This window comes from Mesorhizobium sp. B3-1-8, from assembly GCF_006439495.1.
Lineage (GTDB): Bacteria > Pseudomonadota > Alphaproteobacteria > Rhizobiales > Rhizobiaceae > Mesorhizobium.
The window spans coordinates 1-57671 of the sequence record NZ_VFTK01000033.1 but is presented as its reverse complement, the minus strand read 5'-3'; the positions used below and the strand labels follow the sequence as shown (position 1 = coordinate 57671).

General features: G+C 63.3%; 49 protein-coding genes and 2 tRNA genes (1 of these 51 running past the window's edge). 31 read left to right on the top strand and 20 right to left on the bottom strand.

What is annotated here, in order from left to right:
* A protein-coding gene (locus tag FJ424_RS25705; protein ID WP_140657854.1) for a MarR family transcriptional regulator crosses the window boundary here: on the bottom strand, positions 1-143 show its start. 310 nt of this gene lie to the left of the window's left edge; the window shows 143 of its 453 coding nt (coding positions 1-143); its start codon is at positions 141-143; its stop codon lies off the left edge, out of view.
* 47 nt (positions 144-190) lie between these two features.
* On the opposite strand from FJ424_RS25705, the gene FJ424_RS25700 reads away from it, so the two are divergent.
* The gene (locus FJ424_RS25700) at positions 191-1099 is read left to right on the top strand and encodes an alpha/beta hydrolase (protein WP_140657852.1); all 909 of its coding nucleotides are present in this window, start codon (positions 191-193) and stop codon (positions 1097-1099) included.
* 97 nt (positions 1100-1196) lie between these two features.
* Here the strand turns inward: FJ424_RS25700 and plsY are convergent, their stop codons facing one another.
* Positions 1197-1886, bottom strand: coding sequence for a glycerol-3-phosphate 1-O-acyltransferase PlsY (gene plsY / locus FJ424_RS25690; protein WP_140657850.1), 690 nt, complete (start codon positions 1884-1886; stop codon positions 1197-1199).
* A 37-nt stretch (positions 1887-1923) separates the two neighbouring features.
* A complete protein-coding gene (locus FJ424_RS25685; protein ID WP_140657848.1) occupies positions 1924-2325 on the bottom strand; it encodes a rhodanese-like domain-containing protein in 402 nt (133 codons plus the stop codon).
* Positions 2326-2622: 297 nt separating this feature from the next.
* Between FJ424_RS25685 and FJ424_RS25680 the strand changes: the two genes are divergently transcribed.
* Entirely contained in the window at positions 2623-4503 is a 1881-nt protein-coding gene (locus FJ424_RS25680) for a murein L,D-transpeptidase (protein ID WP_140657847.1), read from the top strand.
* Between the two features lie 64 nt (positions 4504-4567).
* On the opposite strand, the gene FJ424_RS25675 is transcribed toward FJ424_RS25680, so the two are convergent.
* The 3 genes from FJ424_RS25675 to FJ424_RS25665 form a co-directional block, all read right to left on the bottom strand.
* Positions 4568-5053 (bottom strand): hypothetical protein, encoded by a 486-nt coding sequence (locus FJ424_RS25675; RefSeq protein ID WP_140642574.1) that lies wholly within the window; start codon positions 5051-5053, stop codon positions 4568-4570.
* A gap of 98 nt (positions 5054-5151) precedes the next feature.
* On the bottom strand, positions 5152-5736 hold the full coding sequence (locus tag FJ424_RS25670) for a hypothetical protein (protein WP_246677349.1): 585 nt from the start codon (positions 5734-5736) through the stop codon (positions 5152-5154).
* A 226-nt stretch (positions 5737-5962) separates the two neighbouring features.
* Positions 5963-6220, bottom strand: coding sequence for a PepSY domain-containing protein (locus FJ424_RS25665; protein ID WP_140657845.1), 258 nt, complete (start codon positions 6218-6220; stop codon positions 5963-5965).
* Positions 6221-6636: 416 nt separating this feature from the next.
* Between FJ424_RS25665 and FJ424_RS25660 the strand changes: the two genes are divergently transcribed.
* Complete coding sequence (locus FJ424_RS25660; RefSeq protein WP_140657843.1) at positions 6637-8418, top strand: adenylate/guanylate cyclase domain-containing protein; 1782 nt, start codon at positions 6637-6639, stop codon at positions 8416-8418.
* A gap of 117 nt (positions 8419-8535) precedes the next feature.
* The gene (locus FJ424_RS25655; RefSeq protein WP_140657841.1) at positions 8536-12762 is read left to right on the top strand and encodes a cytochrome P450; all 4227 of its coding nucleotides are present in this window, start codon (positions 8536-8538) and stop codon (positions 12760-12762) included.
* Between the two features lie 51 nt (positions 12763-12813).
* Here the strand turns inward: FJ424_RS25655 and FJ424_RS25650 are convergent, their stop codons facing one another.
* The gene (locus FJ424_RS25650; RefSeq protein WP_140657839.1) at positions 12814-13497 is read right to left on the bottom strand and encodes a Crp/Fnr family transcriptional regulator; all 684 of its coding nucleotides are present in this window, start codon (positions 13495-13497) and stop codon (positions 12814-12816) included.
* Between the two features lie 589 nt (positions 13498-14086).
* On the opposite strand from FJ424_RS25650, the gene FJ424_RS25645 reads away from it, so the two are divergent.
* The 4 genes from FJ424_RS25645 to FJ424_RS25635 all read left to right on the top strand — a co-directional run bounded on the left by FJ424_RS25645 (position 14087) and on the right by FJ424_RS25635 (position 19731).
* Entirely contained in the window at positions 14087-17764 is a 3678-nt protein-coding gene (locus FJ424_RS25645) for a S8 family serine peptidase (RefSeq protein ID WP_140657837.1), read from the top strand.
* Positions 17757-19274: an MBL fold metallo-hydrolase gene (locus tag FJ424_RS25640; protein ID WP_181182137.1), complete on the top strand. Its 1518-nt coding sequence runs from the start codon at positions 17757-17759 to the stop codon at positions 19272-19274. Before FJ424_RS25645 ends, FJ424_RS25640 begins: the two co-directional genes overlap by 8 nt.
* A gap of 99 nt (positions 19275-19373) precedes the next feature.
* Positions 19374-19544, top strand: a complete 171-nt coding sequence (locus FJ424_RS33700; protein WP_181164840.1) for a hypothetical protein — start codon at positions 19374-19376, stop codon at positions 19542-19544.
* A gap of 112 nt (positions 19545-19656) precedes the next feature.
* A tRNA-Val gene (locus FJ424_RS25635) sits at positions 19657-19731 on the top strand.
* An 87-nt stretch (positions 19732-19818) separates the two neighbouring features.
* Here FJ424_RS25635 and FJ424_RS25630 read toward each other — a convergent pair.
* Complete coding sequence (locus tag FJ424_RS25630) at positions 19819-20499, bottom strand: phosphoglycolate phosphatase (protein WP_140657833.1); 681 nt, start codon at positions 20497-20499, stop codon at positions 19819-19821.
* 160 nt (positions 20500-20659) lie between these two features.
* On the opposite strand from FJ424_RS25630, the gene rpiA reads away from it, so the two are divergent.
* The 4 genes from rpiA (at position 20660) to FJ424_RS25610 (ending at position 24669) form a co-directional block, all read left to right on the top strand.
* Positions 20660-21355, top strand: a complete 696-nt coding sequence (gene rpiA, locus FJ424_RS25625) for a ribose-5-phosphate isomerase RpiA (RefSeq protein ID WP_140657831.1) — start codon at positions 20660-20662, stop codon at positions 21353-21355.
* 21 nt (positions 21356-21376) lie between these two features.
* Positions 21377-21976, top strand: a complete 600-nt coding sequence (locus FJ424_RS25620) for a DUF2059 domain-containing protein (RefSeq protein WP_140657829.1) — start codon at positions 21377-21379, stop codon at positions 21974-21976.
* 117 nt (positions 21977-22093) lie between these two features.
* On the top strand, positions 22094-23482 hold the full coding sequence (gene gor, locus FJ424_RS25615; protein ID WP_140657827.1) for a glutathione-disulfide reductase: 1389 nt from the start codon (positions 22094-22096) through the stop codon (positions 23480-23482).
* Positions 23483-23508: 26 nt separating this feature from the next.
* A complete protein-coding gene (locus FJ424_RS25610; RefSeq protein WP_140657825.1) occupies positions 23509-24669 on the top strand; it encodes a serine hydrolase domain-containing protein in 1161 nt (386 codons plus the stop codon).
* 152 nt (positions 24670-24821) lie between these two features.
* Here the strand turns inward: FJ424_RS25610 and mgtE are convergent, their stop codons facing one another.
* The 5 genes from mgtE to FJ424_RS25580 form a co-directional block, all read right to left on the bottom strand.
* Positions 24822-26186: a magnesium transporter gene (gene mgtE, locus FJ424_RS25605; protein ID WP_140657823.1), complete on the bottom strand. Its 1365-nt coding sequence runs from the start codon at positions 26184-26186 to the stop codon at positions 24822-24824.
* Positions 26187-26465: 279 nt separating this feature from the next.
* Complete coding sequence (locus tag FJ424_RS25600) at positions 26466-28358, bottom strand: ABC transporter ATP-binding protein/permease (RefSeq protein WP_181166857.1); 1893 nt, start codon at positions 28356-28358, stop codon at positions 26466-26468.
* 356 nt (positions 28359-28714) lie between these two features.
* Positions 28715-29116 (bottom strand): DUF6252 family protein, encoded by a 402-nt coding sequence (locus tag FJ424_RS25595; protein ID WP_140657819.1) that lies wholly within the window; start codon positions 29114-29116, stop codon positions 28715-28717.
* A gap of 606 nt (positions 29117-29722) precedes the next feature.
* Positions 29723-30403: a DsbA family protein gene (locus FJ424_RS25585; RefSeq protein ID WP_140657817.1), complete on the bottom strand. Its 681-nt coding sequence runs from the start codon at positions 30401-30403 to the stop codon at positions 29723-29725.
* A 40-nt stretch (positions 30404-30443) separates the two neighbouring features.
* A complete protein-coding gene (locus FJ424_RS25580) occupies positions 30444-32264 on the bottom strand; it encodes an extracellular solute-binding protein (RefSeq protein WP_140657815.1) in 1821 nt (606 codons plus the stop codon).
* Between the two features lie 295 nt (positions 32265-32559).
* On the opposite strand from FJ424_RS25580, the gene FJ424_RS25575 reads away from it, so the two are divergent.
* Positions 32560-33180 carry an invasion associated locus B family protein gene (locus tag FJ424_RS25575; RefSeq protein WP_095765425.1) on the top strand — a complete coding sequence of 207 codons (621 nt, stop codon included), beginning with the start codon at positions 32560-32562 and terminating at the stop codon, positions 33178-33180.
* A gap of 97 nt (positions 33181-33277) precedes the next feature.
* Here the strand turns inward: FJ424_RS25575 and hspQ are convergent, their stop codons facing one another.
* Positions 33278-33601: a heat shock protein HspQ gene (gene hspQ, locus FJ424_RS25570; RefSeq protein ID WP_181182136.1), complete on the bottom strand. Its 324-nt coding sequence runs from the start codon at positions 33599-33601 to the stop codon at positions 33278-33280.
* Positions 33602-33815: 214 nt separating this feature from the next.
* On the opposite strand from hspQ, the gene FJ424_RS25565 reads away from it, so the two are divergent.
* The gene (locus FJ424_RS25565; RefSeq protein ID WP_140657811.1) at positions 33816-34778 is read left to right on the top strand and encodes an AEC family transporter; all 963 of its coding nucleotides are present in this window, start codon (positions 33816-33818) and stop codon (positions 34776-34778) included.
* On the opposite strand, the gene FJ424_RS25560 is transcribed toward FJ424_RS25565, so the two are convergent.
* Positions 34755-35966, bottom strand: a complete 1212-nt coding sequence (locus tag FJ424_RS25560; protein WP_140657809.1) for a UbiH/UbiF family hydroxylase — start codon at positions 35964-35966, stop codon at positions 34755-34757. The genes FJ424_RS25565 and FJ424_RS25560 overlap by 24 nt on opposite strands.
* A 101-nt stretch (positions 35967-36067) precedes the next feature.
* Here FJ424_RS25560 and FJ424_RS25555 point away from each other — a divergent pair, with 101 nt between their 5' ends.
* From FJ424_RS25555 to FJ424_RS25520, 8 genes are all read left to right on the top strand, one after another.
* Positions 36068-36958, top strand: coding sequence for a DUF2182 domain-containing protein (locus tag FJ424_RS25555; protein WP_140657807.1), 891 nt, complete (start codon positions 36068-36070; stop codon positions 36956-36958).
* Between the two features lie 13 nt (positions 36959-36971).
* A complete protein-coding gene (locus tag FJ424_RS25550; protein ID WP_140657805.1) occupies positions 36972-37586 on the top strand; it encodes a DUF1326 domain-containing protein in 615 nt (204 codons plus the stop codon).
* Positions 37583-38401, top strand: coding sequence for a phosphatidylcholine synthase (gene pcsA, locus FJ424_RS25545; RefSeq protein WP_181167066.1), 819 nt, complete (start codon positions 37583-37585; stop codon positions 38399-38401). The genes FJ424_RS25550 and pcsA overlap by 4 nt, the downstream gene beginning before the upstream one ends.
* A gap of 131 nt (positions 38402-38532) precedes the next feature.
* Entirely contained in the window at positions 38533-39510 is a 978-nt protein-coding gene (locus tag FJ424_RS25540) for a quinone oxidoreductase (protein WP_140657803.1), read from the top strand.
* Positions 39511-39764: 254 nt separating this feature from the next.
* Positions 39765-41342 carry an ABC transporter ATP-binding protein gene (locus FJ424_RS25535; protein ID WP_181182135.1) on the top strand — a complete coding sequence of 526 codons (1578 nt, stop codon included), beginning with the start codon at positions 39765-39767 and terminating at the stop codon, positions 41340-41342.
* Positions 41339-42469, top strand: a complete 1131-nt coding sequence (locus FJ424_RS25530) for an ABC transporter permease (RefSeq protein ID WP_140657799.1) — start codon at positions 41339-41341, stop codon at positions 42467-42469. The genes FJ424_RS25535 and FJ424_RS25530 overlap by 4 nt, the downstream gene beginning before the upstream one ends.
* Positions 42469-43389 carry an ABC transporter permease gene (locus FJ424_RS25525; RefSeq protein WP_140657797.1) on the top strand — a complete coding sequence of 307 codons (921 nt, stop codon included), beginning with the start codon at positions 42469-42471 and terminating at the stop codon, positions 43387-43389. Before FJ424_RS25530 ends, FJ424_RS25525 begins: the two co-directional genes overlap by 1 nt.
* A gap of 51 nt (positions 43390-43440) precedes the next feature.
* Positions 43441-44508, top strand: a complete 1068-nt coding sequence (locus FJ424_RS25520; protein ID WP_140657795.1) for a BMP family ABC transporter substrate-binding protein — start codon at positions 43441-43443, stop codon at positions 44506-44508.
* A gap of 80 nt (positions 44509-44588) precedes the next feature.
* On the opposite strand, the gene rimO is transcribed toward FJ424_RS25520, so the two are convergent.
* From rimO to FJ424_RS25505, 3 genes are all read right to left on the bottom strand, one after another.
* A complete protein-coding gene (gene rimO / locus FJ424_RS25515; protein WP_140657793.1) occupies positions 44589-45902 on the bottom strand; it encodes a 30S ribosomal protein S12 methylthiotransferase RimO in 1314 nt (437 codons plus the stop codon).
* A gap of 177 nt (positions 45903-46079) precedes the next feature.
* Positions 46080-46766, bottom strand: a complete 687-nt coding sequence (locus tag FJ424_RS25510; RefSeq protein ID WP_140657791.1) for a TerC family protein — start codon at positions 46764-46766, stop codon at positions 46080-46082.
* A gap of 167 nt (positions 46767-46933) precedes the next feature.
* Positions 46934-47341: a DUF930 domain-containing protein gene (locus FJ424_RS25505; protein ID WP_181175524.1), complete on the bottom strand. Its 408-nt coding sequence runs from the start codon at positions 47339-47341 to the stop codon at positions 46934-46936.
* A 93-nt stretch (positions 47342-47434) separates the two neighbouring features.
* Here FJ424_RS25505 and FJ424_RS34380 point away from each other — a divergent pair, with 93 nt between their 5' ends.
* Both FJ424_RS34380 and FJ424_RS25500 read left to right on the top strand, forming a co-directional pair.
* The gene (locus FJ424_RS34380) at positions 47435-47563 is read left to right on the top strand and encodes a hypothetical protein (protein ID WP_281405447.1); all 129 of its coding nucleotides are present in this window, start codon (positions 47435-47437) and stop codon (positions 47561-47563) included.
* Entirely contained in the window at positions 47556-47783 is a 228-nt protein-coding gene (locus FJ424_RS25500; RefSeq protein WP_140646208.1) for an autotransporter outer membrane beta-barrel domain-containing protein, read from the top strand. The genes FJ424_RS34380 and FJ424_RS25500 overlap by 8 nt, the downstream gene beginning before the upstream one ends.
* A 327-nt stretch (positions 47784-48110) precedes the next feature.
* Here FJ424_RS25500 and FJ424_RS25495 read toward each other — a convergent pair whose 3' ends face one another.
* Together FJ424_RS25495 and FJ424_RS25490 are read right to left on the bottom strand one after the other, a co-directional pair.
* Positions 48111-48797, bottom strand: coding sequence for an outer membrane protein (locus tag FJ424_RS25495; RefSeq protein ID WP_181175523.1), 687 nt, complete (start codon positions 48795-48797; stop codon positions 48111-48113).
* A gap of 332 nt (positions 48798-49129) precedes the next feature.
* Positions 49130-49219 (bottom strand) — tRNA-Ser (locus FJ424_RS25490).
* A gap of 578 nt (positions 49220-49797) precedes the next feature.
* Here FJ424_RS25490 and FJ424_RS25485 point away from each other — a divergent pair.
* From FJ424_RS25485 to FJ424_RS25455, 7 genes are all read left to right on the top strand, one after another.
* Positions 49798-51060, top strand: a complete 1263-nt coding sequence (locus FJ424_RS25485) for a septal ring lytic transglycosylase RlpA family protein (RefSeq protein ID WP_140657788.1) — start codon at positions 49798-49800, stop codon at positions 51058-51060.
* Between the two features lie 122 nt (positions 51061-51182).
* Positions 51183-52361 (top strand): D-alanyl-D-alanine carboxypeptidase family protein, encoded by a 1179-nt coding sequence (locus FJ424_RS25480; protein ID WP_140657786.1) that lies wholly within the window; start codon positions 51183-51185, stop codon positions 52359-52361.
* A 72-nt stretch (positions 52362-52433) separates the two neighbouring features.
* Positions 52434-53108 (top strand): dTMP kinase, encoded by a 675-nt coding sequence (gene tmk / locus FJ424_RS25475; RefSeq protein WP_140657892.1) that lies wholly within the window; start codon positions 52434-52436, stop codon positions 53106-53108.
* Positions 53105-54160, top strand: coding sequence for a DNA polymerase III subunit delta' (locus FJ424_RS25470; RefSeq protein ID WP_140657784.1), 1056 nt, complete (start codon positions 53105-53107; stop codon positions 54158-54160). Before tmk ends, FJ424_RS25470 begins: the two co-directional genes overlap by 4 nt.
* 89 nt (positions 54161-54249) lie before the next feature.
* Positions 54250-55797 (top strand): methionine--tRNA ligase, encoded by a 1548-nt coding sequence (metG, locus tag FJ424_RS25465; RefSeq protein ID WP_140657781.1) that lies wholly within the window; start codon positions 54250-54252, stop codon positions 55795-55797.
* A complete protein-coding gene (locus tag FJ424_RS25460) occupies positions 55797-56591 on the top strand; it encodes a TatD family hydrolase (protein WP_140657779.1) in 795 nt (264 codons plus the stop codon). Before metG ends, FJ424_RS25460 begins: the two co-directional genes overlap by 1 nt.
* Before the next feature lie 3 nt (positions 56592-56594).
* Positions 56595-57416, top strand: a complete 822-nt coding sequence (locus FJ424_RS25455) for an MBL fold metallo-hydrolase (protein ID WP_140657777.1) — start codon at positions 56595-56597, stop codon at positions 57414-57416.
* Positions 57417-57671: the final 255 nt, after the last annotated feature.

Sequence of the window (57671 nt, the reverse complement as noted above, 5' to 3'; positions counted from 1 at the left end):
AGCACGTCGAGTTGCGGCGGCTTGAGGTCGAGCGGGGCGAGCTTCACCGCCAGCGTGCGCTCCAGCACATGGCAGGCGCGCGCCACCGCAACCCAGTTGCGAAAGCGAGGATTGTCCCAGGGCAGCTCTTGTTTAATGTTCATGTTTGAACTATTATGTTCATGCTTGAACGAATGGATGGATCGCCAATATGGCATCATTTGGATTGAAGGTCATCCGCGGCGTCTTTGGCGCGGCCGAGCATGTCATGCCACGTCTCGGCGGCCGCGCCGCATTCGAATTGTTTTGCCGCACACCCAATGCCAGATCCTTGAGCGACGGTGAGCGTCGTGCTGTCGACCGCGCCTCGGACTTCATGGCCGAGGCGCGCCACCACCGGCTGAAGACCAGGACGGACTGCGTGGCGGTGCATGAATTCCGCCCGGAGCCGGGCAGGGAGTCTCGCGGAACGGTGCTCGTCATCCATGGCTGGCGTTCGCGCACCGAATATATGCGCGCCCTGATCGAAGGGTTTCGCGGCGCCGGCTACAAGGTCGTCTCGCTCGACCTGCCCGGGCATGGCCATTCGCTCGGCCGCCATCTCAACATGGTGACCGCCGTGGACGCGGCGCGGGTCGCCGGCGAATGGTTCGGGCCCTTTGCCGCGGTCGTCGGCCATTCCTTCGGCGGCGCGATTGCCGCCAATGCCGTCGCGGCATCGGTCAAGGGCATGCCGCCGCTTAAGGCGCAGAAACTGGTGCTGATTGCCGCGCCGAGCTCGCTGCCTGCAATCTTCGACGATTTCAGCGACATGATGAATGTCGGGCCGCGCTCCCGCGTCGCCATGGCGGATCGGGTAAAATATCTGTCGGGCCGGCCGCTCAGCGAATTCACCGGCGACCGCCAACTTGCGGAGGCGCCGGTGCCGACGCTGATCATCCACGCGCCGGACGATCGCGAAGTCCATGCCGACCATGCGAAGCGTTACGCGGGCGCCGGAGAGCATGTCCACCTGCATTGGGCCAATGGGCTTGGCCATCGCCGCATCCTCGCCGACAGGGAGGTCGTTGCGCGCGCGGTCGGTTTCGTGACCGGGCAACGCGAAACGACACTGCACTAGATCGTGATGGCGTTTCGTTGAATCGCCGTCACGATCTAACTTTTTGTTGGAGCATGATCTTTCCCCGAAACCGGTTCCCACTTTTCGGGATCATGCTCTAGGAGATTTGCGAGCCTGCGTTCGGTCCTGGGCCGCCGCCGCCAAGGCGTGGCTCTGTTCCCGCCAGCAGCCGCTGAATGTTGGCGCGGTGGCGCAAGATCACGTAGAGGCTGCCCGCGATCACCAGCAACCGATATGGCAATGGTTGCTCCAAGCCGCAGACAAGCGCGACCGCCGTCAGCGCCGCCAGCATCGAGCTCAGGGAAACGATCCGGAAAAGAGCGAGTGTGGCCGCAAATGCCGTGGCGGCACCCAATCCTACAGGCCATGACATCGCCAGCAGCACGCCAAGTCCCGTCGCGGCGGATTTTCCGCCGGTGAAATTCAGCCAGATCGACCGGCCGTGCCCCAGCAGCACGGCAAGTCCGGCCAGGCAAACGAGCCAGGGAGCCAAGGTCTGCAGTTCTAGCGCCATCGGTGGCGTGGCGGACGATATCGCGTAGCACCAGGGATAGAACCAGCGAACAAAGACGACCGCCGCCACGCCTTTCAGCACGTCGACAAGCAGAACCGCCAATGCCGGCCATTTGCCCAAGGTTCTGAGCACGTTGGTCGCGCCGGTGGATCTGGAGCCGTGCTCGCGTATGTCAATGCCCTTGAGAAGTTTGCCGGCCAGATAACCGGTGGGCGTGGAGCCGAGCAGATGGGCGACCGTCAATCCAACCGCACTTGCTATCCAAAAAACCATTGGGTCGATTGATCCCAGACGTTGCGGGAAACTGTGATCAGTCGGCCTTCTTTTTCCGCCCCGGCTCGACCGGCAGGCCAGCTGCCTTCCAGGCGGTGTAGCCGCCGAGGATGTGCTTGACCGGCGTCAGTCCCATGTCCTGCGCCGTCTTGGTGGCCAAAGCCGAGCGCCAGCCGCCGGCGCAGAAGAAGACGAAGGTCTTTCCGCTGGCGAAGAACGGCTTGTGATAGGGGCTTTCGGGATCGATCCAGAATTCCAGCATGCCGCGCGTCACGTGCTTGGCACCGGGGATATTGCCATCGCGCTCGACCTCGCGCGGATCGCGCAGATCGACGAAGATGGTGTCTTCGTCCTCCAGCAATCCGGCCGCTTCCTCGGGCGACACAACCTCGATCTCGGCATTCGCCTCGTCGAGCAGCTGGCGATAACCTTTCTTCACGGCAAATCCTCCGACTGCTCAAATTGCCCGGATTTCCAGCATAACGGCCGGAGCTTATCACGTCCGGGCCAGTTTCCGCCGATGTCTGGCGCAACGCCGCAAGCATGGCGCGAACCGAGGCAGGTCACACCGTCTCACAATGATGTGAAACTGTTCTGCAACACGGCTGCGAAAATTTATGAAAGCTTAACGAAATCGGTATGAATCGGTATAGTCACGTCATACATCCGCCATGCGGAGGGCGGGACCGTCCAGCGGCGCGGAACGGGAACCGGTTGCAACCGGTGCGGGTGAAGCATGAAAGTCCTCAGGAACAAGAAAACCCTCCTGCCGATCGCAATCGCAGCAACGCTCGCCTTCGGACAACAGCCGGCAAGCGCGCAAGGGCTGTTCGACATGCTGTTCGGCGGCGGTATCCGGCATAATCCGCAAGGTGAATTTCCGCCGCCGCCGAAGCCACGCAAGATACGGCCGGCAGAGCCCGACGGAGGCGGTGGTGTCAGGATCAGCAGCCCGACCTACAACACCTACAGGGCCGACAAGCTCGTTCGCGTCGATTTCAAGTCGCTGCTGCCGGCACCGCAGCCGGCGACCGCGCAGGATGCCGCCTTTGTGCCGTCCGTGACGGGCAACAGCTTCCGCGACGCCGTCGCAGGCTTGAGTGATTACGAGCTGTTTGCCGAGCCGGATATCGCCAAGGCACTGATCGCCTATTATTCGGCCAACCCGGATTTCATCTGGGTGAGCGACAACGTCCCCAACAGCCGAGCTCAGGATGCGGTGCGCGTCCTGGGCGAGGCGGCAAGCTACGGCCTGACGCCGGCCGACTATTCCGTCGACGTTCCGGCTGCCGCGACTGCCGCTACGCCCGAAGAGCGAACCAAGGAACTGGTCCGCTTCGAGATGGCGCTGTCGGCGCGCGTGCTGCGCTATGCGCAAGATGCCCAGAGTGGCCGCGTCTACCCCAACCGGATGACCGGTTACTACGATTTCCCGGCCAAGCCGTTCGATCTCGAAGGCGCGCTGAAGACGCTGGCGCATACCCAGGAGGTCCGCACCTATCTCGAATCGCGCCACCCGCAGAATGCCGAGTACCAGGCGCTGCGCGTCGAATTGGAAGCGCTCGAGGCGAGCGAGGAAAACGAGATCGTCGTCGATCCGAAGCTGTTGCTCAAGCCCGGCGAGAGCAGCCCGGAACTGCCGAAGTTGCTGACGCTTATTTCCCGCAATCTCGATGATGAGATGGGTGGCAACTATGGCGAGGTGCTCGCCAGGCTGGGCAAGAGCGAGCTCTACGATCCCGAACTGGTGCCGGTGATCAAGGCCGTGCAGCAGCGCGCCGGCATGAAGGGCGACGGCGTCATCGGCCCGCGCACCGTGGCCTCACTGGCCGGCGCCTCGAAGGCCGACAAGATCGAGAAGGTCAAGGTGGCGCTCGAGGAACTGCGCTGGATGCCGTCGGATCTCGGCAGCCCGCGCGTCTTCATCAACCAGCCGGCTTTTACCGCCAGCTATATCGACAATGGCGAGGAGAAGCTGAAGACCCGGGCGGTGATCGGCCGGGTCACCAACCAGACCGCCTTCTTCTACAACCAGATCAAGCAGGTCGACTTCCACCCCTATTGGGGTGTGCCGCAGTCGATCATCGTCAACGAGATGCTGCCGAGGCTGCGCAGCGACCCGGGCTATCTCGACCGCGCCGGCTATGAGGTGACGGATTCGCGCGGCAAGCGCATCCCGTCCTCGGCGGTCAATTGGGGTGCCTATGGCGCCAACATCCCCTTCAGCGTGCGGCAGCAGCCGAGCGAAGCGAATGCCTTGGGCGAATTGAAGATCCTGTTCCCCAACAAGCATGCCATCTACATGCACGACACGCCGCAGAAGTCGTTCTTCGCACGCGACATGCGCGCGCTCAGCCATGGCTGCGTGCGGTTGCAGGATCCGCGCGGCATGGCCGCCGCCGTGCTCGGCACCTCCGTCGACGATATCGCCGAGAAGCTGAAGCATGGGCATTCGACCGAGAATGTCACGCGTGTCATCCCGGTCTATGTCGCCTATTTCACCGCATGGCCAGACATGTCCGGCAAGGTCGAGTATTTCGACGACGTCTATGACCGCGATTCCAAGCTGATGCAGGCGCTCGACGCGACCGAAGCGGTGCGCACGCCGTCAAGCTGAGCGCTGTCTACTTTCAAGCAATTCCGGACGGAAGGCCACGGCGAAGCCACCGAACCCGACCGCTTCACACGTTTCTTGGAAGTGCCTTGATGAGCGGCCGGCGGAAGCCGGCGTCGCGCCCGGCGATAAGCCAGTAGACCAGCCCGGCCACGAGGCCGGCGGCGGCGATGATGCCCATGTCGGCCCAGCGTTCCGGATCATCGGCGGCGTCCGGCCAGATCAACATGAAACCGGCAGCCGCGGCGGCAGCGCCGAACAGCATGTGCAGCCAAAAGTTTCGCAACGAAAGGAACTCGGCGATCAGGGCGAAAACCAGCGTCTGCATTCCGGTCAGGATGATCGCCAGGAAGTAGACGAACATGCCGAGAGGCGGCACCACCAACACGGCGACTGGGGTGAACTCCATGAGCTCGAAGTAGCCCGGCGCGTTGGGCAGCGAGCTCAGTATCGCGTAGATCACCACCACTGCGATCAACCCGACAAGCACCGCGACCAGATAGCCGACAAGCACCATCAGGATGCGCTTCAGGACGTAGCCGATCATTGCCATGCACCCCCGTGCCCGCAATCATGGCGGGCAGTCAGCCACCAAAGTTGTGACGATGCAAGGGCGGTTTGTCGCGCTGGCTCCGCGCGGCGCCAAGGTCTTCAAGCGCCACCACACAGATGCTGGGAATCGGGCAGGGCCCATGCGCCTTTGGCGGCGAGGTCGACGGCGTAGTAGACCATGCCGCGCAGGTCGTCTTTCGGGCAGTCGCGCGGGATAGCGATCAGGCATATGACGACCGGATCGCCGACCTTGGAACTCGCCAGTCCCGGTTCGCGGTCATAGGAGACCGCCGTGCCGCCGTTGGTAAATCTCGCCGCGCTGCCGGCTTCCGGGCTGGCGCTTTCCAGCGGGTCGTCACCCAGCCTCGTCGTCATCGCCGCGATATGGGTGAAGCCGCATTTGCCGATCGATACGGGCAAGAGCTGATCGGTTGGCTTCAGCGTCCTCGCCGCAAGGTCGAGCGCCTTCTTGCCGATGAGCGCGATGTTGTAGTCCTGCACCCATTGCGGCGCATTGCCGTAAGTCTGCAGCGCATTGTTCTGCGCGCTGACGATGCAGGCTGCGTCCGTCTTGCAGGCATTCCGATCGGCGACCAGTTTCCTGGCGATCCCGCGTTTGTCGCCGCCGAAGGCTGGTTCAAAACCGGCATAGGCCTTGGTGACCAAAGCATCGATGGCCGACATTTGTGGGTCGGCGCAGATCGCTTTCTCGGCTGGCAACTGCGCCTTTCGGCAATCGAAAGAGGGGCTATCCGCGAGCGCCTGGCCCGTCCCAAGCATCGATGCGCTTACCAGCAGGGCGTGAGCGCAGATGTGAAGCCGCATGTCTGTCCTCCGGTCCGGCCTGTTTCGACGAGCAAATCTATGCCGAACGCAGGCCTTGCGGAATGGCGGAGGCAACCGAACGAGGCTATTTGGGTTCGCCGGTCACGGGATCGTAGGTGATTTGGACCTTGGCCTTGTCCGTGGTGTAGTAAGTAACGGTGTAGCCGTCGCTGTCCCAATCGACCTCCTTTACGTAGCGGAAGTCGGTGCGGTGCTCGACCTTGGCGACAATCTCGGACAGTTTCTTTGCATTTTGCGGCGGCAGCGGCTGGTCGTCTGCTGCGAAGGCTTGTCCACTGACAAGCAGGAAAGCGATACAGGTTGCTAAAACAACAGTGCGCATGAGAGCCCTCAAATCTCGTCGGCGTAAGTGCCGTCAGAAACTCGCACGCAGGCGGGTTGGTTCCGCAGCGCCGCAATAGCGGGTTTTTGCAGCGCATGCCTCGATGCGACCGATCCTTGCCGGCGAAAACAGGGTCAGTATTGTTCGGCGGAGAAAATATAATAATTTCAAATGGTAAAGTCGCGGTTCGGATGTGTCTCCTGACGTAACGAACGACTAACCATGCGCCGGACGGTGAATTCGTCATATTAGCCGTTCGTGGTAGAGCTTTCGGCAAGACCCTGATAGAATTCCGGTCATAACAGGGTGGCAACAGTGCGCCGGGCCTGCCGAGGATTTCCGTCGGCAGACGGCGACGCGTTTTTTTGAGCGCAGGTCACCTGTTCTGGACTGAAACGGGGACTGGGGGCTCGATCATGGCTGAACGGAATTATACCCGTCAGCTTGCGACAATCATTTCGATCGACGCCGTGGGATTCTCGAGGCTTATGGGCATCGACGACGAGTCGGCTGTCGCCGCCTTCGAGGAAAGGCGCGACATCATCGCTGGCAGTTGCGGCGCATTTGGCGGGCGCACGTTCGGCGATGCCGGCGACAGCATCATGGCCGAATTCGGCAACCCGATCGAAGCGTTGCGCGCGGCCTTCGATTTCCAGGCCCGGATCGTGGCGCTGAATACGGCAGTCGCCGAGGACATGCGCATGCCGTTTCGCGCCGGGATCAACACCGGCGACGTCATCGTCCGGGAGGGCCGTCTTTACGGCGACGACGTCAATATCGCAGCCCGCCTTCAGGAATTCGCGCCGCATGACGGCGTCGCCATCTCGGCGACGACGTGGCATCACGTGAAGGACAAGACGGCGGCGGTCTTCACCGATCTCGGCGAGTTCAGCCTGAAGAACATTGCCCTGCCGGTGCAGGTCCTGATCGCCGGTCGCGGCGGCAACGGCCCTGTCGCGACGGCGTCCTTCGCTTCCATTCCCACCACGCCCAGTCATTCCAGGCCGATCGCCAAGGGGCCCCCGGCAATCGCCGTGCTGCCGTTCCAGGGCAACGGAAGCGAACCCGATGTCGGCTATATGGCCGACGGTATCGCCGAGGACATCATCTACGGTCTTTCCAACACGCGCTGGCTCTCTGTCATCGCCAAGGGCTCGAGCTTCCAGTTTCGCGACGACAGCCTCGGCACGAGGCTCATCGGCAACGCGCTGGGCGCCCGCTACATCGTCAGCGGTACGCTGGCGCGCTCCGACAGGCAGATTCGTCTCAACGCGTCGCTCACCGACACCTCGAACGGGCGCCTGGTCTGGTCGCAACGCTTCGACCGCGACCTCGTCGATATCTTCAGCCTGCGCGACCAGATTGGCAGCGAGATCGTTTCCATCCTCGACAAGGAGGTCGACCGCGCCGAGCAGGCACGCACGTTCCAGGTGCCGTGGGAAAGCCTCGAAACCTGGCAGTTGGTCAGGCGCGGCCGTTGGCACATGAACAGGCGGACACGTCGCGATACCGAAATCGCGCTCGACTTCTTCGACAAGGCCTACCAGGAAGATCCGAACTCGAGCGCCGTGCTCAATGAGCTCGCATGGTGGTATTTCTGGCGGGCCTGGCTGCGTTTCGGCGACAGCGACGATCTGGAGAAAGTCGAGACGCTTGCGCGCAAGGCGCTTCTGATGGACAGCCTCGATGCGCGCCCGCATGCCTATCTCGGCGCGGCCGACATCATGCGCGGCCTTCCGGCGTTGGCGGCCGAGCATCTTGCCGAAGCGATCCACATCAATCCGAGCTTCGCCTTCGCCCGCTCGGCCATGGGCAGCGCGTATCTTCTGCTTGGCGATGCGACCGGCGCGATACCGTTCTTCCTCGATACCGAGCGGTTGAGCCCGTTCGACCTCTATCGCTTCCACAATCTGGGGGAACTGGCCGCGGCCTATTGCTTCGTCGAGGACTGGGAGGCCGCGATCGCCAACGCCGAGCGCTCGCTCAACCTGTCGCCAAGTTACTTCTATGCGAGGTTCCTGAAGATAGGCGCCCTGATGAGAAGCGGGCGGCGCGACGAGGCGGCGCATGAGCTTGCGATTTTCATGACCAGGCATCCCGATTTTTCCGAGCAGAGGATACGTTGGATACCGTTCGTGGACCCGGCCAAGAACAATTTCCTGATCGGCAATTTCGATCGGGCCAAGTCCGCCGCATGATCGCCGGGGCCGACAACAAATGACTGTGATCGAATTCACATACGCCGGACCGATGCAAACCTAGGCCAGACAATGCCGGCATCGCATTGACGTGGATAGCCGGGGGGCTTGAACGCGATGATCACTTTGAAGTACTTCGCCGCCGTCCGCGCCGCTCAGAAGAGCCAGCGTCCGCTCGCCGAAATGCCACCGTTCGACATCAATCGGCTGCGTTCCAAGAGCGGCTTTGCTTCCCGCATCGTCGGTTTTCTTCTTGGCGATCCGCGCTGGCTGCTGGCGCTGCTGCGCCGTTTCTGGCCGAATCTCGGCTTCGGCAATTTCCTGCTCGTTACCAAGGGCGCGGATGTTCGCGACATATTGGAGCGGGGCGACGAGTTCGAAACGCCTTACGGCCCGGAAATGGCCGAACTCGCCCGCGGCTCGAATTTCATTCTCGGCATGCAGGACGGCGCCGCGTACCGGCAGATGAAATCGGCGGTGCTGAGCGCTTTCCCGCCGGCGGAGGTCGAAGCCGCCGTCAGGCCGATCGCCGAGCGCCATTCGCACGACATCATGACCCGCGCCAGTCCCGGCTTCGATGCCATCACCGGATTGATGAAGATCTTGCCGGTGCGTATCTGTCGCGATTATTTCGGCCTTGAGATCGACGACGAAACCGAGTTTGCCGACTGGTCGATCTCGCTCAGCGCGCTGTTCTTTTCGGACCCGACGGCAAATCCCGCCACGCGTCAGCTTGCCGTGGTCGGCGGCGATCGGCTGATCAAAATCATAGACCGTTCGATTGCCGCGATCAGGGAAAGAGCGGGCAAGGACGACCGGCCGCTTGCCCGCCTCGTCGCGCTGATGGACCAAGGGCGCCTGTCGTTGCCCGACATTCATTCCATCATGCTCGGCATGGTCGCAGGCTTTGTGCCGACCAATGTGCTTGCCGGCAGCAATTGCCTGGATGTGATCCTGTCGCGATCCGATGCGCGGCGGGCCGTGGATGAGGCCATCGCGGCCGGCGATACCGGCAAACTCGACCGGGCGATCATGGAAGCCATGCGGTTCAAACCGATCTGGATCGGGCCATGGCGCTATACCAGACGTGACGCAATCATCGGCAAGGGCACGCGCCGCGAGCGGCTGGTCAAGGCCGGAACGGTGGTCATGCCGGCGACGCTTTCGGCGATGTTCGATCCGGAGATCGTGCAGCGGCCGAACGAGTTCGATACGTCGCGCCCGCATCGCGACTACATGGTTTTCGGCTACGGCATCCATTTGTGCATCGGCGCCGAAATCGCCCGCATCCAGATCGGCGAATGCATCCGCGCCCTGTTCAGCAAGCCGAAGCTTGGCCGCGTTCGGGGCAGGGCCGGCAAGATGGCCAATGTCGGCGCCTATCCGGCAAGCCTCAAGGTCGATTTCGAGCGTTCGCCGCTTTGCCGTACCGCCGACCAGTCGATGGTGACGGTTGTCTGCCCGATCATCCGCTCCATGCCGCTCGATGCGGTGCGCGACAAGGTCGCGGATCTCGGCAATCCCGCGATCGGCGAGCTGCGCGGCGCGCTCGACAAGGTAGGCACCATACATTTCACCAGCCTGGCCGTCGCTCCTACCGGCAGGGACGGAAAAACGGGGACCGAGGCCGGCGCGCTGGTGTTCGAAATCTCCGGCGACGGCAGCACCGACGATGTCATAACCGCGATCGCGCAATCGATCGGGCACTGGCTGCGGCCGATCTTCAGGGATGTCTGCGGCCTGCCGGACGGCGGCTCGCTGGAGGATTTCCTGAAGAGGAACCACATAGAGATATCGCCGTCCTTCGGCAGCGCCGCGGGGCTGGTCTTCTCCGGCACGCCCGGCCATTCCGTACGCCGCATTCTTGCCGAGGCACGGCTCGCCGACAGCGTGCGCGAGATCGCCGAAAAGCCGCGCGCGGGCGCCGGCAATGCGATGGATGTGCTCGCCGAGGCGCGCCGCCATGTCCGCTGCCTCGGGCAATTCGGCTGGGCGTTCGAGCCCGCCGAAAGCCTGCTGGAAAGACCGCCGGGGCACTGGTCGCGCGCGCTGACGACGACGCTGCTGACGCCGGCGATGTTCGTCACTGTCGCGATCGTCGTTCTAGCCTTTTGGCGCATGACCTATGTGCTGGTGTTCGGGAACCCGCATGGCGTCACCTTTGCCAACATCGCCATCGCCGGCGCCGCGCTTCTGCTTACGGTGCTCGGTCTGCTGGCTATTCTGGCTCTGTTCGTGGTCCTTTGCTTCCTGGCGTTGCGGCGGCTGGAGGACAAGGACCGGCCGGCGAACACGCCCGTCGACATCGGCGCGCTGGAAAAGATCCTCGCCAATGAGGACCACTGCGCGCAGAACAACCTGACGGCGATCTCGACGATGAAGCCGGGCATCTTGCGGCGGCTGGCGCTGCGGCTCTCCTTCTATCTGATCTCGATATCGGCGCAGAAAGTGTTCCGGCCGGGCTTCCTCGCCACCATCAACACCATTCATTTCGCCCGCTGGGTGCTGCTGCCCGGCACCGACAGGCTGATGTTCTTCTCCAATTACGGTGGCAGCTGGGAAAGTTATCTGGAGGATTTCATTGCCAAGGCCTCAGCCGGTCTGACCGGCGTTTGGAGCAACACCGAAGGCTATCCGCGCACGCGCTGGCTGTTCCTGGACGGCGCGCGCGACGGCGATCGTTTCAAGCGCTGGGCGCGGCGCCAGCAGGTGCCGACGCTGTTCTGGTACAGCGCCTATCCGCACCTCAACACACCGCGCATCCGCATCAACTCCAGGATCAGGCGCGGCATCGCATCGGCCACCGGCAACGAGGCGCGCGACTGGCTGAGCCTGTTCGGTTCGCTGCCGCGCCCGCAAGCACGGCCGGCGGACGCGACCAGCCTGCCTGAACCGGCATCCGCGCCGCTCGAAGAGCTGGAATCCGGAGAAATCCAATCCATCTTCTTCGGACCCTTCGGCGCGCTCGGCCACGCGCATATGCTTGCGATCCAGGTGCCGGAAGGGTTGCCGGCAACGAAGCGCAAGGCGTGGCTCGATTCCGTCATCGACAGAACCAGTTTCGGCGACGGCGTGCCGGCCGGCCGCGCCATGACCGTGGCGTTCGGCCCCAACGGGCTGCGCCGGCTCGGACTGGAAGGTGGCGTCGACGACGAGCCGTTGGACACGTTTCCTGTCGCCTTCCGGCAAGGCATGGGAACGCCCGAGCGCAGCCGCATTCTCAACGACACCGGTCCCGACGCACCCGACAAATGGCAGTGGGGGTCGTCCGCCAAGCCCGTCGACGTCGTCATCGTCTGCTATGCCGGGACGCCGGCGGCGTTGAAGGCAGAAATCGCGGCCATGAAGCGACAGACGACAGGCGCAGGGATGTCCGTGGCCGCCGAACTGCCGCTGATGGTGCGACGCGACGGCAAGCGGGCGGTCGAGCATTTCGGCTTCGTCGACGGCGTCTCGCAACCGATCGTCCGGGGCACGCAGCGCGCCGCCAAAGGAGCGGCGCCCATGCATCTGCTGGCGCCCGGCGAGTTCCTGTTCGGCTATCGCGACGAGCATGGCTTCTATCCGGCTTCGCCGTCGGTGGAGGCGGCGCTGGATCGCACCGGCATCCTGTCGCAGGTGCGGCGCAACCGTCAGATACCGGGGCAACCACCTCCGCCGCGCGATTTCGGCCGCAACGGCACCTTCCTCGTCGTGCGCCAATTCGAGCAGCATGTCGAATTGTTCGACGATTATTGCAGGAAAGCCGCGACGCAGGCTGCCGATGAGACCGGCGACCCCGCCATCGATCAGCGCTGGGTGGCGGCAAAGATGCTCGGCCGCTGGCAGGACGGCAGCTCGCTGGTGCGCAATCCGAATGGTCGCCCGGGCCGCGGCATCGACAATGATTTCGCGCTCGGCGCCGAGGACCCGCAAGGACATGCCTGTCCGCTCGGCTCGCACATACGCCGGTCCAACCCGCGCGATTCGCTCGGCGAGGACCGCGAGACGCAGATCAGGATCGGCAAGCGCCACCGCATCCTGCGCGTCGGCCGCACCTACGAGAAGAAGGACAGGGGCGGAAAGACCGAGAAGGGCCTGCTCTTCATGTGCCTCAACGCGGATATCGAACGTCAATACGAGTTCATCCAGCAGACCTGGGTCTCGTCGAACTCGTTCCAGGGCCTTGTCGGCGAGACGGATCCGACGATCGGCGCACGGGGCGGCGGCGGCCGGTTCTCGATCCCTTCCTGGGAAAAGGTCACCGTGCTCAAGGAGGTGCCGCAGTTCGTCACGACAAAGGGCGGCGGCTATTTCTTCATGCCAAGCCGCTCGGCAATGCGCTATCTGATCTCGCGGCTCTGACCGGGTGCGGCGAATCGACGGAGCTGTGGCGAAGTCGCCGAGCCTGATTGCTCAGTCGTCGTCCTGGGAATCGGCGATGTGGTTCAGCGCTGCGGCGTTGGTGATGCGCAAGCCACCGCGCTTGATGGCGATCATCTGCCGGCTGCGCCAGTCGTTCAGCGTCTTGTTGACGGATTCGCGCGTCGCGCCGAGGAATTCGCCGAGCTCCGACTGCGAAATCGGAATCCAGCCGGCAGTGTCCGCCATGACGCCGCTCAGGAACACCAGCCGCTTTGCCAGCCTGGCCTCGATGCCGAAAAAGGCCTGGTCGCCCAGCTCGCCGCTGACCCAGCGCAGCCGCGTGCACAGCAATTCGATCATCGCGCGGGCCAGGGGCGGGTTTTTCTCAATGCGGTCAAAGAGTTGCGTCCGGCTCAGCGAAACCAGCTCGCAGGGGGTGAGGCAGATGGCGGTCGCCGTGCGCGGGCGCCCGTCCAGCGCCCCGATCTCTCCTACGAGGCTGCGCGACAGCTCGATATTGGCCACCAGCTTTTGCCCACCGGGCGAATAGATCGAAATCTCGACGGTGCCGCTCATCACGCCATAGATGCGGTCGGACGCATCCTCCTGGACGAACAAATGCTGGCCGGCCGCATAGCGCTCCAGCTTGCAGCCGCCGAACAGCAGGTCGAACTGGCGCGGGTCGATGCGCGCCAGGCGCGGCAGGTTCCTGTCGTCCGCGCCATTTGTAGCCATGATACGATTCCGCCTCTCGTTAGACGGAAATTGTAGGATAAGTGCGTGCTCGATCAAAGCGTCGTCTCCTTCTGTGGTGGCTTGCCGAATTCTCGGGGTGACGGACGGAAGACCAAAGTCACGCCTGACACGCCGAAATCGGATAAGCCGGCAAACTGTAAGGAGACCGGGCGCACTGGCGGTTGCGGGCCGATCCTTGGAAACGCCGTCCGCGCGCTTGGGTGGGAGGTGCCCATGCGCGCAGACAGCAAACCGGAAAATGGCTAGGTGCTCGAAATTTCCTCGATAACCGCATCCAAATCGCAATCCGGCAGCAGCTGCGGACGCCGCAGTCAGCTAGCGCCGCCGATGCCGCCGTTGCAACATCCGAGCGCAAGCCCTGTCCGAAGTATGTGAAGGTGCTCACAGATATGCGCGCCGGGCGGACCGATGGTTATTTTGGAATGCATGGTTCACGCTTGGATCAATCTTTGCCTTGCAGCCGGCATGATTGCCTAGTCGGCAAAGAGATCAGTCGAAGCGTGGTTGGAACCTTGGCTTGACTGTAGCGGACGGTCGGCGCCATGGTTCATCTTGGGGGAGGGACGCCGTGGCAGCCGCGAAGGGACTCCTTGTAAAGGTTCGTGGCGACGGCGCGGGGCTCTCGGTGCGAGGCGGGCCGCCGCGGATTGGCGGGATCGAAGCCGAGCCGATCCTTACTCTCCCGCCTGGCGCTGTAAGCGCCGGTACGGCCGCGGCCGCGGACCGCGGCGCCACCTGGCTCCGCTTGGCCACGGATGCCGCCGAAGCAGACAATCCCTGGGACCAGGCTCACGATCTTGTCGCCCGGACTCCGGCGCTGGCCGCCGCAGGGAGCGAGGTGCTCGCGGTCGAGCCCGATATCATGCAGCAATGGGATTACAGGAATAGCGCCGGCGATCGCGGCATGGCGGCAAGCGCGGCTCCGACATGTACGTTCGACGACCAGGATCCGAGCGGTGGACAAGCGACGGTGTCAGGCCGGGTCGCATGGAATGCCGCGCCGGACTTCAGCCAGTTCAAGGCCGCGCGCGAAAGCGTCGGCGCCAAGCAGGCCAACATCACCATCGCCCATCTCGATACCGGTTTCGATCCCGCTCACGAAACCCTTCCAGCAGGACTTCTTACAGCGCAGCAGCGCAATTTCGTCGACGACGGGACCGGCCCGAACAACGCGACCGACCACGCTCCGGCCGGCACGCTGACCAGCAATCGCGGCCATGGAACCGGCACGCTCAGCCTGCTGGCCGGCAACAAGCTCGACGGCACGTCGCCGCACTGGCCGGGCTTCACCGACTTCGTCGGCGGCGCGCCACTGGCGAAGATCCTGCCGGTGCGCATCGCAGACTGGGTGGTGCGGCTGACCACCGGCACCATGGTGCAAGGCATCGACTATGCGCGCCAGCAGGGCGCGCAAGTATTGTCGATGAGCATGGGCGGCCTCGCCTCGCAGGCTCTGGTGGATGCCGTCAACCTTGCCTACGACCACGGCGTGGTCATGGTCACGGCGGCCGGCAACAATTTCACCATCACGCCGGGCAGCATCGTTTATCCCGCGCGCTACAACCGGGTGCTTGCGGCCTGCGGCGTGATGAGCGACGGGCGCGCCTATGCCGGGCTCGCCTTCGGCACCATGCAAGGCAATTACGGGCCGCCTTCGAAGATGAGCACGGCGCTGGGAGCCTACACACCGAACGTGCCCTGGGCCGAAATCGATTGCCGCAAGGTGGTCGACATGGACGGCAACGGCACCTCGGCCGCCACCCCCCAGGTCGCTGCCGCGGCCGCTCTGTGGCTGGCCGAGCATTGGGACGTGGTGAAGAATTATCCCCAGCCATGGATGCGGATCGAGGCGGTCCGCAAGGCGTTGTTCGCGAAGGCCTTGAAATCGACGGCCAAGATGAATGCGGCGGAGACGAAGGAGAAGATCGGGCAGGGCGTCTTGCGGGCCTTCGATGCGCTGGGCTTCCCGCCGCCGGCGGCGAACAGCCTGACGAAGCTCGCTCGAGCCACCTACACATGGAGTTGGCTCGACCTTTTGACCGGCGGGAACTCGTTGGCGGCGCTCCCGCCTGCGACGCTTCGGCAGCGAATGATGTTTGCGCTGGAATTGACGCAGATGGCGCAAGGTGCGGCGACAATCGAGCAGGCGATCGCCGACCCGGACGGCGATCCGGGCAATATTTCGGCCGCGGCCCGCAACCGCTATCTCGAAGCGGCGCTCGACCAGGGCAACCCGTCGAAGCCGCTGAAGGCGTTTCTGGAAGGTTTGCTCGGACGGCCGGGCGCCAGCGCGGCGGTTCCGGCGCCGGTCATGGGCCCCGCGCCGGCTATCAAGCGCAAGCCGCGGCCGCTGCCACCGCCGCAACGGCGCCTGCGCATCTACGCGCTCGATCCTTCGGTGGCGAAACGGCTCGATTCGGTTTCGGTCTATCAGGCGATGCTTTCCGTGCCCTGGGACGACGAACCGGCGACGGACAGGCCTTTGCTGCCGGGGCCGATCGGCGAATATCTCGAGGTGGTCGATGTCGACCCCGCGTCCGACCGCGTCTACGATCCGGTAGACCTCAACGACAAGGTGCTTCTGGCGCAGGACGGCCTGCCGCCTTCGGAGGGCAATCCGAAATTCCACCAGCAGATGGTCTACGCCGTCGCCATGACCACGATCGGCCATTTCGAGCGCGCTCTTGGCCGGCGGGCGTTGTGGGCGCCGCATTATGCCGAGGCTCCCGGCCGGACCGGCGACATGACTGTGAAGGCGCATTACGTGCCGCGCCTGCGCATCTATCCGCATGCGTTGCGCGCCGAGAATGCCTATTACAGCCCGGAAAAGAAGGCGCTGCTGTTCGGCTATTTCCCGGCGATCAGCAACGAGGGCGACGTCACCACGCCCGGAACGACGGTGTTTTCGTGCCTGTCCAGCGACATCGTCGCGCATGAGATGTCGCATGCGCTGCTCGACGGGCTGCACCGCCGCTTCCAGGAAGCGTCCAACCCGGACGTGCCGGCCTTCCACGAGGCCTTCGCCGACATCGTCGCGCTGTTCCAGCATTTCACGCTGAAGGAACTGGTCAGCTTCGAGATCGGCAAGGCGAGGGGCGAATTGTCGGCCGCCTCGCTGCTTTCCGGTATCGCCAAGCAGTTCGGCGAGGGCAGCGGCCGGGCCGGGCCGTTGCGCGAGTATGGCGGCGCCGGCATGGCCGATCTCGACTACGACAAGACCTTCGAGGCGCACGACCGCGGCTCGATCCTGGTTTTCGCCGTCTACCAGGCCTTCTTGGCGATCGCCGACCGGCGGACCGACGACCTGATCCAGCTTGCCACCGGCGGCTCCGGCATCCTGCCGGCCGGAACCTTGCATCCGAGCCTGGTCGAACGCCTGACCGACGAGGTCGCCAAGACCGCCAGGCAGATGCTGACCATGTGCATCCGCGCGCTCGACTATTGCCCTTCCGTCGACATCACCTTCGGCGAATATCTGCGCGCGCTGATCACCGCCGACCGCGACGCCTATCCGGACGATCCGCTGCACTACCGCCTGGCTTTCCTGGAATCGTTCCGCAAATGGAAGCTGTTGCCGCGCGACGTGCGCACCGTCTCGGAGGAGACGCTCGCCTGGAGCGCGCCGGAAGATCCTTCTCCGACCTGGCTGAAAGGCCTGCTCAGCAGGATCGACCTCGGCTGGAACCAGAAATTGAAACGGGCCGAGATCTTCGCGCTCAACGACAAGAACCGCTACACGCTGTGGAAGGCGATGCACAAGACCTTCGCCTCCAACCCGGACCTCTACAAGCAGTTCGGCCTGCTGCCGGATCTGCCGCGCTACAATGAGGACGGGACGGTCATGCACGCGCCGAAGAAAGGCGAGACGACCTTCGACATCTACAGCGTGCGCCCGACGCGCCGCGTCGAGCCGGACGGCTCGTTCCGCGTCGAGGTCGTGGCGGTCATCCAGCAGCGGATTCCGGTCGCGCTCGACGGTACGGCGATGCCGCAAGGCATGGCCGAGGGCGACGGCTTCTTCTGGTTCCGGGGCGGCGCCACCATCATCATAGACCCGCGCGAGGGATTCGAGGAGATCCGCTACTCGATCATCAAGAACACCGGCAGCGCGGACCGGCAGAAGCGTCAGGCCGGGACTATGGCCGCCAATTACCTGTCGCCGCTCAGAGCGCTCTATTTCGGCGGCGAAGTGTCGGAGCCCTTTGCCCTGCTGCATGCCAGCGATGGAGACGACGACCATGTCTAGAAAGCCGGCGACGAGGACAAGGCCGGCAAAAGCGGCTGCTGCGCCGGCATCGGGCGCCACTGTCCGGCATTACTGCCAGGGCATCGGCGACTGCCATCTGCTTACCTTCAAGAAGGCAGATGGAAAGCCATTCCGCATGCTCATCGATTGCGGCATCCATGTCTCGATCGCGGGCGGTCCGGCGCTGGTCGGCGACATCGTCGCCGACATCAGGAAGGAGACCGGCGGCAAGATCGACATCCTCGTCGTCACGCACGAACACTGGGACCATGTCTCCGGGTTCCTGACGGCGAAGGATCTTTTCAAGGATTTTGTCGTCGCCGATGTCTGGATGGGGTGGACCGAAAATCCCGCCGACGCGGAGGCCGCGGAACTCGACAAGTTCAAGGGCCAGGCAATCGCCGCGCTGCAGGGCGTGGGCCAGAAGCTCGACGGAATGCAGGGGCTCAGTTCCTACATGGCCAGCGTTCGCGACGGCCTGCAGTCCGTGCTTGGCTTCCAGTTCGGCGTCGCCGGCGAGCGGGTGCGTTCGGCCCGCGACGCGGCGGCAAAGCTGTCGCAGAAACCGTCGCCGACCTATTTCGAGCCCGGCGGGTCGCCGGTATTGATCGACGCATTGCCCAACCTTCGCGTCTATGTGTTGGGCCCGCCGCGCGACAAGGCGGCCCTGCGTCTGGAGGAGAAGGCGAGCGAGATGTTCCCGCTGGCCAGCGGCGGCCCGTTCGCGCGGGCGCTGGCCAGCGGCCTCAAGATGAACGAGGCGGCAGACGCTAATTATGTCGACGAGCTCAGTCCGTTCGAGCGCAATGTCGGCGCGCCGCTTTCCACGGCGCTCAACGGCGACAAGGGCAGCGACCCGGCCGTCGATGTCGCCACCTTCGTCCGCAAGCATTATTCCGGGCCGGTTTCGGCTGCTGCATCCATGGAAGACCGCGACCAGTCCTGGCGGCGCATCGACGCCGACTGGATGGGGATCGCCGCCGACCTTGCCCTGCAGCTCGACCGCGGCGTCAACAACACCAGCCTGGTGCTGGCCTTCGAGTTCATCGACAGCGGCCGGGTGCTGCTGTTCCCCGGCGACGCCCAGATCGGCAACTGGCTGAGCTGGAAGGATCTGAAATGGCCGGTGGGGCAGGGGACCGTCACATCGGCCGATCTTCTGGCGCGCACCGTCTATCTCAAGGTCGCGCATCACGGCAGCCAGAACGCCACGCCGGAGAAACAGGGTTTTGACCTGCTGACGAGCAGCGACCTGTCGGCTTTCATTCCGACCAACAAGGTCGACGCCTTGAAAGTGCACTGGGGGGAGATGCCCTATGACGGTATCCTGACCGCGCTCGAGACAAAGACCAAGGGCCGCGTCATCCGCGCCGACGATCCATGGCTGGCCGACAAGAACGGAAAGCCCGGTTTTTCCGCGCCGTCCGGCTCGATCCAGGCGGTGCGCAGTCTGCCGCGCGATGCTGCCCGGGGACCGGGCGGGCTCTGGGTCGAGGTGGATTTGGCCTGAGAGTTCGCCACCGAGCAGATTGCGAAAAATCGAAAACCGCTCTATGGAGCGATCGGCTGAATGAGGGCGGCTACTCGACACATTGCACAAGGTCGCCCCATGCCCGATGCATTCTCACGCGTCATCGCCTTCCTTGCCGTGGTCACGGCCCTTTTGTTTGCCGGGCTGCATTTCCATCAAGGACACATCATCGCCACGCTCTATTTCATGACCGGCGCCATTCTGGTGACGGCTGTGACGCGCATGAATGTGAGGCGGGGGTTGATTTAGAGCCTTAACCGGTTCAGCTCGGCAGTCGTTCGAAGATCGTCGGCACATCGCCTTGACTTCGAGAGCTTGCCTACCTTATATCGCGGCTCGCTTCGGCCTTCGGGCAAAGAGCGGGCGATTAGCTCAGCGGGAGAGCACACCCTTCACACGGGTGGGGTCGCAGGTTCAATCCCTGCATCGCCCACCATCCAACAGCTTGATAGTGTTGGATGAATGGCCCGACGAATTCTTCTACATCTTCTACAATTGCACTGGGGAAGACGGGTCTGCGCGCTCAGCGTGCCGCCGCGATCAACCGCTCGGCCAGTTGCGGCGTCAGCGTGTCGAAATGCGAGATCACCAGGGTCGGCTCGAATTCGCGCACATGGCGGTCGGTGTAGCCGAAATCGACCGCGACCACCGGAATGCCGGCTGCTTTGGCGGTGTCGATGTCGGTCTGCGAATCGCCGACCATCAAGGCGTTCTCCGTATCGCCGCCGGCCAGCCGGATCGTCTCGGTGAGATGGCGCGGGTCGGGCTTGCGGAAGGCGAAGGTGTCCTGGCCGCAGATCGCGGCAAAATAGTTCGACAGGCCCAGCGCGCCGATCAGCGCCACGGAATTGGCCTCGTATTTGTTGGTGCAGACCGCCATCAGATAGCCGGCGGCCTGGAAACGATCGAGCGCGGCAACGACGCCAGGATAGGGGCGGGATTTGCCGGGAATGTTCAGCGTGTAATGGTCGAGGAACAGGTTCAGCAGCCGGTCGTGCTCTTCCGCCACCAGCGCCTTGTTCTGCGCGGCATGCGCGCGTTCGATCATGACGCGCCCGCCATGGCCGACGAAGCGCCGGAAACCGGCTTCGTCGACAGCGGCGAGGTCGCTTGCCGCCAGGCTGTGATTGAGGCTGTCGAGCAGGTCCGGCGCCGTATCGACCAGCGTTCCATCCAGGTCGAAGACGATGATCGGGCTCGGCATGGCGCGTTCCTGTAGCGATTGAATTGCCGCAGCCGATACAGGTTGGGCCGGGTTCAAGCAAGAAGCCTCGATCGGTCCACAGAGCCTTTGAGAGCGGCCCTTTGACGGGACAGGCAAAAATGCTAGGAGGCGCGCGAAACTGGCGAAATCGGGGCTCCCCATGGATGCAAGGCAGTTGAAGGTCGAAGCCGCGCGGGCCGCGCTCGCCCATGTCGGCGACGGCATGCGCCTCGGCATCGGCACCGGCACCACGGCGGAAGAATTCGTGCGGTTGCTGGCCGAGAAGGTTGCGACCGGCCTCAAGGTCATTGGCGTGCCGACTTCCGAGCGCACCGCGGCGCTCTGCCGCGAACTCGGCGTGCCGCTGTCTACACTGGAAGAAACGCCGGAACTCGACCTCACCATCGACGGCGCCGACGAGGTCGATCCGGACCTGACCCTGATCAAGGGCGGCGGCGGCGCACTGCTGCGCGAGAAAATCGTCGCGGCGGCGTCCGATCGCATGATCGTCATCGCCGACAAATCCAAGATGGTCGGGACGCTCGGCCGGTTCCCGCTGCCGATCGAGGTCAACAAATTCGGCCTGCGCGCCACCGAGATCGCGGTTCGGGCCGCCGCGGTAGGGCTCGGTCTTTCCGGCCCGGTTACATTGAGGATGACGGGGGGCCAGCCATTTGTTACAGACGGCGGCCACTTTATCCTCGATGCATCTTTTGGCCGCATTCCGGATACAAGAGCGCTGTCGAATGCTCTCTTCGCCATTCCAGGCGTTGTCGAGCACGGTCTATTCATCGGGCTGGCGTCAACGGCCATCATCGCCGGCGGCGACGGTATCGAAACCGTCCATGCAGCCTGAAACCAGGGAGTTCTATCGACCATGATGTTGCCTAAACGAGTTCGCCGCTTTTCGATGCTTCTGGCGGCCTCGGCCGCCCTTGCGCTGTCTTCGCCGGTGTTTGCGCAGGATGTCAGCGAATCGCATCTGAAGGCGGCGCGCGCGGCCGTCGCGGCGATCCATGCCACGGACACGTTCGACAACATCCTGCCGCAGGCGGCCGGCGCGCTCGAGGCGCAGCTGATCCAGAAGAACCCCGACATGCAGGAGCTGATCGGCAAGACCGTGGCCGAGAAAGCGCTCAGCCTCGCCTCGCGGCGCGCTGATCTCGAAAAAGAAGCAGCACTTGCCTATGCCAAGGTGTTTTCCGAGCAGGAGCTCAACGACATCGCCACCTTCTACAGCTCGGAAGCCGGCAAGAAGCTGCTGGACAGCGGCCCCGCGGTGACGCGCGACCTCGTGAAGGCCGCCGACATCTGGCAGAATGGCGTCGCCCGCGACCTCGCCCAGCAGGTCGGCGAGACGATCGCCGCCGCCGCCAAGGCCGCGGCGCCGGCGGCACCGGCTCCGGATGCCACCGCGCCCGCCGATGGTTCCGCTCCCGCCGACAATTCGGCCCCGGCGGACGACTCGCAGAACTGATCCCAGTCAATCCGCCGACGGCGGCTGGACCACAAAGCCCGGGTTTGCCCGGGCTTTTCTTTTGCCGCTTTGCAGCCTACCTGTGACCCGTCTTTCTCATCCGCAGGAGCCCACGCGATGGCCGGTTATGACTATGATTTGTTCGTCATCGGCGGCGGCTCCGGCGGGGTGAGGGCGGCCCGGGTGGCGGCGGCCCTCGGCAAGCGCGTCGCCGTCGCGGAGGAGTACCGTTTCGGCGGCACCTGCGTCATCCGCGGCTGCGTGCCGAAGAAGCTCTATGTCTATGCCTCGCAATTTCCCGAACATTTCGCCGACGCCGCCGGCTATGGCTGGACGGTGCCCGAGGCAAGCTTCGATTGGCAGACGCTGGTCGCCAACAAGGACAAGGAGATCGCGCGGCTCGAGGCGATCTACAAGAGGAATGTCGAGGGCTCCGGCGGCGAGACCTTTCATTCGCGCGCCGTGCTCGTCGACCAGCACAGCATCTATCTGGTTGCCGAGGACCGCACGGTCAGCGCCGACCAGATCCTGATCGCCACTGGCGGCCGGCCGGCGCCGCATCCGGCGCTGTCAGGCCACGAATACTGCATCTTCTCCAACGAGGCCTTCGATCTCAAGGAGCTGCCGAAGGCGATCATGATCGAGGGCGGCGGCTACATCGCTGTCGAATTCGCCAACATCTTCCACGGCCTGGGCGTCGACACCACGCTGGTCTATCGCGGCCAGGAGATCCTGAGCCGCTTCGACATGGATTTGCGCCGCTCGCTGCATGAGACAATGGAGAAAAAGGGGATCAGGATCCTCTGCCCCACCGTTTCCGAATGGGTGCGCAAGACCTCGGAGGGCCGGCTCGACGTGCTGCTGTCTTCTGGCCAAACCCTGACCGTCGACCAGGTCATGCTGGCGATCGGGCGTATTCCCAATACCGAGAATATGGGCATGGAGGGCGTCGGTATCGAACTCAGCAAGACGGGTGCGATCGTGGTCGACCAATATTCGCGCACCAATGTCGACAACATCTGGGCGATTGGCGACGTCACTCATCGCGTGCAACTGACGCCGGTGGCCATCCACGAGGCGATGTGCTTCGTCGAGACGGCCTTCAAGGACAACCCGACCGCGCCGGATCACGACACCATTCCGACCGCGGTGTTCTCGCAGCCGGAGATCGGCACCGTCGGCCTGTCGGAGGACGACGCGATCAAGCGCTATCCCGATGTCGAGATTTATCGCGCATCGTTCCGTCCGATGCGGCACACGCTGTCCGGCCGCGACGAGAAGATGCTGATGAAGCTGGTGGTCGACGGCGCGTCAAGGAAGGTGATCGGCGCCCATATTCTAGGCCCCGATGCCGGCGAGATGGCGCAGCTTCTCGGCATTCCGCTGAAGGCAGGCCTGACCAAGGACGATTTCGACCGCACCATGGCCGTGCATCCGACGGCGGCCGAGGAACTGGTGACGATGTACAAGCCGACCTATCGCGTGAAGAACGGCGAACGCGTCTGACATTTCAGGATTTCAGGGAGCCTGCGATGTCCGCCACCGCCGCGCCGCTGGACCGCAATTTCGCCCGGCGCGTCGATCAGGTCGTGGATGGCGCGATCGAGGAGCGCCGTATCGTCGGCACGGTCGTTCTCGTCGCCCGGCGCGGCGAGATCCTTTATGGCCGCGCAGCCGGGGTCGCCGACCGCGAGGCGAACGAGCCGATGCGACAGGACGCGATCTTCCGCCTGGCCTCGGTGACCAAGCCGGCCGTCGCCACCGCGGCGCTTGCCTTGGTCGAGGCTGGCGTGATCGATCTTGCCGATCCGGTGACGAAATTCATACCCGAGTTCCGACCGAAGCTTGCCGACGGCAGCGAACCCGCCTTGACCATCCGGCATTTGCTCACCCATACAGCCGGTCTCGATTACGGCTTTCGCCAGCCCGCCGGCGGTCCTTATCAACGGGCCGGCATCTCGGATGGCCTCGACCAGCCGGGCCTTTCCATGACCGAGAACCTCCGCCGCATCGCCTCGGTGCCGCTGTCCTTCGCGCCGGGCGCGGGCTGGGGCTATTCGGTGGCGATGGACGTCCTGGGGGAGGCGATGGCGAGAGCCGCGGGCGAGACCTTGCCGGACCTTGCCGAGCGCCTGGTCGCCAAGCCGCTCGGTATGAGCGACACGGCTTTTGCCGTCCGTGACCGGGCCCGGCTGGTGACGCCTTACGCGGACGGCCCCGGCGGGGCAGTCGCCATGGGCGAGCATCATCTCGTACCTTTCGGCGATGGCGCCATCTCGTTCACGCCCGGGCGCACTTTCGATCCTGCCTCCTTCGTATCCGGCGGCACCGGCATGAACGGAACGGCCGGCGATGTCCTGAAGCTGCTCGAAGCGCTGCGGCGCGGAGACGGGACGGTCATCTGCCCCGAGACGGCAACGGCGATGACCAGGGATGCGATCGCAGGTCTGGAGACAACCATGCCAGGCTGGGGCTGGGGTCTGGGATTTGGCGTGTTGCGCGACCCGGTGGCGGCGGCGACGCCGCAGACTCGGGGTACCTGGCGATGGGGCGGCGTCTACGGCCATTCCTGGTTCGTCGACCCGACGCTCGAGCTGACGGTGGTGGCCCTCACCAACACGGCGATCGCCGGCATGATGGGCGCTTTCCCGGACGCGCTGCGCGACGCGATCTACGGCCGCCAGGCCGGATGACGGAGACAACCCGCCGCCGATAAATACCGGCGGCGGTAAAGTTTTCAGACCTAAAGCGCGTCGCGTCGAAACGGATTCACGCGACGCGCTTTAGGTCGTTGCTTGATGCATGTCGTTGTCGCAAAACCGAGGTCACTTTTGCGCGACATGCATTAAAGCAGCGTGCCGCGCAGGATCACCAGCGCCACCGAGAAGTAGATGACCAGCCCGGTGACATCGACCAGCGTGGCGACGAACGGCGCCGAGGCGCTTGCCGGGTCGAAGCCGATGCGCTTCAGCGCGAAGGGCAGCATCGATCCCGACAGCGAGCCAAAGGTGACGATGCCGACCAGCGCCGCGCCCACCGTTGCCGCGATCAGCATCCAGTGCGGACCGTAGTCGTAGAAGCCGAAATACTGCCAGAGCGCGATGCGGCAGATGCCGACAATGCCGAGGATCGAGCCGAGCACCACCCCGGTCGGCAGCTCGCGCAGCGCCACCCGCCACCAGTCGCGCAGCCCGATCTCGCGAAGCGCCAGCGCGCGGATGACGAGCGACGTCGCCTGCGAGCCGGAATTGCCGCCGGAGCTCATGATAAGCGGGATGAACAGCGTCAACACGATCGCCTTTTCCAGCTCGCTCTCGTAGCTTTGCATGGCGTTGGCCGTAAGCATCTCGCTGAGGAACAGCGCGCAGAGCCAGCCGGCCCGCTTCTGGATCATGGCGAGGAAGCTCATCTTCATATAGGGCTCGTCCAGCGCCTCCATGCCGCCGAAACGATGCACGTCCTCGGTCGTCTCCTCGATCATCGTGTCGATGATGTCGTCGACGGTGACGATGCCGAGGATCCTGCCATGGTCGACCACCGGCAAGGCGAGCAGGTCGTATTTCGAGATCGTCTGCGCCAGGTTCTCGCGATCGGTGAGCGGCGTCACCGTCACCGGCACGCGATCGGGCGCCACCGACAGGATCGGATCCTCCGGGTTGCCGGTGATCAGCCGGCGCAGTCCGGTCGAACGCAGCAGGAGCTGCGTTTCCGGATCGACGATGTAGATGGCGTAGATGGTTTCGCGGGTGCGCTCGACCTTGCGGATGTAGTCGAGCGTGCGCCCAACGGTCCAGTCCGAGGGCACGCTGACGAATTCCGTCGTCATGATCGAGGCAGCACTGCCTTCCGGATAGCCAAGGATGGATAGCAGCGTCGCGCGCAGCGGCGTGGCCAAGGCGCCGAGCAGCTCCGAGCGGGCCGGCTCATCTAACTCGCGCAGAATGTCGGCCGCGCGGTCGACCGACATGGCGGTCAAAAGCTTGCTTGCCTTGGGACGGGGCAGGGCTTCGGCGAGCTCGGGCGCTGCTTCGAGCTCCGGCTGGTCGAAAATCTCGACCAGCCGCTCGAACGGCACGGCGCAAAGCAGCTCGATGGCCGTCTCGCGGGGTTCGTGATTGAGGGCTTCGACGACGTCGGCGACGTGATCGTTGGCAAGAACACGGGCGACGGCGGTTGCTTCGTCGTCCAATACGGGGGCGAATTCGTTCATGGCTCACTCCTTGCCGTCCGGCAGGACGTGAGCCATCAGGTCACGTCAGGGCGGACGGCGGTTGCGTTCGACTGTGACTGTCGCCAGGCATGGCGGGTTGACCTTTCTGCTCGCCGGGTTCGAGTTTGAATTTGGCGAGCGGGCGCAACATAGGAGCGCTTTTTGCCGAGTCAATTGTCAAAAGCTCGGAAATCGGGTGAGGGGAGGTCGGATCGCGAGACTGTGATCGGCAGCCGCAGCAGCCAAGCCATGGAAGCAGTTAAAAGCTTGGCCTGACTGCTATTTCTGCTTCAGCCGGCGGAACCGCAGCCATTTGTCCTCGGCCGGCCGCGGCGGCTGGGTGAGGATGGTGGTGAGCTCGCGCGGCAGGCTGGGAGCGAGCGGCTTCTTGGTGGCGACGCCGTCAGCGATCGCGACCACGCTGTGGTAGAAATCCTCGCCCGTAAGCGAGCGCGGTGGCACTGCCTCATGCATGACGCTGATGACGGTGACGTTCGCGCAATTGTCCTTGATCGCCTGGTGGAAGGCGATCTTGCCTTCGGGATCGAGCGCGCCGGTCGCCTCGTCGAGGAACAGAAGTCCGGGCTGCCGCAGGATGATGCGGGCGACCACCAGCTTCTGCTTCTGGCCGCCCGAAAGCACCTGGTCCCAGACCTTGCCCTCACGGCTCTCGTCGGCCAGGTGCCCGATGAAGTCGCCGAGACCGGCTTTATGCAGGGCTGCGGCGACCTGCGTGTCGCTATGGTCGTTCTCGGAACCCGGCAGGCAGACGAGCTGCTTTAGCGAGACCTGCTGCAGCTTGACCTCCTGGGCGGCGTAGAAGCTCGTCACGCCTTCCGGGAAAACGATGGTGCCGCGGCCATATGGCCACAAGCCATTGATCGCCTTGATAAGCGAAGTCTTGCCGCAGCCGGACTCACCCTTGAGGAAGGTCCATTCGCCGCGACGGAAACGCAGATTGGCGGCGCTGAGGAAGGGCGTCGCGTCTTCGCCCTGGTGCGCCAACTCGAGCTTCTGGATGGTGAGGCCGAATACGGGGTTCTGGGTGGCGTAGCTGAAGTCGGAGCGGCCGGTCTGCTGATAGAATTCCTGCGGGTGCTGGACGTTCTCGATGGCGTTGGCGAGTTCGGTGACGCGCTGGCTGTTGGCCCGCAGCGTGGCAATCGCCGGCATCACATGGATGAACCACGAACACTGGCTGATCAACTGGGCGACCATTTCGGAGCCGGTGATGTAGCCCTTGTAATCGAGGCGGTTGTGGATGAACGACACGAGGCCGGGCGAGTAGGCAACGATGCGGGCGCCGACGAAATTGTAGATCAGCTCGAACGACGTGTAGCTGGTGTTGACGATGTTGAGCCGCCCCCATGTCTTGTCGATATCGACATAGAGCCGGTCATGCATCGACTTCTGCACGCCCTCGCCATGCGAGGCGGCGACGTGGAAGCTGCGGCGCAGGAACGTCGTCAGTTCGCTGCGGTAGCTGCCCTCGGCCTGCTGCATGCGCACATTGAGCCGCTCGAGCAGGCGCCCGAGCTTGACCGCGATCCAGGTGTTCAGCGGCACATAGATGGCGACGGCAAGGAATGCCAGCACCGCGGTGCCGTAGCTGCCCAGGAATTCCAGGCCCTTGACCTCGACCGAGGACCCAATCAGGTTTTCACCGATGAAATAGAGCGAAGTCGCAACACCCAGCACGCCCATGGCAAGCCCGATGGCGCCGCCGGTCATGTCCTTGATCGATTCCTGGATACGCTGGTCGATGTTGTCCGGAGCGACGATGCCGCCGGCCGCCGAACCGTGCTGGGCGTGGAAATGGGTATGGTTGCCGTCGAGCAGGGCCTGGTTGAACTGGTTGTTCAGCCAACCCCGCCATTTGCGGTGCAAGGTCGTTGAAACGAGATTGCGCACGCCGGTGAAGCCGGCATCCTTCAGCACGACCAGCAGCACCAATATGCCGGCATTGGTCAGGATGGTCTGCAACGGATGGGTGTTGGCGGCGTCGTGGAGGAAGGCGATCGAATTGCCCAATTCGCCCAACGCCACGGCAAACCAGACGCCAGCCTTGCTGGACAATGCCGTCAGCAGCGCAATGACGACGGTGAGGGTCCAAGCTTCCTTCCACCGGTTGGAGAACCAGTAGGCTCGCATCAGCCCCCAGAATGTACGCATCGACGATACCGGCGTGAGGGACGAGGTCTTTGCCTCGCTGGATGTTTGCTCCGGTACTGTACGTTGCGGTCTACCGACCCAAGTCACGATCCCGCCCAAACCTTTCTAGTTTTGTTACACATGGTAACACCAATTGATCATTTTCCATTAATTTTCTCCCGGCGAATGTGAACAGGGTTACCCGCCGTGGCCCGAGGGCAACAGAAAGGCCGCGCCGGGCGGTCGCTAATCGCGCCGATTTCGTCTTTTATTCCAGCGCGTTAAAGACGATTGCGCCAGCCGGCGGCAACCTTCCCCTGGGGAAGCGGAAAACACGGGTTTGTGAATGGAAAAGAGGTATTCGCGGGCCTGGATGGCTACTGGGCGGTGACCGGAATGCCCGAAAATCTACCGTCAATGAGATCTTCGGGCTTGCCCGATTCGTCTTTTCCCAACGCGCTGAAATGACCGGAAACGGTCTTTGCGGTAGGATCGTATTTGTCGACGACGATCTCGCCGCTGGCGAAGCGTACATGGCCGACCATGGCGCCGGAATCGAGAATGTTGAAGCTGGCGCTGTTCGCGGACGACCCGGTCTTGAGCGGATAGGTGCCGGCAAAGTCGTTCGGATCCTTCAAAACCAGCATCGAATTGAAGGTCATGGTCGGCGAGCCCTGTTCTGTTCCCGACAGGTTCAAAACCGGCTTGCCGCCCATCTGCATCGTCTGGGCCAGGGTAAAGGACGCCGTCCAGGGTTTGCCTTCGAAGGTCGCCGACATAACGGCTTCCTCGGCCGATACGCGCTGCAACGACAATGGGAGCCCCAGGGCAAAAGGCAAAGAGAGCAGCAACAATGCGCCACGCCTGACTGCCATTTATGTCGCCCTCAAATCAGCCAAACCCCCTCTCAATCCTAGCCCAGCGCCGTGTCCGAGGCGATTCACCAGATCGTGTTCGGCCAGACGGGCATGATTTTGACAACACGCCGTCCGGCAACATCGGCTGCATTTATACGCCGAAGGGCGGCACCAGCACCTACCAGCCGCAGAATGGCGGGCCGGAGCTTTCCTGCTCACGCGTCGAGCCCAGCTACGTCACCGTAATCCTGGGGCCGAAAGGGCCGGCGACGCTGATCAAGAATCCCGGCGAGCAGGGCTGTTGCAGCGACGTGACCAAGCTTGGCTACGGCAACAGCAGGAGCAGGGGCCGTTTTCCTGTCAGTCGTCGACGAAGGGCTTAAGCTGCACGGGCAGCAATGGCCATGGCTTCTTCCTGAGCAAGGTCAAAGCGACCGCGAAGTAGGAGCACGATTCCAGGAAAAGCGCGCGGCGTCAGGTTGGGCGGCTTCGCGGCAGCCTTCCGCCCCGATTGCGCGGAAGGAGCATTCAGTTCGCGGTTTCGAGCTCGCCGCGCGCCTTGGCCTGGGCCACCTGGCGTATCGCGTCGGCAAGCGTGTCGGCATCCTGCGCGCCCATCACCGCATATTTGCCTTCGAGCAGGAAGCAGGGAACGCCGGTGATGCCCATGCGCGAAGCTGTGGCGATCTCGTTGCGGACTGCCTCGACATCGGCATCGGTCGGCAGCAGCGTTTCGACCACAGACGCATCCATGCCGGCCTCGCCGGCGGCCTTTATCAGCACCGCGTGGTCGCCGATGTTCACGCCTTCCTCGAAATTCAGCTGGAAGAGGCGGCGCACCAGCCGGTTCTGCACATCTTCACCCGCGGCGCCCGCCCAGCGGATGACGCGATGAGCGTCGAGCGTATTGGCCGCGACCTTGATGGCGCCAAATGCAAAATGGATGCCCTCGGCCTCGCCGAGCGGCTCGATGCGCGCGTGGATCTGTTGGATGCGTTCCTCGCTGCCAAACTTGCCGAGCATGTATTGACGGCGATCCATGCCCGCCGACGGGATGGTCGGATCGAGCTGGAACGGTCGCCAGCTGACATGCACGTCGACATCGCTTGCAGCAGCAATGGCCTTGTCCAGCCGCTTCTGGCCGATGAAGCACCAGGGGCAGACAACATCGGACACGACATCGACGGTGATGGAGTTCTCGGCGCTCATGCTCGTTTCCTTTTTGGTCCCGATTATGGCTGGGCTTGCCTCAGTTGGGCTTTCGCCACCAGGTCGGCAGCTGATAGCCGAATATGGGGGTCTTTTGCGGATGTTCCAGATAACTCCAGTAAGCGAGCCATTGCTGCGTGTTGTATTGCATCGGCACTAGGTAGTTGCCCGAGATCAGCAGCCGGTCGAGCACGCGCACCGCCGCGACATAGTCTTCCTTGGTGCGGCCGTTCAGCATGGCGTCGATCGCGGCGTCGATCGCCGGATCGGCGACGCCGGCGAGATTGAACGATCCTTCTGTCTTCGCGGCGATCGATCCCCAACGGCCGAGCTGCTCGCTGCCGGGCGACAGCGAATTGCTGAAGCCGCTCGCCCCGATCAGAACCTCGAAGTCGAAACGCTGCTTGCGCGACTGGATCTGGTCGCCGTCGAGGGTGCGGATGCCGACGTCGATACCGATCTTCTCCAGCGTGCGCTGGTAGACGGCCGCCAGCCGCTCTTCGTCCTGGGATGAGGTCAGGATCTCGAAGCCGAACGGGTTTCCTTGCGCGTCGAGCATCTTGCCATCCTGCACATGGAAGCCTGCACCTTTCAGCAACTCGAAGGCCGCTTTGAGCACCTTGCGGTCCTGGCCCGAACCGTCCGTCACCGGCGGGCGCCAGGTGCCGTCCATCACATCTGGCGGCACGCGGCCGGGATAGGGTGCAAGCAGCGCCTTTTCACGATCGTCGGCCGGGTGGCCGAGCGCCGAAAGCTCGGAATTCTGCCAGTAGCTCATGGTGCGGTTGAACTTGCCGCCGAACAGGTTCTTGTTCGTCCATTCGAAGTCGTAGAGCATGCCGAGCGCGCGGCGGACAACGGGATTCTCGAACTTCGGTAGCCGGGTGTTGAACAGGAAGCCGGTCACCACCGGGGGAATGCCGGTGTTGAAATATTCTTCCTTCACATCGCCCTTTCGGAAGGCCGGAAAGTCGATGTCGCGCTCACGCTTGACCGGATCGGTCTCGTCATCGAGGGCGCAGATTCCTTTCTTGAACGCTTCCGTCTTGGCGTTGGCGTTGAGAAAATACTCGATGGTGATCCGGTCGAAATTGTCGAAGCCGCGTTTCGACGGAATGTCCTTGCCCCAATAGTCCGGGTTGCGCTTGAAGACGATGCGCTGCCCCGGCAGCACCTTGTCGACGGTGTAGGGCCCGCTGCCGATCAATGGCTTCAGCGTCGTTCTGTCGAACGTGTCCTTGTCGAAGGCGTGCTTAGGGACGATCGGTGTCAGCGCGACGATCATCGGGAATTCGCGGTTGGCCTTGTCGTTGAAGGTGAATTTCACGCTGTGGTCGCCGGTCTTTTCCAGCTTGGCGATCATGCTCATGCGGTCGCTGTAGGGCGGGCGGCCCTTGTCGGTGAAGACGTCATAGGTGAACAGCACGTCCTCCGGAGTCACCGGCTGCCCGTCCGACCATTTTGCGTTGGGGTTGAGATGGAACTCGATCGACTTGCGCTCCGGATCCATGTCGGCGCTGTCGGCAAGCAGCCCGTAAAGACTGAAGGGCTCGTCATAGTTGCGCTGCATCAGCGGCTCGAAAACGAGATTGCCGTAAACGGTATCGATCATGCCGCGCGCCGTCGTGCGCAGGCTTTTCAGGATGAAGGGGTTGAGGTTGTCGAAGGAGCCGACGACGCAATAGGTGACGCTTCCGCCTTTCGGCGCGTCCGGATTGACGTAGTCGAAATGCTGGTAGTCGGGCGGCAGCGCCGGCTCGCCTTGCATGGCAATGCCGTGCTTCGGCTCCGACTGTGCCGGAAGGAGCGAAAGAGCCAGAAACGAGGTCGCGGCGATCAGCCGAACGAGAACGCGGTCCATGACCGTCTCCTTGCCGGGCGGTTTTGTGATTCGCCATGCACCCTAGAGCATTTCCTTACCCGATTGAATCGGCGCCCGATTGGGAATCAGGTTCAGCCGCTCTAGCGCCGATCGACGCTCGCCAATGAGAGAGGAAACCGCGAAGAAATCGCGGAAACCGGGCTGGATTCGACGCCGCTGGCAGTGTAACACGCGCTCCGAAGTCATCCTGTTGCCTCATTTGGGCAACAGGTAGCTGGACCACACGGCACGAAGAAGCCGGTCCCCGGGATCATTTGAGAGGAAAGTGCACCATATGACGATCAACGCGTACCGCCTTTCGGTGCTGGCCGCAGGCGTGGTCGGCGTTCTGGGCGCCGGGCTTTTCACCGCCTCGGCTCAACAACAGCCGCAAATCCCGCAGGGCTGGTTCAAGGCCTGCACCAAGCAGGAAGACGTCGACATCTGCAATGTGCAAAACATCGTCACCGCCGGCAACGGCCAGCTCGTGACCGGCGTCAGCCTGATCGAGCTCAAGGGCAAGGTGAACCGCAAGGTCTTCCAGGTTACGGTTCCGACCGGCCGCCTCGTCCCTCCGGGCATTGCGCTCCAGATCGATGCCGGCAAGGCGCAGAAGCTCGACTATGTGATCTGCTTCCCGGATCGCTGCGTCGCGGAAGTGCCGCTGAGCGACCAGCTCGTCGCTTCCTTCAAGAAGGGGCAGGGGATCACGCTCACGTCGATCAACTTCCAGAACCAGCCGAACCCGATCAAGATCGCGCTCACCGGCTTCAGTGGCGCCTATGACGGCCCGCCGCTGCAGCAGTCGGACATCGAGGACCGGCAGAAGAAGCTGCAGGACTTCGTCGCCAAGAACAATCAGGACTTCGCCAAGAAGCTCAAGGACGAGCAGGACAAGGCCAAGACCGCGAACTGATCGCGGAAGCGTGTTTCTCGGAAAACAAAAAAGCGGGGCAAATGCCCCGCTTTTTTGTTGTCGCCGCGCGGCGCGCGTTGAGCAACATTCGTTGGCTTCAGTGCCTCGACTGGTGCTTTGGCTCGTAGCGGCCGTCCGGCAGCTTGTCGAACATCTCGCCGATCTGCGGATGCCGCACCGGCTCGCCCGACCGGTCCTCGAGCAGGTTCTGCTCGGACACATAGGCGATGTATTCGGTCTCCGAATTTTCCGCCAGAAGATGGTAGAAAGGCTGGTCCTTGCGCGGACGCGCATCGGCGGGAATGGCCTCGTACCATTCCTCGGTGTTGGCGAATTCGGGATCGACGTCGAAGATCACGCCGCGGAACGGAAACAGCCTATGGCGAACCACTTGTCCGATCGAGAATTTGGCCGTTTTCATCACGTTCACCACTTAGGTTCCGAGGCGCCTGTCGTGGCTGCGCGCAAGGCGCCTAAGACCTTGAATTTACACGTCACCCGGCCAAAAATCGACCCCGACTTTCGGCTTGGTGCCTATTTGGCGCAGACGCTGCGGCAATTCAATAGCCGAACTCCTTGACCTTAGCCGAAGCAACGGGTTAGCCCCGCACGGGAGTTTTCCCGCCCGAGCGAAAATGTCTGACATCATCGGTCTCGTTCTTCCATTCTTCGGCATGATCTTTGTCGGTTTCCTGGTGGCGCGCATCACCAGGCAGCCGCTGGAGGCGCTCGGCTGGATGAACATTTTCATCGTCTATGTCGCGCTGCCGGCTTTGTTCTTTCAGTTGCTCGCCAAGACGCCGTTCGAGCAGTTGACGGAGTGGAGCTTCATCCTCGGCTCGCTGATCGCCACCTACGCGATCTTCACGCTGATGTTCGCCTGGTCGGTCTTCGTTTCCCGTGGCGGGATCGCGCCGGCGACGATCACCGCCCTTGCAGCCGCTTACGGCAACATCGGCTATATGGGACCGGGCCTTGCTTTGCTCGCATTCGGCGAGCAGGCGGCGGTGCCGGTGGCGCTGATCTTCTGCTTCGAGAACATCGTGCATTTCACCGTCGCGCCGATGATGATGGCGTTGTCGGGCAAGGAGAAAGCGCCGCCGCTCCAACTGGCGTTCGGCGTCGTGAAGAAGATCGCGCTGCATCCCTTCATCATCGCGACGGCCCTTGGCGTCGCCGCCGCCTATGTGGAATTCCGGCCGCCGCTGCCTGTCGATCGCTTCCTCGACTATCTTGCCCGCGCGGCCGCGCCTTGCGCCTTGTTTGCGATGGGGGTGACGCTGGCGCTCAGGCCGCTCAACCGCGTGCCGCACGAGCTTGCATTGATCGCCGGGCTGAAGCTGGTCGTCCACCCGCTGCTTTGCTATGTCGTGCTGAGCTGGATCGGCAATTTCTCGCCGACCTGGGTCTTTTCCGCCATGCTGCTGGCGGCTCTGCCGACGGCGACCAACGTCTTCGTGATCGCGCAGCAATACGACGTGTGGGTGCAGCGGGCTTCGGCCAGCGTGCTGATCACGACATGCCTTTCGGTGGTGACGGTGACCGGGCTGCTCTACGCGATCCGGCACGGAATCCTACCGGCCGACCTCCTTCCTTAAGCCGCCCGCAATCGCGCGAAAACCGCTGCCGGGTCGCAGTCCCTCGCGCATGAAGAAGGCGCGCAGGGGGGCGAAGCCGCGCAGCGCGTTGAGGCCGGCGCTGCGCGCCAGCTGCGCCGGCAGCATGTCGGACAAGAGCGACATGTTGAGCAGGTTCACCGCGCCGCTGCGCGCCCATATGTCGGGCCGGCGCCTCGTGTCATAGGAGGCTAGGCTTCGGCGTGATCCGGGATCGCTGCTGTTTTCACTCGCGATTCCAACCAGATCGTCGATATCCCTGATGCCGAGGTTGAGGCCTTGGGCGCCGATCGGTGGAAACACATGCGCTGCCTCGCCGACCAGCGCCACGCGGTTTTGCGCGAAGCGACCGGACGAGGCCGCCGACAAAGGATAGACTTGGCGGCCCGGCTCGACCGAGACCCGGCCAAGCATCGATTGCATCTGTTCCTCGACACGCCCCGACAAGGTTGTATCGTCGAGCGCGGCAAGTTCCTGCGCCATCTCCGGCTTCACCACCCAAACAAGGCTCGAGCGCCTGCCGGGCAGCGGGACCTGCGTGAACGGCCCTGTTTCGGTGTGGAACTCGGTCGAAACGAAGCCGTGCTCGCTGCGGTGGCTGAAATTGAGCACGAGCGCCGATTGCGGATAGGGCCGCGCAGAAGCGCGAATGCCGGCGGCTTCCCGCGCCGGGGACAGGCGACCGTCGGCGGCGACCGCCAGGGACGCGGAGATTTCGCTGCCGTCGGCCAGCCGGGCGCGGGCCTGATCGGCGTCCAGGCGCCATGACTCGACAATGGATTTCAGCCATTCGACGCCGCGATGGGCTGAAACGGCCTTGGCGAGGATGGGGATCAGAACCTTGTTCGGCAAATTGAGTCCGAACTGTTCCTCGCCGATCTCGCTGGCGCGAAAGGTCACGGTCGGGCTTCGGATCAACCGGCGGGTTGCGTCGACGATGCGCATCACCTTGAGCGGCGCGGCCTGCGGCTTCAGTTCGGCAAGGATGCCCAGCCGGTCGAGAACCTTCAGCGCTGGATTCATCAGGGCGGTGGTGCGGCCGTCGGTGGTGTTGGCCTCGGGGCCGACCAGCGTCAGGTCAAAACCGGCCTCGGCAAAGCTGAGCGCCGCGATCAAGCCGGCCGGACCGCTGCCGGCAACCAGGATGCGGGCTTTGTCGTTGTGCTCCACGCCAGGCTTCCACAATGCGAGGCGACCCGTCGGGCCTTTATGCGGATATAGGGCAGATCAGCCGGCTTGATCAACGCGGCGATTCAGCCCATTCGATTGTCATGAGTGGTGAGCAGCACGATTTCAGCCATCTCGACCGGGCGGGCCGCGCGACGGCGGGCGTGGCGCGCAGCCCGCGCCGCGCTGTCATGCTGACGATCGGTATGGGCGTCGCTCTTGCCTGGCTCCTGCTCGGCGCGATGGCGATACGCGGCGCTGAAAGCAGCCCGGCCGGCGTCCCCGGCGACATGCTGCTGAAGAATCTGCCGAGCCTGCCGTTGCCGAGTATTCTGGACCGGTTCTTCGCTCTTTGCCTCGCGCCCGCGCCGCTTGCCGGCCCGGCCGGCCTGCAGGCGTCGGCGCTGGTGCTGATGTGGTTCCTGATGGCCGTGGCGACGATGCTGCCTTCGGCGGCGCCCTTGATCCGCACCTATTGCGAAATCGCCGACACGGCGAGAATCAAGGGCGAACCCGCCGTTCATCCGCTGGTGCTTGTCGCCGGATACCTTACCACATGGCTTGGCGCATCCGTGGGCTTCACGCTGTTGACGCTTGCGATCTACGCCTTTGCCGGTTCCGGCCGGATGCTCGATCCCGCCATCGGCATTGCCGGCGGCGCCGCGCTGCTCGTCGCCGGCCTCTATCAGTTCAGCGGCCTGAAACAGGCATGCCTGGAAAAGTGCCGCAACCCGTTCTCGATCCTGTTCGCCAACTGGAGCGCCAAACCAGCCCGCATCTTCCGTTTGGGGCTGGAGCAGGGCGCCTGGTGCCTCGGTTGCTGCTGGGCGCTGATGCTGCTGATGTTCGCCGTCGGCGCGATGAACGTCTTCTGGATGGCGTTGATCGGCCTGTTCACCCTGATCGAAAAACAGACCACCGGCAGGGTGGTCAGCCGGGTTGCCGGTGCGATACTGCTTGTGTGGGCGGCTGCCCTGCTATTAGTTTCGGCGTGAGGGGGAGAATTCGATGAGCGACCAAAGCTGGGCAATGAAAGGGGAGTTGGTACTCTCCTGCAATTGCACGGTTTTCTGTCCCTGCGTGCTGTCGCTCGGCAGCCATCCGCCGACCGAGGGTTACTGCCAGACCTGGGCCGGCTTCCGCATCGACGCGGGCCATTTCGGCGACGTCGACCTGTCGGGCCTCAATCTTGGCCTGATCATGGAAATCCCCGGCTATATGAGCCGCGGCAACTGGACGGCCGGACTGTTCATCGACAAGCGCGCCTCGGTCTATGCGGTGAAGGCGCTGACGAAGATCTTCACCGGCAAGGCCGGCGGCACGACATCGCTGCTGTCGATCCTGGTCGGGAAATTCCTCGGCGTCGAGCAGGTGCCGATCACCTACGAGACGCGCGACAAGACGCGCGTCTTCCAGATACCGAAGATCATAGACGGTGCGGTGACGCCAATTGCCGGCAAGGATCGCGAGAAGGATACGATGATCACCAATTCGGAATATTGGATCGCGCCGGAAATCATCGTGGCGAAGTCCGACAAGAGCAAGATGCGGGCCTTCGGCCGCAACTGGAATTTCGCCGGCCGCTCGGCCGAAATCTGCAAGCTGGACTGGCGGGGACCGTGAGCAAGAACACAGCGGCCAGGAAGGCAGCCAAGAAGATCGCAGAGCGGCTTCCGCTGCCGAAGAAGAAGGTGACGTGGCCGCAGGCGCGCGCGTTCTCCGTTCATCTGCTCACTGCGTCAGGATCGTTCCTTGCCTTCCTGTCGCTGGTGGCGGCGAGCGAGGAACGCTGGACGGCGATGTTCTGGTGGCTGGGGCTGGCGCTTTTCGTCGACGGCATCGACGGCCCGATCGCCAGGAAGCTCGAGGTCAAGGAGATCCTGCCGACGTGGTCGGGCGAGCTCCTCGACAACATCATCGACTATGTCACTTACGTGCTCATACCGGCCTTCGCGCTCTATCAGCGTGGCTTCATGGGCGAGAACCTGTCTTTCCTGTCCGCGGCCATCATCGTCGTCTCCAGCGCGATCTACTATGCCGACACCGGCATGAAGACGAAGGAGAACTTCTTCAAGGGGTTCCCGGTCGTCTGGAACATGGTGGTATTCACGCTCTTCGTCATAGAGCCGGGCCAATGGGTGTCTTTTGCCGTTGTGGTGGTCGCAGGCATTTTGACCTTCCTGCCGATCAATTTCATCCATCCGGTGCGCGTCGTGCGGCTGAGGCCGGTCAATCTCGGCATGACGCTTTTGTGGTGCGCCTTCGGCGCGCTGGCGCTGGCGCAGGCAGCACTTGCCGCCTTCTACGACAAGATCGGCGTGCTGGGAGAGCAGGTCAACAGTTTCACCAAGATCGGCATCACGATCACCGGCCTCTATCTCGCCTGCATCGGAGGCGTCATGCAGATGTTTCCCAATCTGGGCACCAAGAAGTCCTGATCCTGGATCTGGATGACATTTGTTGAATGGTCATCCTGAACTTTTGTTGGAGCATGGTCTTCCCCGACGCCAGGCGCGCGGTCATGCTCCAGATCCTGTCCATATCCCATATCCTTCAGAGAGTTTGAGCGATGTCCAAGGCAATCCGCATCCACGCCAATGGCGGTCCCGAAGTCCTGGCCTATGAAAATGCCGATCCGGGCCAGCCGGGAGAAGGCCAGATCCTGATCCGGCACACGGCGATCGGCCTCAACTTCATCGACGTCTACCACCGCTCCGGGCTTTACCCGCCACCCGGCGGCTTTCCGCTGATCCCGGGCGGCGAGGCGGCAGGGGTCGTGCTGGCACTCGGTACCGGCGTCGACTGGCTGAAGCCCGGCGACCGCATTGCCTATGCGGTCAATGTCGGGGCCTATTGCGAGAAACGGGTGATCGCCGCCGACCGTGTGGTCAAGGTGCCGGACGGCATCAGCGACGAACAGGCGGCGGCCATGATGCTGAAGGGCATGACGGCCGAATACCTCTTGCGCCGCACCTTTCCCGTCAAGGCCGGCGACACGATCCTCTATCACGCCGCCGCCGGCGGCGTCGGCCTGATCCTCGGCCAATGGGCAAAGCATCTCGGCGCGACGGTGATCGGCACCGCGAGCTCCGCCGACAAGATCGAACTCGCCCGGGCGCATGGCTTCGACCACGTCATCAACTACAAGGATCAGGATTTCGTCGCCGGCGTCGCGGCGCTTACGGACGGGAAGAAATGCGACGTCGTCTACGATTCCGTCGGCGCCGACACCTTTCCGGCATCGCTTGATTGCCTGCGGCCGCTCGGCATGTTCGTCAGCTTCGGCCAGTCGTCCGGGCCGATCCCGCCTTTCTCGATGTCGCTGCTGGCGCAGAAGGGCTCGATCTATGCGACCCGGCCGACACTGTTCGTCTACAACGCCAAGCGCGAGGATCTGGTGAAGTCTGCCGAAGCGCTTTTCGACGTGGTCGAGAGCGGCGCCGTCGAGATCAAGATCAACCAGCGCTATGCGCTGAAGGACGCGGCAAAGGCGCAAGCGGATCTCGAGGCGCGCAAGACAACGGGAACGACTGTCCTCATTCCCTAGAGCGTTTCACTGCTTCACACTTTTCGGCGCCATGCTGTAGCCGGCTGCCCTGTTTTTCGGCGACTTGCCGTCCCCGAAGGCAGGGCCTTGCCCGAAAAGCGTTGTTGATTTGCTGTCGTTCTCTACGGGTCTATCTTAGCCCTTGAGTTTCCGCTGAAATTCTTGAAGCTCTTTCAAGTCGGGTGCTGCTTTCCGACTGGAGCCGGCCGCGCATACCATGCTTTCGGGAACACAGAACATATCTGGGAAACCAGATGGGAGGCACTGTGAGTGCAAATCATGACAGGGCGAACCTGCTTGAGGTTCGTGGTCTAACCAAGATTTTCGGCACGCTGACGGCGTGCGATCACATCGATCTCAATATCGCAAAAGGCGAGATCCACGCGTTGCTCGGCGAGAACGGCGCCGGCAAGTCGACGCTGGTCAAGATGCTCTTCGGATCGCTCGAGCCGAACTCGGGCGAGATCTTCTGGGACGGCAAGCTGGTCAAGATCACCAGTCCGGGCGTGGCCAAGAAGCTCGGCATCGGCATGGTGTTCCAGCATTTCTCGCTGTTCGAAGCGCTTACTGCGGCCGAGAACATCGCGCTTTCGCTCAATGACGGTTCGCCGATCGGCAGCATCGCGGCGAAGGCGAGGGCGCTGTCTTACAGCTACGGCCTGCCGCTCGATCCGGATTCGCTGGTCGGCGATCTTTCGGTCGGCGAACGCCAGCGCATCGAGATCATCCGCTGCCTGTTGCAGACGCCGCAGCTCATCATCCTCGACGAGCCGACCTCGGTGCTGACGCCGCAGGAAGCCGACAAGCTGTTCGAAACGCTGGAGCGCCTGCGCTCGGAAGGCAAGTCGATCCTCTACATCTCGCACCGGCTGGAAGAGGTCAAACGCATCTGCGACCGCGCCACGGTGCTGCGCCACGGCAAGGTCGTCGGCCATTGCAATCCGCGCCAGGAGACCGCCGCGTCGCTCGCCCGCATGATGGTCGGCAGCGAGGTGAAGGCCGTGGTGCGCGCGCCGGCTGAAGGCATCGAGACGGCGCCGGCGCTGCTGGAAATCCGCGGACTTACCCGCAGGCCGGCGACCCCTTTCGCCATTCCGCTCAAGAACATCAACCTCACCGTGCGCGCCGGCGAAGTGATCGGCATCGCGGGCGTGGCCGGCAACGGCCAGGGCGAGTTCTTCGAATCCGTCTCCGGCGAAGTGCTGCAGCAGGATGCCGGCTCGGTCCGCATTCGCGGCAAGGACGCCGGAGGCCTATCGATCACCGGCCGCCGCCTGATGGGCGCCGCCTTCGTGCCGGAAGAGCGCCTCGGCCATGGCGCGGCACCGCGCATGAAGCTTTCGGAGAACCTGCTGCTCTCGCGTCACGCCACCGACGGCAAGGCTTTCGTCGGCTCAGGCGGCATGGTCAAGAACGGCGCGGTGTACAGCGCCGCGCAGCGCATCATCACGGCCATGGACGTGCGCAAGAGCGCGCCTGATCCGGAGGCGGCTGCGCTGTCGGGCGGCAATCTGCAGAAATTCATCGTCGGCCGCGAGCTCGACCGCAAGCCGAGCGTGATGGTCGTCAACCAGCCGACCTGGGGCGTCGACGCGGGTGCGGCGGCGCACATCCGCCAAGCGCTGATCGAGCTTGCCCGCAGCGGATCGGCGGTCCTCGTCATCAGCCAGGACCTCGACGAGTTGTTCGAACTGTCGGATGCGATCGCCGTCATGCACAACGGAGAACTGTCGGTGCCGCTGCCGATCGCCGAGGCGACGTTCGAGAAGATCGGCCTGTTGATGGGCGGCGCCGAGCCCGGCCACGCCGAACACAGCCTGGAGGTGGCATGATGCGCATCGAACTCGTCAAACGCCCGCAGCGCTCGGCGCTGTTCTCGATGCTGTCGCCCTTCATCGCCTTCGCGCTGACGATCATCGCCGGCGCCATCATGTTCGCCTTGCTCGGCGTCAATCCGCTCAATGCCTTCGAGATCTATTTCGTCGAGCCGATCAGCCAGGTCTGGCAGCTGCACGAACTGGCGATCAAGGCAGCACCGCTCATCCTGATCGCGGTCGGCTTGTCGGTCTGCTACAAGGCCAACATCTGGAACATCGGCGCCGAAGGCCAGTTCATTTTCGGCGCGATCTTCGGCTCGATCATCCCGGTGCTGTTCCCGCAATTCGAAGGCCCGCTGGTGATCCCGCTGATGCTTCTGCTCGGCATGGTCGGCGGCGCGTTCTACGCTTCCATCCCGGCGTTGTTGAAGACCCGCTTCAGCACCAACGAGATCCTGACCAGCCTGATGCTTGTCTATGTCGCGCAGCTCTTCCTCGACTGGCTGGTGCGCGGTCCATGGCGCGATCCGCAAGGCCATGGCTTCCCGCAAACGATCCAGTTCGGCGATTCCGCTGTGCTTCCCGAGCTGATGCCGGATGCCGGCCGCGCCAATTGGGGCTTCGTCTTCGCCCTGGTGGCCGCCGTGCTGGTCTGGCTGATGATGAGCCGCATGCTCAAGGGTTTCGAGGTGCGCGTGCTGGGCTCCAGCCCAAGGGCAGGGCGCTTCGCCGGCTTCGGCTTCAACCGGATGGTGTTCTTCACCTTCCTTCTGTCCGGCGCGCTGGCCGGCCTTGCAGGCATCTCGGAAGTCTCCGGCGCCATCGGCCAGTTGCAGCCGGTGATATCGCCCGGCTACGGCTTCACCGCCATCATCGTCGCCTTCCTCGGCCGGCTCAATCCGCTGGGTATCGTGGCCGCGGGCCTGGTGCTGGCGCTGACCTATCTGGGCGGCGAGGCGGTTCAGAGCGCCCTCGGCATTTCCGACAAGGTGGCGCGCGTGTTCCAGGGCATGCTTTTGTTCTTCGTGCTCGGCTGCGACACGCTCATCCATTACCGCATTCGCCTGATCGGCATGGCGCTGACGAAGCCGAACGGCGCGGCGCAGCTCGAAGCGGCGCCCAAGCTCGAGGAGGCCCGCTGATGGACATCGCCGTCAACATCCTTTTGACCATTGCGACCGCGGCGACGCCGCTTTTGATCGCGGCGATCGGCGAGCTGGTGGTCGAGCGCTCAGGTGTGCTCAATCTCGGCGTCGAGGGCATGATGATCATGGGCGCCGTCGGCGGCTTCGGTGCCGGCTACCTCACCGGGTCGCCGTGGATCGGCCTGCTTGCCGCTATCATCGTCGGCGCGCTGTTCTCGCTGCTGTTCGCCGTCATGACGCTGTCGCTCGCGACCAACCAGGTGGCGACCGGCCTGTCGCTGACGCTGCTCGGTCTCGGCCTTTCCGGCATGATCGGCACCAGCTTTGTCGGCCAGCCGGGCGTGAGATTGCCAAATCTCGACATCCCGGGGATCAGCTCGATCCCGGTCGTCGGCAGGCTGATCTTCGGCCAGGATCCGGTCTTCTACATCTCGATCGCGCTGACCGCGGCGGTGATGTGGTTCCTGTTCAAGACGCGCACAGGGCTTACGCTGCGCTCGATCGGCGACAGCCATACGTCGGCGCACGCGCTCGGCATCAAGGTCATCCGCTACCGCTATCTCGCCGTGATCTTCGGCGGCGCCTGCGCCGGCCTTGCCGGCGGGCACCTGTCGCTGGTCTACACGCCGCAATGGGTGGAGAACATGAGCGCGGGCCGTGGCTGGATCGCGCTGGCGCTGGTGGTGTTCGCTTCCTGGCGCCCGTGGCGGGTGCTGGCCGGCGCTTACATCTTCGGCGCGGTGTGGATCGGCCAGCTTCATGCACAGGCTTTTGGCATTCCGGTGCCTTCACAGTTTCTTTCTTCGCTGCCCTATCTGGCAACCGTCGTGGTTCTCGTTCTAATCTCGCGCAACAAGCGGCTGACGATGATGAACACGCCGGCTTCGTTGGGGCAGCCATTTGTTCCGGATCGTTGACAACAACAAAAAGACGGGAAGCTCCAAGGCTTAACTCAGAGAGGTAACACAATGAAAAAACTGCTTATTGCGTTGATGACCACGGCCGCGGCCCTGTCCCTGGCGGCAACCGCCGAGGCCGCCGACAAGCTCAAGGCCTGCTGGGTCTACACGGGTCCGATCGGCGACTTCGGCTACTCCTACCAGCACGACCAGGGCCGGCTCGAAGTCGAGAAGGCGCTCGGCGACAAGGTCGAGACCGCCTATCTCGAAAACGTCTCGGAGGGCCCGGACGCCGACCGCGCTTTCGAGCGCCTGGCGCGCGAGAATTGCAAGATCATCTTCGGCACTTCCTTCGGCTTCATGGATGCCGAGGTGAAGGTCGCCAAGAAGTTTCCCAAGGTGATGTTCGAGCATGCCACCGGCTTCAAGACCGGCGACAATCTCGGCATCTACAATGCGCGCTTCTATGAAGGCCGCTATGTGCTCGGCCAGATCGCGGCCAAGGAATCGAAGAAGGGCCTCGCCGGCTACATCGTTTCCTTCCCGATCCCGGAAGTGGTGATGGGCATCAACTCCTTCATCCTCGGCGCCCAATCGGTCAATCCCGACTTCAAGGTGAAGATCGTGTGGGTGAACTCCTGGTTCGATCCGGGCAAGGAAGCCGACGCCGCCAAGGCGCTGTTCGACCAGGGCGCCGACATCATCGTCCAGCACACCGATTCGACCGCCGCGCTGCAGGTCGCCGAGGAGCGCAAGCTGCATGGTTTCGGCCAGTCGTCCGACATGATCAAGTTCGCGCCGAACGCGCAGCTGACCTCGCTGACCGACGAATGGGGCCCGTATTACATCAGCCGCGTGCAGGCGGCGCTCGACGGCACCTGGAAGCCTGACAATGTGTGGCTGGGCATCAAGGACGGCGCGGTCAAGCTCGCTCCCTTCACCAACATGCCCGACGACGTGAAGGCGATGGCGGAGGCAACCGAGAAGAAGATCGCTGGCGGCTGGAATCCCTTCACTGGACCGGTGTCCAAGCAGGATGGCTCGCCCTGGCTGAAGGACGGCGAGGTCGCCGACGACGGCACGCTGCTCGGCATGAATTTCTACGTCAAGGGCATCGACGACAAGTTGCCGCAGTAAGCGGCAAGTCGCGGAACCGAAACGGAAAAGGGCGCCCGGGCGCCCTTTTTCTTTGAAACTGCGAAGGTTCGCGTGGGCTGTCAGACCGCCGAGCCGTAAAGGTCGTAAGCGTCGGCGCGGTCGATCTTGACCGTGACGATCTCGCCGGCACGCAGCGGCCGCCGCGACTGGATGTGCACCGAGCCGTCGATCTCCGGCGCATCGTATTTGGTGCGGCCTTTGCCGGATGTGCCATGCGCCTCGTCGATCAGCACCGGCAGGCGCTTGCCGACCTTCCTGGCGAGCTGCGCTGCCGAGATTTTCTGCTGGCGCTGCATGAACCGGTGCCAGCGCGCTTCCTTGATCTCCTGCGGCACCTGCTCCAGCCCGAGGTCGTTGGAGCGCGCGCCCTTTACCGGCTCGTATTTGAAACAGCCGGCGCGGTCGATCCTGGCTTCGTCCAGCCAGTCGAGCAGCATCTGAAAATCGTCTTCGGTCTCGCCGGGGAAACCGACGATGAAGGTCGAGCGAATGGCGAGGTCCGGGCAGACCTCGCGCCAGCCGCGGATGCGGTCCAGCGTCTTTTCGCCATGCGCGGGGCGCCGCATGTTCTTCAGCACCTGTGGCGAGGCGTGCTGGAAGGGAATGTCGAGATAGGGGAGGATCTTTCCCTCGGCCATCAGCGGAATGACGTCGGCGACATGCGGGTACGGGTACACATAATGCATGCGTATCCAGATGCCGAGCTTGCCGAGCTCCTCGGAGAGGTCGAGGAATTTCGCCCGCACCTCGCGATCGCCAAACATCGACGTCTGGTACTTGATGTCGATGCCGTAGGCGCTGGTGTCCTGCGAAATGACCAGGATCTCCTTGACGCCGGCCTTGGCGAGCTTTTCGGCTTCGCGCAGCACGTCCGCGGCCGGGCGCGAGACGAGATCGCCGCGCAGCGCCGGAATGATGCAGAAGGTGCAGCGGTTGTTGCAGCCCTCGGAAATCTTCAGATAGGCGTAGTGGCGCGGCGTCAGCTTCACGCCCTGCGGCGGCAACAGGTCGACATAGGGATCGTGGCTCGGCGGAGCCGCCTCGTGAACCGCCGCCATCACGCTCTCATAGGCCTGCGGGCCGGTGATCGCCAACACATTGGGGTGTTTTTCGCGGATGACCTCCGGCTCGGCGCCGAGGCAGCCGGTGACGATGACGCGGCCGTTCTCCGACAGCGCCGAGCCGATGGCGTTGAGCGACTCGTCGCGCGCGGAATCGAGGAAGCCGCAGGTGTTGACCACGACGAGGTCGGCGCCGTCATGCTTGCGCGCGATCTCGTAGCCTTCGGCGCGAAGCCGCGTGATGATGCGCTCGGAATCGACGAGCGCCTTCGGGCATCCAAGACTGACGAAACTGACGCGTGGGGCGGACATGGACTTTTTTCCAAGAGATGAGAGCGAGATCGAGGATTGAGCCTCAGGCTCCGGAGATCGATCTACGCGCGCGGCTTTGAGCCATTTCGCGCGGCGCAATAGCACGCTTCGGCAGAGATGCAAACCTGCCAGCCGGCCAGGAAAAGGCGATGCGGCAAACGCTCGCCTGAAAAGGCGTCAGTGGCCGTCCGGCCCGAACCATGGCGCTAGGAAGGCAAAATGGTCGGGAAACTGCTGCACGGCGCCTCCCAGAAGCATGTTCACCGCGACATAGAGGATGATCAGCAGGCCGACATAGGCGATCCAGCGGTACTTGTGCAGCAGGCGCGCGACGAAGGATGCGGCAAAGCCCATCAGCGCGATCGAAAGGACCAATCCGATGATCAGCACCGTGGGATGCTTCATGGCCGCGCCGGCGACGGCAAGCACGTTGTCGAGCGACATCGAAACGTCGGCGATGACGATCTGCCAGGCGGCTTGCGAGAAGGTCTTGCGCGGGCCCTTGCCAGAGATCCTGCCGTCCTTGTTGTAGTCGCCGTTCGACAGCGCTTCTGTCGCGTCGCGCTCATCCTCGTGGCTGACGCGCAGCTCGCGCCACATCTTCCAGCACACCCACAGAAGCAGGAGCCCGCCAGCGATGAGTAGCATCGGGCCGATGCTCAGCAGCCATTGCGTGATCAGGGCAAAGATTATGCGCAGGACAGTGGCTGCCGCGATGCCGACCAGGATGGCGCGCTTGCGCTGATCCGCGGGAAGCCCGGCCGCCGCCAAGCCGATCACAATCGCGTTGTCGCCCGCGAGCGCGAGGTCGATTGCGACGACCTGGAGGAGAGCCGAAAGGCCTGCGGCAGTGAATATTTCCATCGACTAGAAATCCTTGCCTGAAATCAGCGTAGCCTTTACCGAGACGGCCCTAAAGGCATGGTCCATCGGCGTCAAGGCGCAGGTTTGGACATCGCCGGAAAACAACGCCGCCGGCGCAAGCCCTCAAGGATTTCGGGTGGTCGCCGGCAAGCTGGCGAGGCCGAAAACTAGTCGTAGAGATTATATTTGGCCCAGTCGGATTCCGGGATTTCGTCGCCGATCTTGTAGCGGAACTGCAGCACTTGCATGTGGTCCGGCGCGGTTTGGCATTTGAACTTCAGCCGGTACCATTGGCCATTGCTGCGGAAGGCGGCGCCCGAGCTTTTGATGGCATCGGCGCTCATTTGCGGTGTGGCGAAGGCGTAGGCCACGACGCGGTCGGCCTTGTAGTTGCGATCGTCGTGGCTGATCCGGTCGAGCACCTCGGCGTCACAGCGCTGCTCGAGGCGAGTCTGCGGATCGAGTTTCATCAGGCCGGCGCGCAATGCATTGTCCATCGCCTTGGCCGGCAAGACCGGCGTCAGCGACGCCAGAACCATCAGGCAGAGCTTTTTCATGGGCGCGAGAAGCAGCATATTTTGTCCGAGAAATCAAATAAACGGTGTTTTACCAACCGTTGATCGTTCCACCAATGCGCGCCGGAGGCCGCTTCGTCTGACGGCGGCGCGTTGGGGCTGAGCTTCGATCACCGCGTCGTCATTTCGCTGCCGGTCTCGCTGGGCCTGCAGCTCGATACCACGATCGGCGTCGGCGACGGCCAGTCGCTGCAGGCCTGGCCGCGCGGCCTGGGTGCATGAGTTCGAGCCGGACCGCTCGGTGAAGCCAAGCTTCCAGGCGGCTCCGGGCACTTCCTTCGTCATCCAGGGCACCTCGGCCGCCGAGGACGCGGTTGCGGTCAATGCCGGGCTGAAGATGAACTGGAGCTCAAACACCTCGATGTTCGCCGCCTTCGACGGCAAGTTCGGTGACGGCTTGCAGAGTTATGGCGGCGATGTCGGTCTCAAGGTGAACTGGTAGAGGGACTGGCGACCAACCTCGACCGAGGATCGCGCCCCGATCCTGCGAAGCTTGAACCGCGATGCAAGGTGGCGGAGGGAGTGGTTTTTAAACTCTTCGATTCCATAGCTCGCCGAACTTCTGTTGGTTGCGAGAGGGAGGTTGGGCGGAAGAGCAGCAAATATTCAAACAGGCGCTGGCGCGGTCGATCTGCGACAACTTCACAACGAATTCAACGATCAATGGTGCGCTCGACCTAGGGAATGGCAAGTGGGGTAAAGGTAGGGGTCCATTCTGGCTTGCTGGTGAGCTTTGCGACGGTCGCAATGGCAGAGGCAAGTGGGCAGATTAAAACTTGTAGCTCACACCAACGCGAACTGCGTGGTCTCGAATTTTCATAGTTTCGATCACATCCGGAAAGACTGGGGCCTCATTTCCGCTTGCGGTCCCGAAGTCAGTGTAGCGATACTCTAGTCGCGCGCTCCATTTATCAGCGAACGCGTACTCCAATCCGGCACCGATGGTCCAACCGGTTTTGGTCTTCGTCCAAGATTGCAAAGTTGCCGGGTCCGGGCCGCCGGCAAAGCGGAAATTGCCAAAGGCAACGCCACCGGTAACATAGGGCAGGAAGCGATCGAAGGCGTATCCGACCCTAACGCGCGCGGAGCCTTGCCAGCGCAAATCGGCGCTACCGGCACCCAAACTTAAAATTGGCTTGTTAAAACTGCCTTTGACATTGGCGTATTCGATATCGCCTTCCACACCAACGACAAGCGGCGAGTCGAATTGGTGATTGTATCCAACGTACAGGCCACCAACAAAGCCGCTTGGAGTAAAAGTCCCGCTTGGGTAAGGGGCGTGAGGGCCGTTGAAACTGTAGCTGGTCCTCGCCCACTCGTAACCGGCTTGAGCCCCGACGTAGAGCCCCGTCCAGTTGTACGTAGACGCCACCGGGTCCGAGGCTAGAACGCCAGCAGCGAAAGCGCCGCCAGTAGAAGCAATGAGAGTTGCGGTCGCGAGCAGAATCGATTTCATGCCAGGCTCCGTGTTACGCATCAGGGGCTATAGGAGCAACGTCTTAGCGGCAATATCTGTACTTCCGAGCCTTCAGGCGATTTCAATGCCCTGTTGCGGCGAAGCAACACGACCTGGAAAGGGACGTTATCAGAGCACGTCATGGCCGGCGGGACGCATGGATTTTCACAGGGGCGGGCCGGTCAGGTTGGAGATTCATAAGCTGCCAAGAGGGTGAGAGATGCTGTTGCATGGCGTCGCATACCGTCTGAATCAATAGCATTTCGAATAGCGGGCATTTTGGCGGGTAAGCTTTGAAAAATGCTAAATTATTAAATTAAATCAAGTCATTGTGGCGGAGGGAGTGGGATTCGAACCCACGGTGAACTTGCGCCCACGCCGGTTTTCAAGACCGGTGCCTTAAACCGCTCGGCCATCCCTCCATCGTGATTTTCACGAGGCGCTTCGTCCTGTTGGTGCCAAAGGCCGTGCCGACAGGATCGAGAGCGCCCATGCTCTAGTGCGATGCGCAAAGACCTGTCAATCGCAGGAACGGCTCAATCCATTGTTTTGCGGAGCCGGGGACAGCCGGTTCGTTGCATTGACAGTGCCGTCAAGAGCCTGTCAATCTCAATCTGCTAATATTTCAAACAGGGGGCAATCATGAAGAAAACCTACGAGAAACCCGTGCTGACAAAGCGTGGCATGCTGTCTCGTGCGACGGCCCAGCAGGTGCCGTCCGATGCGCGGGCGGATTAGCGGACAACCTTTACTCTTAGTCGGATTTGAAGCCGTCGATCTTGTGGGCCGACGTTGTTGGCAGCAGGGCATTCTCGAAGAGCGCGGATTTTCCGAGCGTGGTGGTACCGCCTCGCGCCATAATCTCGCCCTGTTGCGGCCATAATCGATTAACATCGTGATAAGCAATTCCTGTGCAAAAGGGATTGGGGATCAAGGTGTTGGCCTGGCGGGCGACTTCTGGCCCCGACGGGTGGCAGCACGGTAGGGGACAATCGAAAACATGCAGATTTCGGCGCGCCCGCGTCTTCGTCGCGCTTCTGTTTTCGCCCTGTGCGCCCTTTCGGGCCTGCTTTTGGCTGCCTGCGCCTCGCAGCCCGAACCCAAAGGGATGGTCTACAAGAAGGCCCGCTCCAAGGAATATTTCGCCGAATCCGAATATGGCGTGAAAGCGAGTCCGCGTGTCCAGTTCATGCGGCGCGGCGGCGGCCGCGACCAGCTCGGCAAGCCCTACCAGGTGCGCGGCAGGTGGTACTATCCCAAGGAAGACAAGGGCTACGCCAAGGTCGGGCTTGCTTCCTGGTATGGCGATGCGTTCCACGGCCGTCTGACCGCCAATGGCGAAATCTATGACATGACGCATCTGACGGCGGCGCATCCGACGATGCCGCTGCCGAGCTATGCCCGCGTCACCAATCTGGAGACCGGCAGCTCGGTGATCGTGCGCGTCAACGACCGCGGCCCCTATCACGAAGGCCGCATCATCGACGTCTCCGAACGCGCGGCGCAGATGCTCGACTATGCCAAGGTCGGCACGGCCAGGGTCAAAGTCGAATATGTCGGCCGCGCGCCGCTCGACGGCGACGACGACCAGTATCTGGTGGCTTCCTACCACCCCGGCAACAACCGGCCGGATCCTTCGGACGGCCTGCCGACCGGCGTGATGGTGGCCATGAACGGCCCATCGCCGAGCCTGCCGGTGGGCGCGCCGCCGGCCGCCGTGCCGTTCCCTGGCCAATTGACCAATTCGGGGGAGGCCTTTGCCGCGCAGCCGGGCCTGTCGGAGCAGCCGGCCGTGCAGCCGGCTGCATTCTCGGTGCAGGGCGCCAGCGATGTCGTGCTGCCCGATTTCGGGCCGATCGTACCGGAACGGCCGGATCTTACGCTTCCGTCGAACTCGCCCTTCGCCATGGCTTCGCTGTCTTACGCGGACGAACGGGTAAAGCGCGCGGATGTCTTTGCGGCGCTCGATGCCGGCGGCATGTCGCCGGCCGATGTCCTGCAGTCGTGGCGGAAATCGATCCGTCAGGAACAGACGCCCGCATCCGACTACGTCGCCGCCGGCTCCTTCGACGAGGCCGCGGAGGCAAAGCGCGTGGCCGCGGCGCTCGAGCCGTTCGGCCGGGCCGAGATCCAGCGCACCGAACTCGACGGCAATGACTGGTATGCGGTCAACGTCTACCCGGACGGCCATGGCAGCATCGACGACCTGCTTCAGGCAGCCTGGTCGCATGGCGCGCCGGATGCGCTGGCTGTGCGTAACTGATCAAATTCGCGCGGCCCGTTGATCCGGTCGAAATAATCCTGATAGCTTGGCCGCGGGGTAGTTTTGCGCAATTCCGGGTGGCTCCACGCTTTCCGGTATTGCCCAGATTGGGTCGACATTTCATGCAATTGCGCCTTTTTCCACCTTTCGCCAGCCTTCTGGGATTGGTGCTGGCGCTGCTTTGCTCCGCGCCTGCATGCGCGCAGCTTTTCGAGACGAAGGCGACGCAGGCGTTCATGATCGATGCCGACACCGGCACCGTGCTCTTCGCCAAGGACCCCGACAAGCCGATCCCGCCGGCCTCGATGGCCAAGCTGATGACGATGGAAATGGTCTTCAACGCCATCAAGTCGAAGCGGATCACGCTCGACGACACTTTCGTCGTCAGCGAAAACGCCTGGCGCACCGGCGGCGCGCCATCCGGGACCTCGACCATGTTCGCCAAGCTCAAATCCGAGGTCCGCGTCGAGGATTTGATCCAGGGCGTCACCGTGCAGGCGGCCAATGACGGCTGTATCGTCCTCGCCGAGGGCATGGCGGGCTCGGAAGCGAATTTCGCCGCTCAGATGACCGATCGCGCCCGTCAGCTCGGCCTCTCGAAATCCACCTTCGTCAATTCGACCGGCCTGCCGGCGGACGGCCAGCAGACGACGGTGCGGGAGCTGACGATGCTGGCGCTGCATCTGTGGCGCGACTATCCGGAGTTCTTCCACTATTACGGCCAGCCGGACTTCACCTGGAACAAGATATCGCAGAGGAACCGCAATCCGCTGATCGCCATGGGCATCGAGGCCGACGGCTTCGTGGCCGGCGCCAGCGAGCAGGCGGGCTTCGGCCTGGTCGGCACCGTCAGCCACAACGGCACGCGCGTGATCGCCGCTCTCAGCGGACTGGCAAATGACCGCGAACGCTCCGAAGAGGCGCGTAAGCTGCTCGACTGGGGCTCGCGGTCATTCCAGAAGACCGAGATCTTCGCCAAGGACGAGGTGGTCGGCGAAGCAGAGGTTTTCGGCGGTGCCAAGTCTGGCCTAGCCTTGAAAGCCAAAGGCCCCGTGGACATCTTTCTGCCGATCGCCAACCGCGACAAGCTGACCGCCAGGATCGTCTACCAGGGTCCGGTGTCGGCGCCGATCGAGGAAGGGCAACCGGTCGGGGAACTGCGCGTTTGGATAGGCGACACGCTGAGCCAGCAGACGCCGCTCTATGCCGCCGAGTCGGTGAAGGTGGGCACGCTGCCGCAGCGCGCACTGGACGCGGCCAAGGAACTCGCTGTCGGCTGGCTGCGTCAGAAACATTTGTGATCGGGCAAGTTCGTGGACCTTTTGTCGGACGAGAGCTATGACAGCGGCCAGCACGGGCAAAGGCAGTCTCGATTGGCGAGCGGATTTTTCATCACCTTCGAGGGCGGCGAAGGAGCAGGCAAGTCGACGCAGATCGAGCGGCTGGCGCGGCGCATGCGCGCCAAGAAATACGAGGTGCTGGTCAGCCGCGAACCGGGTGGATCGCCCGGCGCCGAGGCCGTAAGGCATGTGCTCCTGTCCGGGGCGGCCGAGCCGTTCGGCCCGAAGATGGAGGCGGTCCTGTTCGCCGCCGCGCGCTCCGACCATGTCGAGCAGGTCATCCGGCCGGCGGTCGAGCGCGGCTCGATCGTGCTGTGCGACCGTTTCATCGATTCCTCGCGCGTCTACCAAGGGGTCACGGGGGGGCTCGATGCCGATTTCATGAAGGCGCTGGAGGCAGTGGCCATCAATGGCATGATGCCGGACATGACGCTGATCTTCGACATCGATCCCGCTGAAGGCCTCAAGCGGGCCGCCGCGCGGCGCGGCGCCGGGGACGCCGCCGACCGCTTCGAGAAGGAGACATTGGCCATCCACCGGCGACGGCGCGAGGCTTTCCTTGCCATCGCCGAGGCGGAGCCGGAGCGCTGCATCGTCGTCGACGCTTCCGCCGATCCCGATACGGTGGAGGATGTCGTCACCGCCGCCGTCTTCGCGGCGCTGGAAGAACGGATGCCGGCGCAAAGGATTGAGACGGCGCCTGCATGATCTTCGAACGCATCGCCCCCGAGCAGCATGACACGCTGGACGGCGTGCCTGAGCCGGCTGAAACGCCGCGGCTGATCGGCCACGCGACGGCGGCAGGGATGCTTGCCGGCGCCTACCGCGCCGGCAAGCTGCCGCATGCGCTGATTTTCGCCGGGCCGCAAGGCATCGGCAAGGCGACGCTGGCGTTCCACATGGCGCACCATCTTCTGAGATATCCGGATTTCAAGACGGCGCCCGGCGCGCTCGCCGTTCCCGATCCGGCCTCCTCGCTGTTTCGCCAGATTGCCACCGGCGCGCATCCTTCGGTGCTGCATCTCACCCGTCCGGCCAATGACAAGACCAAGAGCTTCAAGACGGTGCTGACCGTCGACGAGATCCGCAAGGTCAGCCGCTTCCTGTCGATGACCTCGCATGACGGCAGCTACCGCGTCGTCATCGTCGATCCGGCCGACGACATGAACATCAACGCCGCCAATGCCTTGCTCAAGAATCTCGAAGAGCCGCCGGCACGCACCCTGTTCATTCTGGTGGTGCACGCACCGGGCAGCCTGTTGCCGACGATCCGCTCGCGCTGCCAGATGGTGCGGCTGGCGCCTCTGGCCGCCGACGAGCTGATGGCGGTGCTGGAAAATGTCGAGCCGCCGCCGCCGGACGATCCGGCCGCGCGCGCAGCACTTGCCGAGCGGGCAGGGGGCAGCGCCCGCAACGCGATCCTGCTCACCCAATATGGCGGGCTGGAGATCGCCGGCGCGCTCGACGCACTGGTGGCGGCCAGGAAGCCCGACATTGCCGGCGCCCACCGCCTTGCCGAGGCCGTGGCGGGACGCGATCAGGCGATCCAGTTCGACATCTTCAACCGCCGCGCGCTCGACCTGCTTTCGGCCGCCGCCAGCGAAGCGGCGCTGGCCGGCGACCTCGACAGGGCCAAATCGCTGTCCGAGGCTTGGCACGAAGCGCTGAACACGATATCTGAGGCCGAGACCTACAACCTCGACAAGAAGCAGCACGCCCTGACCATGATCGACCGCCTGAATTCTGCGATGCGAATGTGAATGCGCCTTGTCCTCGGGATGGCAATCGCCGTCTCGATGAGATATCCACCGCCACACTTCCCATTCAGACATTCATGGCGATTTCATCCATGGCACGCGAAAAATTCTATCTGACCACCCCGATCTTTTATCCGAATGGCAAGCCGCATATCGGCCATGCCTATACGGTCATTGCCAGCGACGCGCTGGCCCGCTTCCAGCGGCTGGACGGCAAGGACGTGTTCTTTCTCACGGGCACTGACGAGCATGGTCTCAAGATGCAGCAGACGGCCGAGAAGGAAGGCATCACGCCCTTGGAGCTTGCCGACCGCAATTCAGCAATCTTCCGCTCGATGACCGAGACCCTCGGCGCCTCAAATGACGAATTCATCCGCACGACCGAACCACGCCATTACGCGTCCTGCCAGGCGATCTGGAAGGCGATGGCCGCGAATGGCGACATCTATCTGGACCGCTACAGCGGCTGGTATTCGGTGCGGCAGGAGGCTTATTTCGACGAGAGCGAAACCACGCTCGGCGAGGATGGCGTGCGCCGCGAACCGCTTGGGTCGCCAGTCGAATGGAACGAGGAGGAAAGCTATTTCTTCCGGCTGTCCGCCTATCAGGATAAGTTGCTGGCGCTGTATGAAACCCAGCCGGATTTCGTCGGTCCGGCGGAGCGCCGCAACGAGGTGATGAGCTTCGTCAAGTCCGGCCTGAAGGATCTGTCGATCTCACGAACCACCTTCAAGTGGGGCGTTCCGGTGCCCGGCGACGACAAGCATGTGATGTATGTGTGGGTCGATGCTTTGACCAACTACATCACCGCCGCCGGCTATCCCGATACCAAGTCCCAGAAATGGAGCTTTTGGCCGGCCACGCATGTCATCGGCAAGGATATCGTGCGCTTCCATGCCGTTTACTGGCCGGCTTTCCTGATGTCGGCGGGGATCGAGCTGCCGAAACGGGTCTTTGCCCACGGCTTCCTGTTCAACCGCGGCGAGAAGATGTCGAAGTCGGTCGGCAATGTCGTCGACCCGTTCGCCATGGTCGAACATTACGGTCTCGACCGCGTGCGCTACTTCTTCCTGCGCGAGGTGCCGTTCGGCCAGGACGGCAGTTACAGCCATGAGGCGATCGTCAACCGCACCAATGCCGACCTTGCCAACGGCCTCGGTAATCTGGCGCAGCGCTCGTTGTCGATGATCGCCAAGAACTGTGGTGGCAAGGTGCCGGCGCGCGGCGACCTTACCGAGGCCGACACGGCGATCCTCGACCAGGCGATCGAAGCGTTGGCGGTTTCGCGTCGGGCGATGGCGGAGCAGGGCATCCACCTGGCGCTGGCGGCGATCTTCGGCGTTGTTGCCGAAGCCGATCGCTATTTCGCTTCGCAGGAGCCCTGGGCGCTCAAGAAGACCGACCCGGAGCGCATGGAAACCGTCTTGTGGGCAACGGCCGAACTGGTGCGGCGTGTGGCACTGCTTTGCCAGCCCTTCGTTCCCGGATCGGCCGCGAAACTGCTCGACCTGTTGGCCGTGCCCGCGGGCAAACGCGCTTTCGAGCATGTCCACGCCGACCATGCGCTGGTGCCCGGCGCGGCATTGCCGGCGCCGGAGGGCGTGTTTCCGCGCTATGTCGAGCAGGACGGCAACAACTGATGCTGGTCGACAGCCATTGCCATCTCGACTTTCCGGACTTCGCCGAGGAGCGGGCGGCTATCGTCGCCCGCGCCCTCGCCGCCGGCATCGGTCGCATGGTGACGATCTCGACGCGCGTGAGGCGCTTTCAGCAAATCCTTGAAATCGCTGAAACTTTCAATGAGGTCTATTGCTCGGTCGGCACCCATCCACACAATGCCGCGGAAGAGCTGGACGTCACCGCCGACGAGCTCGTGCGACTTTCCGACCATCCCAAAGTGGTGGCGATCGGCGAAGCCGGGCTCGATTACTATTATGACAAGGCGCCGCGCGATGCGCAGGCGCAGGGTTTTCGCACCCATATCGCGGCCGCGCGCCGGACCGGCCTGCCGCTGGTCATCCATTCGCGCGATGCCGACGACGACATGGCGGCGATCCTCGAGGACGAAACAGGGAAGGGCGCTTTCCCCTTCATTCTGCACTGTTTTTCGTCCGGACGCAGGCTGGCCGAAGTCGGCGTGGCGCTGGGCGGCTATGTCTCCTTTTCCGGCATCCTGACCTTCAAGAATTCCACCGAATTGCGCGCCATCGCCGCCGACGTCCCGCGCGACCGGCTGCTGGTCGAAACAGACGCACCCTACCTTGCGCCGGTCCCGCATCGCGGAAAACGCAACGAACCGGCCTATGTGGCGAACACGGCAAAGGTGCTTGCCGAGACCATCGGCGTAAGCGACGCCGAGATCGCCGATATCACCACCGGAAACTTCTTCCGGTTGTTCACCAAGATGCCGCGTCCCGACAGGGCGACAGGCTGAGGCATGGGCGACCGGCTGCGCTTTACCGTTCTTGGTTGCGGCTCATCGCCCGGCACGCCGCGCATCACCGGCGATTGGGGCAATTGCGACCCCAAGAATCCGAAGAACCGACGCATGCGCACGGCCGCGCTGGTCGAGCGTATTGCCGCCGACGGCGCGCGTACCACGGTCGTCATCGACACCGGGCCGGATTTCCGCGAGCAGATGCTGCTGGCCTCCGTCAAGCGCATCGACGCGGTCGTCTACACGCATCCGCATGCCGACCATATCCACGGCATCGACGATCTGCGCGGCTACGTGCTCGAGCAACGCCATCGCATCGACATCCATGCCGACGAGCCGACCATGCTGCGGCTGCGCCAGGCATTCCGCTATTGCTTCGAGACGCCATCCGGCAGCTCTTATCCGCCGATCGTCGAGGCTCACATCATCGATCACGCGAGGCCGGTCGTGATCGAAGGCGAGGGCGGCGCCCTCACCTTAGAGCCGCTGCCGCAGTTTCATGGCGATATCATCTCGCTCGGCTTCCGCATCGGCGGGCTTGCCTATTGCCCCGATATCAGCGGCTTCCCGGACGCCACCATCGAGCGTTTGCGCGGCCTCGACATGCTGGTGATCGACGCGCTGCAGTACAACACCCATCCCAGCCATCTGTCGCTCGGCCAGGCGCTGGAGTGGATCGAGAAGCTGGCGCCGAGGAACGCCGTGCTGACCCATATGCATGTGCCGCTCGACTACGCCGCCGTGATGGCCGAAACGCCGGATCACGTGGTGCCGGCCTATGACGGCATGGTGGTCGAAATTCCTTACGAGTCAGAACGATAGCGTCAGCTGCTCAGTTCGTGTTGCAGTTCGTCTGTCGAACGTTCGGTAGAGATCTCGAAGTCGCGAAGCATTGCAGGGAGTAATCCGCGGAGTTCGACGCCACCAGCGAAAGCCGCAGCAATTCCTGGGTATGCGCCCGACCCGTTAGTTCCATAATACATGTTATGCGACTTTCTGATGTAGCCGCCATTTAGTAATGCGACAGTTGCCCCAGTTAGAGATGCGACACTTCCCGCTTCCGAGGCTGGTCAACAT

Excerpts from the sequence above, each read along its gene's own strand:
- FJ424_RS25670 (WP_246677349.1), bottom strand. The coding sequence starts at position 5,736 with ATGTCGGCCATCGATGCTTTGGTCACCAAGGCCTATGCCGGTTTTGAA.
- FJ424_RS25530 (WP_140657799.1), top strand. The coding sequence starts at position 41,339 with ATGATGCGCATCGAACTCGTCAAACGCCCGCAGCGCTCGGCGCTGTTC.
- rimO (WP_140657793.1), bottom strand. The coding sequence starts at position 45,902 with ATGTCCGCCCCACGCGTCAGTTTCGTCAGTCTTGGATGCCCGAAGGCG.
- gor (WP_140657827.1), top strand. The coding sequence starts at position 22,094 with ATGGCCGGTTATGACTATGATTTGTTCGTCATCGGCGGCGGCTCCGGC.
- FJ424_RS25665 (WP_140657845.1), bottom strand. The coding sequence starts at position 6,220 with ATGCGCACTGTTGTTTTAGCAACCTGTATCGCTTTCCTGCTTGTCAGT.
- FJ424_RS25540 (WP_140657803.1), top strand. The coding sequence starts at position 38,533 with ATGTCCAAGGCAATCCGCATCCACGCCAATGGCGGTCCCGAAGTCCTG.
- plsY (WP_140657850.1), bottom strand. The coding sequence starts at position 1,886 with ATGGTTTTTTGGATAGCAAGTGCGGTTGGATTGACGGTCGCCCATCTG.
- hspQ (WP_181182136.1), bottom strand. The coding sequence starts at position 33,601 with ATGAAAACGGCCAAATTCTCGATCGGACAAGTGGTTCGCCATAGGCTG.
- FJ424_RS25495 (WP_181175523.1), bottom strand. The coding sequence starts at position 48,797 with ATGAAATCGATTCTGCTCGCGACCGCAACTCTCATTGCTTCTACTGGC.
- FJ424_RS25680 (WP_140657847.1), top strand. The coding sequence starts at position 2,623 with ATGAAAGTCCTCAGGAACAAGAAAACCCTCCTGCCGATCGCAATCGCA.
- FJ424_RS25600 (WP_181166857.1), bottom strand. The coding sequence starts at position 28,358 with ATGCGTACATTCTGGGGGCTGATGCGAGCCTACTGGTTCTCCAACCGG.
- FJ424_RS25535 (WP_181182135.1), top strand. The coding sequence starts at position 39,765 with ATGGGAGGCACTGTGAGTGCAAATCATGACAGGGCGAACCTGCTTGAG.
- FJ424_RS25650 (WP_140657839.1), bottom strand. The coding sequence starts at position 13,497 with ATGGCTACAAATGGCGCGGACGACAGGAACCTGCCGCGCCTGGCGCGC.
- FJ424_RS25455 (WP_140657777.1), top strand. The coding sequence starts at position 56,595 with ATGGGCGACCGGCTGCGCTTTACCGTTCTTGGTTGCGGCTCATCGCCC.
- FJ424_RS25520 (WP_140657795.1), top strand. The coding sequence starts at position 43,441 with ATGAAAAAACTGCTTATTGCGTTGATGACCACGGCCGCGGCCCTGTCC.
- FJ424_RS25620 (WP_140657829.1), top strand. The coding sequence starts at position 21,377 with ATGATGTTGCCTAAACGAGTTCGCCGCTTTTCGATGCTTCTGGCGGCC.
- rpiA (WP_140657831.1), top strand. The coding sequence starts at position 20,660 with ATGGATGCAAGGCAGTTGAAGGTCGAAGCCGCGCGGGCCGCGCTCGCC.
- FJ424_RS25700 (WP_140657852.1), top strand. The coding sequence starts at position 191 with ATGGCATCATTTGGATTGAAGGTCATCCGCGGCGTCTTTGGCGCGGCC.
- FJ424_RS25550 (WP_140657805.1), top strand. The coding sequence starts at position 36,972 with ATGAGCGACCAAAGCTGGGCAATGAAAGGGGAGTTGGTACTCTCCTGC.
- FJ424_RS25630 (WP_140657833.1), bottom strand. The coding sequence starts at position 20,499 with ATGCCGAGCCCGATCATCGTCTTCGACCTGGATGGAACGCTGGTCGAT.
- metG (WP_140657781.1), top strand. The coding sequence starts at position 54,250 with ATGGCACGCGAAAAATTCTATCTGACCACCCCGATCTTTTATCCGAAT.
- FJ424_RS25575 (WP_095765425.1), top strand. The coding sequence starts at position 32,560 with ATGACGATCAACGCGTACCGCCTTTCGGTGCTGGCCGCAGGCGTGGTC.
- FJ424_RS25640 (WP_181182137.1), top strand. The coding sequence starts at position 17,757 with ATGTCTAGAAAGCCGGCGACGAGGACAAGGCCGGCAAAAGCGGCTGCT.
- FJ424_RS25480 (WP_140657786.1), top strand. The coding sequence starts at position 51,183 with ATGCAATTGCGCCTTTTTCCACCTTTCGCCAGCCTTCTGGGATTGGTG.
- FJ424_RS25555 (WP_140657807.1), top strand. The coding sequence starts at position 36,068 with ATGAGTGGTGAGCAGCACGATTTCAGCCATCTCGACCGGGCGGGCCGC.
- FJ424_RS25565 (WP_140657811.1), top strand. The coding sequence starts at position 33,816 with ATGTCTGACATCATCGGTCTCGTTCTTCCATTCTTCGGCATGATCTTT.
- FJ424_RS25675 (WP_140642574.1), bottom strand. The coding sequence starts at position 5,053 with ATGGCAATGATCGGCTACGTCCTGAAGCGCATCCTGATGGTGCTTGTC.
- FJ424_RS25460 (WP_140657779.1), top strand. The coding sequence starts at position 55,797 with ATGCTGGTCGACAGCCATTGCCATCTCGACTTTCCGGACTTCGCCGAG.
- FJ424_RS25510 (WP_140657791.1), bottom strand. The coding sequence starts at position 46,766 with ATGGAAATATTCACTGCCGCAGGCCTTTCGGCTCTCCTCCAGGTCGTC.
- FJ424_RS25485 (WP_140657788.1), top strand. The coding sequence starts at position 49,798 with ATGCAGATTTCGGCGCGCCCGCGTCTTCGTCGCGCTTCTGTTTTCGCC.
- mgtE (WP_140657823.1), bottom strand. The coding sequence starts at position 26,186 with ATGAACGAATTCGCCCCCGTATTGGACGACGAAGCAACCGCCGTCGCC.
- FJ424_RS25580 (WP_140657815.1), bottom strand. The coding sequence starts at position 32,264 with ATGGACCGCGTTCTCGTTCGGCTGATCGCCGCGACCTCGTTTCTGGCT.
- FJ424_RS25505 (WP_181175524.1), bottom strand. The coding sequence starts at position 47,341 with ATGCTGCTTCTCGCGCCCATGAAAAAGCTCTGCCTGATGGTTCTGGCG.
- FJ424_RS25585 (WP_140657817.1), bottom strand. The coding sequence starts at position 30,403 with ATGAGCGCCGAGAACTCCATCACCGTCGATGTCGTGTCCGATGTTGTC.
- FJ424_RS25595 (WP_140657819.1), bottom strand. The coding sequence starts at position 29,116 with ATGTCGGCGACCTTCGAAGGCAAACCCTGGACGGCGTCCTTTACCCTG.
- FJ424_RS25660 (WP_140657843.1), top strand. The coding sequence starts at position 6,637 with ATGGCTGAACGGAATTATACCCGTCAGCTTGCGACAATCATTTCGATC.
- FJ424_RS25610 (WP_140657825.1), top strand. The coding sequence starts at position 23,509 with ATGTCCGCCACCGCCGCGCCGCTGGACCGCAATTTCGCCCGGCGCGTC.
- FJ424_RS33700 (WP_181164840.1), top strand. The coding sequence starts at position 19,374 with ATGCCCGATGCATTCTCACGCGTCATCGCCTTCCTTGCCGTGGTCACG.
- FJ424_RS25655 (WP_140657841.1), top strand. The coding sequence starts at position 8,536 with ATGATCACTTTGAAGTACTTCGCCGCCGTCCGCGCCGCTCAGAAGAGC.
- FJ424_RS25470 (WP_140657784.1), top strand. The coding sequence starts at position 53,105 with ATGATCTTCGAACGCATCGCCCCCGAGCAGCATGACACGCTGGACGGC.
- FJ424_RS25525 (WP_140657797.1), top strand. The coding sequence starts at position 42,469 with ATGGACATCGCCGTCAACATCCTTTTGACCATTGCGACCGCGGCGACG.